This is a genomic window from Nostoc sp. UIC 10630 (assembly GCF_010747425.1).
Lineage (GTDB): Bacteria > Cyanobacteriota > Cyanobacteriia > Cyanobacteriales > Nostocaceae > Nostoc.
In genome coordinates this window covers 1-57,671 of the sequence record NZ_JAAGOG010000023.1, presented here as the reverse complement: position 1 = coordinate 57,671, position 57,671 = coordinate 1, and the positions used below count along the sequence as shown (strand labels likewise).

At 41.2% G+C, this 57,671-nt stretch carries 40 protein-coding genes (1 of these 40 running past the window's edge); 12 read left to right on the top strand and 28 right to left on the bottom strand.

The genetic code is table 11. The features are described from left to right. On the bottom strand, positions 1–791 hold the 5' portion of the coding sequence (gene ahcY, locus G1O98_RS08810) for an adenosylhomocysteinase (RefSeq protein WP_163928469.1). The gene continues 487 nt to the left of window position 1, outside the view; only the first 791 of its 1,278 coding nucleotides appear in the window; its start codon is at positions 789–791; its stop codon lies off the left edge, out of view. Positions 792–1,235: 444 nt separating this feature from the next. Between ahcY and G1O98_RS08805 the strand changes: the two genes are divergently transcribed. The 4 genes from G1O98_RS08805 to G1O98_RS08790 all read left to right on the top strand — a co-directional run bounded on the left by G1O98_RS08805 (position 1,236) and on the right by G1O98_RS08790 (position 8,656). Continuing rightward, positions 1,236–2,855, top strand: coding sequence for a mechanosensitive ion channel family protein (locus G1O98_RS08805; protein WP_163928477.1), 1,620 nt, complete (start codon positions 1,236–1,238; stop codon positions 2,853–2,855). A 431-nt stretch (positions 2,856–3,286) separates the two neighbouring features. Continuing rightward, positions 3,287–6,616, top strand: a complete 3,330-nt coding sequence (locus G1O98_RS08800; protein ID WP_163928468.1) for an efflux RND transporter permease subunit — start codon at positions 3,287–3,289, stop codon at positions 6,614–6,616. A 252-nt stretch (positions 6,617–6,868) separates the two neighbouring features. Next, positions 6,869–7,306 (top strand): hypothetical protein, encoded by a 438-nt coding sequence (locus G1O98_RS08795; protein ID WP_163928467.1) that lies wholly within the window; start codon positions 6,869–6,871, stop codon positions 7,304–7,306. 438 nt (positions 7,307–7,744) lie between these two features. Continuing rightward, a complete protein-coding gene (locus G1O98_RS08790) occupies positions 7,745–8,656 on the top strand; it encodes a M23 family metallopeptidase (protein ID WP_163928466.1) in 912 nt (303 codons plus the stop codon). A 696-nt stretch (positions 8,657–9,352) separates the two neighbouring features. Here G1O98_RS08790 and G1O98_RS08785 read toward each other — a convergent pair. The 11 genes from G1O98_RS08785 to hepC form a co-directional block, all read right to left on the bottom strand. Further along, positions 9,353–10,936, bottom strand: a complete 1,584-nt coding sequence (locus tag G1O98_RS08785) for a mechanosensitive ion channel family protein (protein WP_163928465.1) — start codon at positions 10,934–10,936, stop codon at positions 9,353–9,355. 614 nt (positions 10,937–11,550) lie between these two features. Beyond that, positions 11,551–13,779 (bottom strand): EAL domain-containing protein, encoded by a 2,229-nt coding sequence (locus G1O98_RS08780; protein WP_163928464.1) that lies wholly within the window; start codon positions 13,777–13,779, stop codon positions 11,551–11,553. 690 nt (positions 13,780–14,469) lie between these two features. Next, on the bottom strand, positions 14,470–15,600 hold the full coding sequence (locus tag G1O98_RS08775) for a glycosyltransferase family 4 protein (protein ID WP_163928463.1): 1,131 nt from the start codon (positions 15,598–15,600) through the stop codon (positions 14,470–14,472). 55 nt (positions 15,601–15,655) lie between these two features. After that, complete coding sequence (locus G1O98_RS08770) at positions 15,656–17,086, bottom strand: O-antigen ligase domain-containing protein (protein WP_163928462.1); 1,431 nt, start codon at positions 17,084–17,086, stop codon at positions 15,656–15,658. Positions 17,087–17,203: 117 nt separating this feature from the next. Beyond that, complete coding sequence (locus G1O98_RS08765; protein WP_163928461.1) at positions 17,204–18,130, bottom strand: glycosyltransferase family 2 protein; 927 nt, start codon at positions 18,128–18,130, stop codon at positions 17,204–17,206. After that, positions 18,048–19,256: a glycosyltransferase family 4 protein gene (locus G1O98_RS08760; RefSeq protein ID WP_163928460.1), complete on the bottom strand. Its 1,209-nt coding sequence runs from the start codon at positions 19,254–19,256 to the stop codon at positions 18,048–18,050. Before G1O98_RS08760 ends, G1O98_RS08765 begins: the two co-directional genes overlap by 83 nt. 187 nt (positions 19,257–19,443) lie before the next feature. Continuing rightward, positions 19,444–20,436, bottom strand: coding sequence for a glycosyltransferase family 2 protein (locus tag G1O98_RS08755; RefSeq protein ID WP_163928459.1), 993 nt, complete (start codon positions 20,434–20,436; stop codon positions 19,444–19,446). Between the two features lie 63 nt (positions 20,437–20,499). Continuing rightward, positions 20,500–21,702 carry a glycosyltransferase family 4 protein gene (locus G1O98_RS08750; RefSeq protein ID WP_175586593.1) on the bottom strand — a complete coding sequence of 401 codons (1,203 nt, stop codon included), beginning with the start codon at positions 21,700–21,702 and terminating at the stop codon, positions 20,500–20,502. A gap of 70 nt (positions 21,703–21,772) precedes the next feature. Further along, positions 21,773–22,612 carry a hypothetical protein gene (locus G1O98_RS08745; RefSeq protein WP_163928458.1) on the bottom strand — a complete coding sequence of 280 codons (840 nt, stop codon included), beginning with the start codon at positions 22,610–22,612 and terminating at the stop codon, positions 21,773–21,775. 89 nt (positions 22,613–22,701) lie between these two features. After that, positions 22,702–24,543, bottom strand: coding sequence for a heterocyst formation ABC transporter subunit HepA (gene hepA, locus G1O98_RS08740; RefSeq protein WP_163928457.1), 1,842 nt, complete (start codon positions 24,541–24,543; stop codon positions 22,702–22,704). Between the two features lie 114 nt (positions 24,544–24,657). Further along, on the bottom strand, positions 24,658–25,380 hold the full coding sequence (hepC, locus tag G1O98_RS08735) for a heterocyst development glycosyltransferase HepC (protein WP_163928456.1): 723 nt from the start codon (positions 25,378–25,380) through the stop codon (positions 24,658–24,660). Positions 25,381–25,502: 122 nt separating this feature from the next. Here hepC and G1O98_RS40650 point away from each other — a divergent pair, with 122 nt between their 5' ends. Continuing rightward, a complete protein-coding gene (locus G1O98_RS40650; RefSeq protein WP_275941768.1) occupies positions 25,503–25,625 on the top strand; it encodes a hypothetical protein in 123 nt (40 codons plus the stop codon). Positions 25,626–26,016: 391 nt separating this feature from the next. Here G1O98_RS40650 and G1O98_RS08730 read toward each other — a convergent pair whose 3' ends face one another. From G1O98_RS08730 to G1O98_RS08665, 14 genes are all read right to left on the bottom strand, one after another. Beyond that, complete coding sequence (locus tag G1O98_RS08730) at positions 26,017–28,245, bottom strand: polysaccharide biosynthesis tyrosine autokinase (RefSeq protein ID WP_114082311.1); 2,229 nt, start codon at positions 28,243–28,245, stop codon at positions 26,017–26,019. Between the two features lie 124 nt (positions 28,246–28,369). Next, on the bottom strand, positions 28,370–29,470 hold the full coding sequence (locus G1O98_RS08725; RefSeq protein WP_163928455.1) for a glycosyltransferase: 1,101 nt from the start codon (positions 29,468–29,470) through the stop codon (positions 28,370–28,372). 291 nt (positions 29,471–29,761) lie between these two features. Next, positions 29,762–31,075 (bottom strand): Gfo/Idh/MocA family oxidoreductase, encoded by a 1,314-nt coding sequence (locus G1O98_RS08720; RefSeq protein WP_163928454.1) that lies wholly within the window; start codon positions 31,073–31,075, stop codon positions 29,762–29,764. 109 nt (positions 31,076–31,184) lie between these two features. After that, the gene (locus G1O98_RS08715) at positions 31,185–32,426 is read right to left on the bottom strand and encodes a glycosyltransferase (RefSeq protein ID WP_163928453.1); all 1,242 of its coding nucleotides are present in this window, start codon (positions 32,424–32,426) and stop codon (positions 31,185–31,187) included. Positions 32,427–32,563: 137 nt separating this feature from the next. Next, positions 32,564–33,118, bottom strand: coding sequence for a dTDP-4-dehydrorhamnose 3,5-epimerase (gene rfbC / locus G1O98_RS08710; protein ID WP_163928475.1), 555 nt, complete (start codon positions 33,116–33,118; stop codon positions 32,564–32,566). 381 nt (positions 33,119–33,499) lie between these two features. After that, positions 33,500–34,351 carry a phytanoyl-CoA dioxygenase gene (locus G1O98_RS08705; RefSeq protein WP_163928452.1) on the bottom strand — a complete coding sequence of 284 codons (852 nt, stop codon included), beginning with the start codon at positions 34,349–34,351 and terminating at the stop codon, positions 33,500–33,502. Positions 34,352–34,400: 49 nt separating this feature from the next. After that, positions 34,401–35,408, bottom strand: coding sequence for a glycosyltransferase family 2 protein (locus G1O98_RS08700; protein ID WP_163928451.1), 1,008 nt, complete (start codon positions 35,406–35,408; stop codon positions 34,401–34,403). A 199-nt stretch (positions 35,409–35,607) separates the two neighbouring features. Continuing rightward, entirely contained in the window at positions 35,608–36,876 is a 1,269-nt protein-coding gene (locus G1O98_RS08695) for a class I SAM-dependent methyltransferase (protein ID WP_163928450.1), read from the bottom strand. A gap of 110 nt (positions 36,877–36,986) precedes the next feature. After that, complete coding sequence (locus tag G1O98_RS08690; RefSeq protein WP_163928449.1) at positions 36,987–38,015, bottom strand: SDR family oxidoreductase; 1,029 nt, start codon at positions 38,013–38,015, stop codon at positions 36,987–36,989. A gap of 444 nt (positions 38,016–38,459) precedes the next feature. After that, the gene (gene lhgO / locus G1O98_RS08685) at positions 38,460–39,674 is read right to left on the bottom strand and encodes an L-2-hydroxyglutarate oxidase (protein ID WP_163928448.1); all 1,215 of its coding nucleotides are present in this window, start codon (positions 39,672–39,674) and stop codon (positions 38,460–38,462) included. A gap of 100 nt (positions 39,675–39,774) precedes the next feature. After that, positions 39,775–40,548: a glucose-1-phosphate cytidylyltransferase gene (gene rfbF / locus G1O98_RS08680; RefSeq protein ID WP_163928447.1), complete on the bottom strand. Its 774-nt coding sequence runs from the start codon at positions 40,546–40,548 to the stop codon at positions 39,775–39,777. A 326-nt stretch (positions 40,549–40,874) separates the two neighbouring features. After that, the gene (locus tag G1O98_RS08675; RefSeq protein ID WP_163928446.1) at positions 40,875–43,043 is read right to left on the bottom strand and encodes a tetratricopeptide repeat protein; all 2,169 of its coding nucleotides are present in this window, start codon (positions 43,041–43,043) and stop codon (positions 40,875–40,877) included. A 56-nt stretch (positions 43,044–43,099) separates the two neighbouring features. Continuing rightward, positions 43,100–43,882, bottom strand: coding sequence for a PP2C family serine/threonine-protein phosphatase (locus G1O98_RS08670; RefSeq protein WP_114082358.1), 783 nt, complete (start codon positions 43,880–43,882; stop codon positions 43,100–43,102). 50 nt (positions 43,883–43,932) lie between these two features. After that, the gene (locus G1O98_RS08665; RefSeq protein WP_114082323.1) at positions 43,933–44,607 is read right to left on the bottom strand and encodes a VWA domain-containing protein; all 675 of its coding nucleotides are present in this window, start codon (positions 44,605–44,607) and stop codon (positions 43,933–43,935) included. A gap of 751 nt (positions 44,608–45,358) precedes the next feature. Between G1O98_RS08665 and G1O98_RS08660 the strand changes: the two genes are divergently transcribed. The 7 genes from G1O98_RS08660 (at position 45,359) to G1O98_RS08630 (ending at position 54,917) form a co-directional block, all read left to right on the top strand. Beyond that, the gene (locus tag G1O98_RS08660; protein WP_163928445.1) at positions 45,359–46,744 is read left to right on the top strand and encodes a response regulator; all 1,386 of its coding nucleotides are present in this window, start codon (positions 45,359–45,361) and stop codon (positions 46,742–46,744) included. A 397-nt stretch (positions 46,745–47,141) separates the two neighbouring features. Next, positions 47,142–47,309, top strand: coding sequence for a type II toxin-antitoxin system VapB family antitoxin (locus G1O98_RS40645; RefSeq protein WP_322745312.1), 168 nt, complete (start codon positions 47,142–47,144; stop codon positions 47,307–47,309). Between the two features lie 370 nt (positions 47,310–47,679). Next, positions 47,680–50,130 carry a phenylalanine--tRNA ligase subunit beta gene (gene pheT, locus G1O98_RS08650; RefSeq protein WP_163928444.1) on the top strand — a complete coding sequence of 817 codons (2,451 nt, stop codon included), beginning with the start codon at positions 47,680–47,682 and terminating at the stop codon, positions 50,128–50,130. Between the two features lie 112 nt (positions 50,131–50,242). Then, positions 50,243–50,512, top strand: a complete 270-nt coding sequence (locus tag G1O98_RS08645) for a YciI family protein (RefSeq protein ID WP_163928443.1) — start codon at positions 50,243–50,245, stop codon at positions 50,510–50,512. 128 nt (positions 50,513–50,640) lie between these two features. Continuing rightward, the gene (locus G1O98_RS08640) at positions 50,641–51,435 is read left to right on the top strand and encodes a Tab2/Atab2 family RNA-binding protein (RefSeq protein WP_163928442.1); all 795 of its coding nucleotides are present in this window, start codon (positions 50,641–50,643) and stop codon (positions 51,433–51,435) included. A 420-nt stretch (positions 51,436–51,855) separates the two neighbouring features. Continuing rightward, on the top strand, positions 51,856–52,443 hold the full coding sequence (locus tag G1O98_RS08635) for a tetratricopeptide repeat protein (RefSeq protein ID WP_243458380.1): 588 nt from the start codon (positions 51,856–51,858) through the stop codon (positions 52,441–52,443). 221 nt (positions 52,444–52,664) lie between these two features. Then, entirely contained in the window at positions 52,665–54,917 is a 2,253-nt protein-coding gene (locus G1O98_RS08630) for an EAL domain-containing protein (RefSeq protein ID WP_163928441.1), read from the top strand. 404 nt (positions 54,918–55,321) lie between these two features. Here the strand turns inward: G1O98_RS08630 and G1O98_RS08625 are convergent, their stop codons facing one another. Beyond that, complete coding sequence (locus tag G1O98_RS08625; protein ID WP_163928440.1) at positions 55,322–56,521, bottom strand: DUF4159 domain-containing protein; 1,200 nt, start codon at positions 56,519–56,521, stop codon at positions 55,322–55,324. An 80-nt stretch (positions 56,522–56,601) separates the two neighbouring features. Further along, a partial coding sequence (locus G1O98_RS08620) for a phage tail protein (protein WP_345940536.1) occupies positions 56,602–57,671 on the bottom strand: 1,070 nt, incomplete at its 5' end.

Below are 57,671 nucleotides of genomic sequence, written 5' to 3'. Positions count from 1 at the left end.
GCCATTGGCAGGACACGGAAGCCATCCATTACGGCTTCAATTGCCTTGATGGGGTCAATTTCGGTGACGATGACGTTAGCACCCATCCCACGGGCGCGGAGGGCTGTACCTTTACCACACCAGCCATAACCGACGACGACAATGTTTTTACCAGCCAACAAAATATTTGTGGCGCGGATAATGCCATCTAGGGTTGATTGCCCAGTACCATAGCGATTATCAAAGAAGTGCTTGGTGTCAGCATCGTTGACGTTGACGGCGGGGAAGGTGAGAACGCCTTCTCTAAACATGGCGCGTAACCGCACGATACCGGTGGTGGTTTCTTCGGTGCTACCAATCAAATCAGCAATTTGGTGTTGGCGTTGTTGTACCAAAGTTGCAACCACGTCGCTACCGTCATCAACAATGATGTTGGGGCGATGATCTAAAGCTATTTGGACGTGGCGGTTATAAGTTGCGTTATCTTCGCCTTTTTGAGCAAAGACAGGAATTTCGTGATCGACGACGAGACTAGCTGCTACGTCATCTTGCGTTGATAAAGGATTGCTAGCAATTAAAAGCGCGTCTGCACCACCGGCTTTCAGTGCGATCGCCAAATGTGCTGTTTCTGTTGTAATGTGGGCGCAAGCTACAAGGCGTAAACCAGCGAATGGTTTCTCGATAGCAAAGCGATCGCGAATTTGCTTCAAAACTGGCATTTCGCGTCCAGCCCATTCAATGCGCTGTCTACCCAAGGCAGCTAGGCCGAGGTCTTTAACCTCGTGCTTTAATCGGGGAGAAGTTGCGGTCATCAAAAGTTACCTCAAAAAATTAAAAAAGTTACGTAAATTTTACGCACTCTACTAGGTTATTGTACAACTTGCGATTTTTGCTTGAAATAAAGCAAATCACTAGTCAATAGTCTTCAGAACTAGCTTGACGTTTGATAACCCTAATGTCAACTTTATCCCCAGGTTCTTTCTTTTTGTTTTATCTTTGGTAAGAGTAAGACTCTTCTAAGCTTTGCTTGCTGATTCTAAGTACACTGTCATCTATCTAAAGATAGAGGGCAAACAAAAAACATCGAAATTTTATTATCTAAAGAGAAAATATCGACTTTAGATAAGTACATTTACTCCATGTAATTGCGGAGGATGGTTATAGAAGTAGTCAATAGTCAATTTTTTCAAGGAGGTGTTTGAGTGCGTTTTCAATTTTTGGCGTTGGCTTTGCCCGCCGTAGGCATCGCTAGTTCAATGGCCATAGCCTTTGTACCTATAGCAAAAGCCACAGCCCAGATTCCATTTTTACCTCAATTACAAGCTCCCAGTAGTGTCAGTAGTGATTCAAACGATCGGCTTGTCACAGGCTGGATTTATTTAGATGGTCGACGGTTATTTCAGATCGCAGCATCAAAAGCCAACTTTCCTGAGCGTTCAGAAGATATCCAAAAGAAGTTGGAGAAAATTAGCCAAAATTACATTCAGTCACCAGCAAAAACAGCAGTCAAGGTAGAAGTTCGCAAAGTAAACGACTTACCAGTAATTTATGTCAACGATCAATACCTGATGACGATCACTTCTGAGGATGCTGGATTGCGAGAGGTCGATATATCGACATCGGCAAATCAAATCGCGGAATCGTTACAAGAAGACTTGCAACAAGCAAAGCAAGAAAGACAAACTCAATTTTTAATCAACCAAGGTAAAATTGCTGCGGGTACAGGACTAGCAATGATTATCATGAGTTGGGGGATATATAGTTGGCAGCGCCGTTCCAAAAAAGATTCAGTACAACCCATTGCCTCTCAACCTCTTAGATGGCCCCTAAACGCCCCAATTTCACCAGCAGCAGCCCAACCAATTACAACACAACTAAATCAACAGCAACATCGGCATATCCAAGAAGTCAAAAGACGATTGTTTCAGCTAACTCAAGCTGGAATTTGGGGTGGTGGAAGTTTCTTTATCTTGGGTCTATTTCCCTACACACGACCATTTCAGCTAGGGATTCTCACCGCTGCCCAATTTCCTTTGCGATTAGGTGTTGTTTTCCTGGTAACTTACGTAGCGATCCGTCTCATCTACGCCCTTATTGACCGCTTCACCACCACTCTAATTAGCAGTGGTGCTTTATTGACTCCAGAAAGTTCTGAACGGCTGCAACTGCGAGTTTCCACATTTTCTGGCGTGACTAAAAGCATCGCTACTGGTATCTGCGTAGGAGTAGGCTTTTTGCTAGCGCTGGTGTCATTGGGGATAGATATCGTTCCCTTGCTAGCGGGTGCGAGTTTGGTTGGTGTTGCCGTGTCTCTGGCCTCGCAAAACCTAATTAAAGATGCGATTAATGGTTTCCTGATTATCTTAGAAGACCAGTATGCTTTAGGGGATGTGATTAATGTGGGAAACGTAGGGGGCTTAGTAGAAAATCTGAATCTGCGGATGACCCAACTGCGGGATTCTGAAGGGCGCTTGATCACGATTCCCAATAGTGAAATTAAAATTGTTGCCAATCTTTCCAGTCGTTGGTCACGAGCCGATTTAACGGTTCCCATTGCCTACCAAGCCGATACAGAACACGCTTTGAAGTTGATTGAAACAGTTGCTTTCGAGATGAATCAAGAAATGCAATGGCAGCGTCAAATTTTGGAACCGCCGCAAGTTTTAGGAATAGATCAATTTGGCGATCGCGGTTTGATTATTCGTGTATGGATTAAAACACAGCCCCTGAAGCAATGGGATGTAGCACGGGAGTTCCGCCGCCGCCTGAAAGTCGCCCTAGACAAAGCCGGAATCTCTATTTCTGTACCTCAACAAGCGATTTGGGTCAATGACGATCAGTTGTTAAATTTTCAAGGTAATGGCAAATCTCATTAGAAATTTGGATTCATTACTGCATTTTTCAGTTGATTAGACTAAATTCTGGTCTATTTCCCCTTTTAAAGGGGCTATAGTGTACACACAAGTCCGGGACTTACGCAAACAATCGCTGAAAAGAAAGATTTTCTTCTTAGGGCAATTCATGTAGACGCAGAGCGGTGAGCCAGTCCGGTGGACGGCTTCCCCGGCATAAAGGAACTGGCGTTAGCGTAAGTCTTCCCGTAGGGTATTGCCCCCTGAGCGTATCTAGTTTGGCGTAAGTCCCAAAGTTGAAAAAGCTTGATTTCCCTTGTAGTTAGCAGCCCAGACCTATGTATTCCCATACGGAGTATGGGAAGGAGAAAATATTTAACATGAAACCTTAATAAATTCTTATATTAATAAAAAGCCACTCTGTCCGTAACCAGAATTAAACTGTTCCTGGATTTATGTTTGTCAACACCTTCATCAAACGTCCAGTCTTAACTACAGTCTGTACGTTTATCATCTTGCTGCTGGGAAGCATTTGTATTCCCATCCTGCCAATTTCTCAGCTACCGGATCTCGCCCCGGTGCAAATCACCGTTAGCTCTAACAATATTGGTGCGGATGCTCAAACAACAGAAAGTAGTGTCACCAACATTATCGAGCGACAAATTAATGGTGTTAAAGATGTATCTTATATATCTTCTAACACGGGTAATGATGGTTCTAGCAATATAACTGTCTCCTTCCCAACTAATGTTAATAGCGATATTGCTCAAGTAAACGTTCAAAATAAAGAAGCACTTGCTTCACCTCAATTACCAGATACTGTTCAAAGAACAGGTGTCACCGTTGAAACGGCATCAAGCAGTCTCCTTCTGGTTTATGGGTTTTACTCAGAAAATAATGAGTATGACAACATTTTTATCAGTAATTATGTCGATCTTTATATTCTCGATCAAATCAAACGACTTCCTGGTGTAGGAAGTGCCAGGGTTTTTGGGGAACGCAAATATGCTATGCGTCTTTGGCTCGATCCCAACAAGCTTGCCCAACATCAACTAACTCCTCAAGATGTCACAACTGCCCTGCAACAACAAAATATTCAGGTGGGTGCAGGGGCGATTGGTAAGGAACCATCACCAGACAATCAAAGCTTTGAATTTGCTTTACGGGCAACCAGTCGATTTAAAGATGCGGCTGAATTTGAGGATATGGTGCTGAAGGTGAGTCAAGGTGGCACTAATAGTACTACCAATGGCACTACCAATGGCACTACGAATAGCACCCTAGTTAAAGTCAGAGATGTCGGTCGAGTTGAACTAGGAGCAGAAAACTATCTTGCTGATGCCAAATTTACAATCCCAGGAAATGCTCCCAAGGCAGCCGTGGGTTTGGGGATATATCAACTTCCGGGTAGTAATGCCTTAGATGTTGCTCATGCTGTTGAAGAGCAGATCGTAGCGTTGGAGAAGAGTTTTCCACCTGGACTAAAAGCACAGTTGGCATTTGATACCACGCCATTTGTGGAAATTTCTTTAGAAGAAGTTCTGCACACTTTGGTTGAGGCGATTATCCTGGTGGTCTTGGTAATTTTCGTCTTTCTGCAAGATTGGCGTACCACGATCATTCCCACTGTGGCGATCCCCGTTTCCCTGATTGGGACATGCGCGGCTCTGTTGGTTTTAGGATTTCAGATTAATACACTGACCTTATTTGGTTTCGTGCTAGCGATCGGGATCGTTGTTGATGATGCGATTATTGTAGTGGAGGCAGTTGCAGTCAAACTGGAGCAGGGCATGAGGCCCTTTGAGGCGGCTGTCGAAGCGATGAAGGAGTTGACTGGGGCAATCATTGCCACTTCACTTGTACTCATGGCGGTATTTATTCCCGTTGCATTCATTCCAGGTACTACAGGGATTGTCTACAAACAATTTGCGTTAACCGTTGCTTGCTCCATTGCCATTTCCACCTTCAATGCTTTAACATTCTCTCCAAGTATGGCAGCCATCCTCATGCGCCCTGCTCAGACTGCACGGGGCCCTTTGGGTTGGTTCTTTACGCAATTTAATCGGGGATTTTCTTGGTTCACACGGCGATATGTCGGGTTTGTTAGCTACCTTACCCATGTCAAGCCGATTGTAGTTGGGGTTTTCATCACTGGTTTAGTCGCAACGGTTTTAATGTACAGAGCAGTTCCTACCGGGTTTATTCCAGAGGAAGATCAGGGTTACTTCTTTGTAATTGTCCAAGGACCAGATGGGGTTTCTTTGAAGTACACCGAATCTGTTATGGATCGGGTTGTCAAAGAAGTAACATCGGCTCCCGAAGTTAGAGCTAGTTTTATGATCAGTGGCTTTGGTTTCGATGGTAATGCTTCTAATTTAGGTATTGCCTTTGCTAATCTGAAACCCTGGAAAGAGAGAGCTGAAGAATCTCAATCTGTCTATGGCATACTTCAGAGGCTGAACAAAAAGCTCTCGACAATTACAGAAGCTAGAGCGATCGCAGTGAATGCTCCTCCGGTTAGAGGGTTAAGTAGTACAGGTGGTTTTGAGTTTATCATTCAAGACCGAACAGGAAGTGCGCCGATTGAAACCCTAGTTGAGACTGCTAAAAAATTTATTGCAGCCGCAAATAAAAAGCCTGTTTTACAACGAGTTTTCACTCAGTTCACCGCAGACACTCCCCAATTTGACATTCAGGTAAACCGCAACCAAGCCAAAGCTCTCAATGTAGAAATTAACGACATCTTTGGAGCGTTGCAAACTTACTTGGGGTCGCAATATGTAAATAACTTTGTCCAAGGACAGCGACAGTATCGAGTATACGTCCAAGCAGATGGGGTTTTTCGCTCTAATCCAGATGATATCGGTAAACTCTATGTTCGCTCTGCAAACGGGGCGATGATTCCGTTGAGCAGTTTGGTGAAAGTTACTCCCTTTGTAGGGCCAAAAACCGTCTCCCATTACAACTTGTACAGGTCAATCAAAGTCCAGGGCGCTCCTGCTCCCGGTTCTAGTTCTGGAGAGGCGATAAAAGCGATGGAGCAAGTAGCAGCAGAAATGTTACCTCAAGGGTTTGGTTATGAGTGGACAGGGACTTATCTCCAGGAGAAGACATCAGGGGGAGCTACAGGCTTAATTTTTGCTTTAGCGATCGTTATTGTCTTTCTGGTGTTGGCGGCTCAGTATGAAAGCTATGTTGACCCAATCATTATTTTGCTGACAGTTCCCCTAGCAGTTTTGGGAGCGATGACGGCGATTTGGCTACGTTCCAATATTTTCATGGCAGGTAGTCTCTTCCCCAAAGTAGTGGATGATATCTATTGTCAAGTGGGTCTAGTAACTTTGATTGGTCTAGCTGCAAAAAACGCGATTTTAGTCGTGGAATTTGCCAATCAGCTGCATGAGCAAGGTATGAGCTACACACGCGCGGCGGTGAAAGCGGGACAAGAACGTCTGCGACCCATCTTAATGACTTCTTTTGCAGCGCTGTTAGGATTTTTGCCCTTGGTGATCTCTCAAGGGGCTGGAGCCAGTAGCCGTTGGTCTTTAGGAACAGCGCTCTTTGGAGGGTTGCTGCTTTCCACGTTCTTGAGTTTGTTCTTGGTGCCAATTTTGTATATCTTAGTCAAGACACTAGCTCAGTCCATATTTTCTCGGAAGCGATCGGGTGGCTCAAAACCTCCAGATTCTCCTAATGGTGCTTCGGGATCTGGACATGGAGCTTTACCTGCTGGCTTAACTCAGCCAGAAACACAACTTAGGTCTCAGCAGGACGGGATAACCTAATTTTTACCATCCTGTCTCTTTTCTGCCAACTCTACGGTGTAAACGCAAGGCTTGCTCTAATTCTCTCCTTTTTAAGGAGGGTTAGAGAGAATCAAGCCTTAACTCAAGCATATTGCACTATGGACGAAGCCTTCAGTAGTTAGAAAGTGATGTTCATAACATCCTCTAACTCTGATACCATTTTCTGTAATTTCCTGCTTGCTAAAAAAGTTAGTCGAATAGAAATTAAGTACTGAGATAAGGAAAAGTGAAATGGGACTTAGCGAAGGACTTTTGAACCCGACCAAAAAAGCGATGGTCGTAGATGAATGTTGCAACATGATAGAAGTACAGCTTGCATCCAAGTCAGGTATGAGCGGCATCGCTTTGAAAACTGCCTTTGCTGCTCTCAAAGGAGTCAAGCCAGGATATATCCCCTACGTCGTTGAGCAGATCCTGCCGCAGTGCCTCACCGCACTTGATCCCATCTGGAGCGAAGGTGTACAGAAAGGCGATCCAATTGGACACCTGAGTGCAAACCGCTCTCATACAGCAGACGCGCTACTGGGTGTAACTGATGCTAGAGTCAAGAGTGCCAAGCGCCAAATCGTGCGAGGAACCTATGAAAAACTTCGCGGTTCAGCCAAAAAGCACGTAGAAGAAGCTATTCCAGACTTAGCCAAAGTAATCGATAATTACACTAAGGTTTGAGGCAGAAGGTAGATCGCGCAGCGTGTCGCAGACAAGGCAGGAGCAATATTACTTATAGGATTCGACCCCTCCTAAATTGAAGCCACTGAACTCTCGTAAGAAAGCAGAAAGCTGACACAACATTGGGGGTCTGAAACCCAAGACTCTAGCAATTGATAAACGTATGCCGCCGTTCGATGCGTCGATAACTGGCATACGGAGCAGAGATTAGACATCTTCGAAAATAAATGTAGAGACTTAGCAGTGCTACGTCTCTACAAGGATTCTGGATAAAACATATTTGATTTCTGGAGATATTTATGTACTTCTAGCACGAAAGTGTCTGGCTAAGGTCTTAAAAATAACATATCTGCTAAACTTCCTGATATTTTCCGAGTTAGCTTGAAACAGCAAATAATCAGAAACTATCTGAATTATTGTTTTAATAGGCTTGCAATTATGAAAAAACTTACCGTTTTTCGATACCGCACTTATGGACTAATTGGTTTAATATCCTTAACCGCCGTATTAAGTACAACTACATCTGCCCTAACACAGTTAGCAAGCGATTCCCCAATTGGGCAAACTCCTATCCCCGCTTCTAACTTAATCTGGCCGACTCAAGGGTTTATTTCTCAAGGCTTTCGCAAATATCAACATGAAGGAATTGATATTGCAGGGGCTTCTGGAACCCCAGTTGTTGCTGCTGCATCGGGTATTGTTGTAAAAGCAGGTTGGGATAATTGGGGGTTAGGCAATGCCATAACTATTAAACATCTTGACGGTAGCACTACTGTTTATGGTCACAATCGCCGTTTGCTAGTGAGCAAGGATCAACAGGTCATTCAAGGTCAAATTATTGCTGAGATGGGATCTACAGGCAATAGTACAGCACCTCATCTCCATTTTGAAGTGCATCCAAATGGTCGAATAGCAGTTGATCCCCTTCGTCTATTGACATCTTTAACTGCAAGTGTTTCCCCTGCTTCTAAAATTCAGCAAGTGGATAACCCGAACCGCCCAGTCTCGACACCCCCCGTAGCAAAGCAAGTTTCACCTTCATTGCCTCCAATGGGTTTTGCACCTGTAAGCAGTGATACTAATTGCAATGGAGTTACCATTATTGATGGTGAAACTGCAAATATTCGTGTCAAGGTCTGTGAAGAAAATGGCCAGTTATTTTATATTGGGCGGTTGAAGCAAGACCCAAGCAAGCCTATAAAAATACCAGCTTTGAATATTGGTAAAGGTAGATATCGAGCAGATAATGGTAGTTTTTATTATTTAGTCAGCCCTGAAAGAGTGGAAGTTTGGCGAAATGGCACTCAAATGCGTTCTGACAAATTTTATACTTTAACAAAATCACCATAAAGTTAGTATTCAATGTTTGACTATGGCTTGAGTTGATTAATTTGCTCAGGGATTTCATAGCTATCTATATATAGGACTAGTATTTGATTTTTGAAATGCACGTAGTGGACTGTCTACACAAAATAGTGCATTAGACGTAGGTTGGGTGGAGCGGAGCGCAACCCAACATATATCAGGATGTTGGGTTACGCAAAGCCTCCAACCCCACTTGCTACAACGCGGGGAACCCGCGCAACGCAGTGGCTCCCCAACCTACAATTTTTTTGCAACATTTTAGCCTAGACAGTCCATTACAAGACTATCAAGATTTTTTCAGAAATCAAATATGATTCCTATATTGCTGTAGAAATTATCAGAAACTATTGTGATGCGAGGCTTGATTTTTGTTTAAGTCCTGTTAAAAGAGATAACCAGGGCGTAGGATGTCACTTATGCTGCTGACAGGGATATGTTCAACTTAACCAGATTTACGTTTGATAAGTATCAATCGCATTTGGTCATAAGTAATTTCCTATCGCTCTGGTGCTTGTTTGGCGGTGAAGTTTCGCCAAAAGTATAAAAGTAAAGGGCTTTCCAAGCCTATAACAATCATTACTATTTTGTTGTATGAATGGACACAATTTTTGCTAGCTTTCAAATTTCTTCCAGCCTGACATAACACCAACTCGCAAAGCTCTTTAAAAATAAACTGCCAAATTAACCTTCAGCACTTTCGGCACGGATGGGAATTACAATTCCTTCACGCAGTAGTGCATCCGTAAAAATCTTCCGAAGAACACGTTGAATCTGAAGATGTTTTCCTGGCTTCACCTTCGTTAATGTCCGCAGCAACAAGTTAGACTCTCCAAGGCTTTCCACTCCATCTATCTGTGTACCTTCGAGTACATCTGGATCGTTTGTTTTTAACTGTTGTCCTACCTCCTCAATCACTTTGTACACATGTGCTAAGTTGGAATTATAAGGCACACCAACTTCCACTACTGCAAAGATATACTGTTTAGAATAATTGGTAATTGAGCCAATATCTCCATTGCGAATAATCTGCAATTGACCATTGGGATGTCTAATACGGGTGGTTCTGAGTTCAATTGCCTCAACAATACCTTCAACAGCCCTCTCTTCAGCTTTCCCAGCCTCGATATAATCACCCACTAAGTAGTAGTTTTCAAACAGAATGAAGAAGCCGCAAACTATATCATTTATCAGTGTCTGTGCCCCTAAACCTACAGCGATACCGACAATACCAGCACCTGCAAGTATAGGAGTTGGATCAATATCAAGAGTATAGAGAATAGAGATAATGGCAGCAAAGTATACAAAGTATTGCAAGAAACTACGAAAAAGAGGAACGAGTGTCAAGCGTCTACTTCTTTGAATATCAGTTAGATTCCGGTCTTTAAACAGAACCTCTTCAACAAGTAAGTAAACGACCTCAAACAACACACGACTAATGAAGATGATGCCGATGATCTTGATCATTCGCGGGCCAAAAGCTGCGATATTGGCGATTAACTGCACCTGCTGAATCACTAATGTTGCCATGCAGACATAAATTACAAATTCCAGACACCGCTTTAAAAAGGGTATCAGGTGTCGGAGGCGATCGTAAAATCTCAAGAGGTTATCGGGGTTGGAGTATCTGACACTGAGCGCATCAAGAAAATCAACTACCGCAGCGACTGCTTTGAGAATCAGCAACCCGACGGCAATAATTAGATAGATTCGCAGTGCAATGTACAAATATTCCGAAACCGTTGCGGGCAATTTGAGAAATTGGGCACACAAAATGACAGCCCACAGACAGATTCCACCGCTAATTCTGTGATAGAGGGCGTTAAAGAAAGCATCAATACTTTCATCATCGGCGGTATTCTTTTCTAAGTTCTTGGCGCGAGTGCTAGCTATCTTCAGCCAATATTTCAGAAATTTCAGTGCGATCGCAGCTAATATGAAAGTGCCAATGCTCTGAGCTATGCCAATTCCTAGAGTTATCCAAAATCCTGATGGAATACGCTCAAGCATTGCTATGGTGTATTGTTGAAGGTTTTCGCCACGATAAACTAGATAACCATTAGCACCCACAATCAAAATACATGACACCAAGCAAGCAAGTAACAATAACCCTGTGATGTTCCGACGCAAGGTTTTGATACTCCTATCTTCGCTCTTTAATATAGAGGTCTTTGTAAATAGCTTGAATAACTTGTTTACAAGCCAGTTCAGTAATAAAAAAACAAAGATTACAAGGCTGACTTCAGCTAAAATGATTAATATATTCATGTGCGATCGTAAAACTTAAAAAGTTTAAGCGTTTTATTATTAAAACCTATTGAGAGATACGTTGATATCTCTATAAGATAGATGATAATTATTTCATATAATCATTTATTGTCAAGCTATTAACATCTAAATCACTTTATATCTAAGTGATGATTTCCAAAAAGCCTTTAAGGAAGATATTTGTGTAATTTCGGTTTTAATGGTTACATAAATTACTTTTAAATTAAACATACCTAAGTGTATATTCATTGATAAGCGAGCCAATTCCAGGACTTATACCAATTTTAAAAAAGAATCCAAAAAGAAAGATTTTCGGGTGGGGGCAATTCAATTGCCCCTACAGCGTATAGTTTTGCGTAAGTTCTAAATTCTATTAGTTATCAGTGAACACTGGTTTAAGCTGCTTAAGCGTAGCCTGTGGCAAGCTGTTAAGTAACCGGAATAAACTACATATAGCAAAATACATGAAGTAGGAACTGAGGACTGGGAAATAATATTTTTTACTCAGTAATCTCAAGTCAAATGGGTGGAAATAAAGCAAGCTATATTAAAAAATATAAATTGACTACCCTTTTAGATATAGTAGTTATATAGCAGAGGAAATGAAACTGGTACTAAAGGAAAGATTTAGGCTCAACATCCTGACAGTTTATCTGCACCACACAATTTCTTCCTTGTGCTTTTGCCTGGTAGAGTCCCTGGTCAGCAGCAGCAATTAAGGTTGCGGGAGATAATTGGCTATGAGGAGTAATGGTTGCCACACCAAGACTTAAAGTGATGAATTCGCTAACCTGGGAATGGGGATGAGGCATTTTTAATGCACTAATATTGGTCTGAATATTTCTTGCAACTGCAATGGCCCCTTCAATATCAGTATTCGGTAAAATAACTGCAAACTCTTCTCCACCATAACGAGCAACTAAATCAGCAGGGCATTTAACTGTTTGAGAGATTACCTTAGCAACCTGTCTAAGGGCATCATCTCCTGCCAGATGTCCATGCGTATCGTTGTAAAGCTTAAAGTAATCGACATCGCACAAAATCAAAGATAGCGAACCTTGCTCTCGTGCCAACCGTTGCCACTGTGTGTTGAATGTGTCATCAAAGCAGCGTCGATTTCCCACTTGGGTCAGACCATCCGAACAGGCAAGGCGCTGTAATTCTTGGTTTGCTTCTTGTAATTGGTGGTAAAGTTCTGATTGCTGAATAGCGATCGCAGCTTGTCCTGCTAACTGGTTAAACAAGTTAATCTCCGATTGCTGCCATTGTCTGGCATTACGACATTGATGAGCAATCAATAGTCCCCACAAACGCTCTTTCTGCAATATAGGTACGACAAGGTTTGCTCGGATTTGCAAACTCCGCAGGAGGTCAACATGACACGGCGATAGTCCGGCAGTTTCAACATCTTCGATTGCTCTGGTGTTACCTTGTTGAAAGTAAATTGCACGGGTAGATTGAAAGCATGTGTCCATAACGTGAAATCCCAGAATGGACATACACTCTTCTGCTAAGGATTCTACAGCTACTAACCCACTCCAGTCTGACTCAAACTGGTAAATTATTACTCGGTCTACTTCAAACAGTTGCCGCACTTCGGCTGCTGTGGTTTGCAAAATCTCGTCTAACTCTAAGGATTGTCGAATGCGCTGCGTCACAGCCGCGACAATTCGCTCAGACTCATTTTGGTGTTGGACATGCCGCTTAAGCAACTTAGAATCTGTCGATGCTACATTTAACGTGATCGGATCAAAGTGAGGGGTTGTAGTGATAGGCACTGCACTAGGTTTAGCAATCAAATAGCCTTGAGCAAGATTTGCACCTCGTTCTCGCAGCCAGTTCAGTTCCTCAATACACTCAATTCCTTCAGCAACGGTCTGGATGTTTAACTTTTGAGTAATCTCTAAAAGCTTCTCGGTAATCGAAGCTTTGTAAAGGTCTTGATGTACATCTCGAATTAACTCCATATCCAGCTTGATAAAGTCTGGACGTAACTGATGCAGCAAGTTGAGGCTGGAATAGCCAGAACCAAGATCATCAAGAGCTACTAAAAATCCAGCATCCCGGTAGTATTTAAGCACTGCCTTGAGATGGGTTAAATCTTGAGGATTATCTGATTCCACAACTTCAAAAACAACGCGATCATGGGGAATTTCGGCAGTATCAATTGCCTCTACTGAACTACTTAGGCAAAAAGCTGGATCGTAAAGTGATGTTGGCGCAAAATTGATGAAGATATGCCCACTCACTTTATACCGACTGAATTCAGTGATTGCGCTGAGGCGAGCAATTTGGTCGAGTTGTGGTATTAGTCCGGCTTCGGTTGCTAACTCCATAATTGGTGTCGGTAGCATTAAATTCCCTTCTTCATCCAGTCCCCGCAAGAGCGATTCATATCCAAAAATCTGCGATGTATCGTTAATTGAGACAATTGGTTGAAAGTAACTGGTGAATCGTTCCGTTGCCAGCATTTCAAACAGCCAGTCTGATTGGTTCAACTTAATGAAGCGTTGTAATGACGCTATGTCACTAAAATCATGGAGTTGAGGTTGGATATTACCTTGAATGAAAAGGACTTGCGTCTCTTTTAATTCTCTAGGTGCAAGTAGTTTGGCCAGGTTACGGGCAATTTCTATGGACTGTCCGGGTTTACACTTCAAACTCAAACCTGGTCGCTCGTGCATCAGTTCATACTCAAGTCTAAGCTGCTGTAGGTAGGAGGTGACTTTTTTGAGGGTATGTGTAACGGGGAACCAGAGAAAGAGCCTGCCTGCCTCCTGAGTCTGGCAGCGTGCAACATTGCGACAAGCACAGGTTTTGGAGATAGAACATATCTGGCTCATAGCTAACTACTTTGTTCAATCAAATTTATTTTATTATTCCCACTATTTTTACAATAAAAGATAAACTATGCTTCAAATATATGAAGATTTGATGAGTTCGGTAATTTGAAGAATTTGGTGGATCAAATAACAGAGCAGCACATCTATAGCTTTGTAGCCAATGTTTAAGTAATAGTCGATCAATTTTGTATAATTAAGCAAATTAATAAGAGTTAGATAAAGAATTTAAGCCATGAAATCAAAATAAAAATCAGCTAGGTAAGGAATAATTTTTTGCTTGACTAAGTAAGTTGGCACAATAAAATCAAACTATGTAAAAAAATGAACTAGGCTAAAACCCTTGCGTCTATTGACTATAGCAGGATTGCCTATTGCCTTATCCCAACGACAATTATTTACGCCCACTCATTTAATTTAGCTCCACTTTATCCATATCGTTAAGCGATGCGACTAGTGTTAATTTTTACATCACTCAAGTAGGCTGATAGATAAGACAGTTAAGTAATTAATTTCAAAAATATAGAGTAGAGACGTTGCAATGGAACATCTCTACTCGCCAAGATAGCGGAGAATTGCGATCGCTGGAGACTTTGTATTATTTTTTAACCACAGACACCACATAGATAATTCATTAGCATCAATCTGTGGTTTCATTTTCATAAAATTGACTTTTGCAAAAAGTTTACTGTTTCATTCAGCAGATGAAACACTGGGTATTGCAGAACGAATTGCACTAATAAAGTTTTGAGCATAATTCTGCGTTGAAAAATCTAAAGCGCGTTGTCTGGCAGCTATTCCTGCACTGCGGGCAAATTCTTGTTCGTCAAGATAGCGGAGAATTGCGATCGCTAATTTATCCGCATCGCCATAAGGTGTTAATAGTCCATTCATCCCATCGGTAATAATCTCTGTCGGGCCACCTGCATCGCCAGCAATCACAGGTTTACCCAGCGCCATCGCCTCAATAATCACAATTCCGAAGGGTTCTTTATCCGAGGCATGAACGAATACATCCATTGCCTGCACCCACTCCGGGATATTACGCTGTAACCCAGCCATAATTACTTGTTCTTTCAAGCCCAAGTTTGTGATTTCTGCTTTTAAGAAGCCCTCATAGTCCGGTTCCAAATCGTGCTTACCGCCAACCACCACACAATGAGCATCAGGATACTTCTCTAAAATTTTGGGCATCGCTTGCACCAATATGTGCATTCCCTTCCATCGTTGCAATCGTCCCACAATTCCAATCAATGGGCCATGTAAAGGTAAGCCTAGTTTTCGCCGTGCTTCTTCTGGAGTTGGCAAAGCATCGGGCTCAAATCGGTCTAGTGCGACACCAGGATAAACCAAGGGTGTTGGCCTATGGGGCCAAATCTCTGCTTGGGCTTGCTTACCATCTTGAGAGAGAGTGATAATTGCGCGAGCTGGGATTAAAGTAGCGAGTCGTACCAACCAAGTTTTATCGCTAGGTACTTCTAGCTGATACCATACAGCAGGCAAACCAGCCAGCATTGCCGCCAAGCCTCCAGATATATGCGTAATCCACATCCAATTGACAATTATATCTGCACGTTCACGGCGTGCGATCGCAGCTATCTGAAAAACAGCACCAATAAAACGGTGGATTTGGCGTAAACGTCCACTTTCTACAACTCGTGCATCAATGCCAAGGGACTTTACTTGTTCTACCATCGGGCCGTGTTCTAAAAATATCACCAGCCACTCAACACCAGCATTACGTCCCTGCTGTACTAAATCCCAAAGCATCATTTCACCGCCGCCTCGTTGTTCGGCTAGTGGCATTACAATAATTGCTTTCATAATTTAATCAGTCCTATTTAAGTTGTCAGATTTTGTTGTTTAACTCAATTCATATTTATAAATTCTTGGGATTGCTATAGTATTTGTGTCCTGCCATAGCCATAGCTAAAAATCCCCAAAGAATCATGCCTGCTACACTTAACATTCCACTACCAATAATTAGCTGTGTAGCAGAACTGATACCAATCGCGCGAGCAGCACTGATAAAACTATCAAAACGTCCTTCACCATAACTGCTAACACTAATAATTAACAAGATTAATCCACCCATATAAAAGATGGCACCAAACCAACCAAGGGTGAAAAACATATCTAAAATGCCACTATCAATCACCACTACTTCAATTTGACCAGTTTTCTCGTTGACTTTCCAAATATTGCCTAAGCCGTTACCTAAACCATTAGAAAGGGCTAGACCAAGGTTTTTGTCATAACTTCCCGATCTATCTTTAAAACTTGTATCTTCTTGAAGATTAGAAAAAGTTTCCAAACGAGCTGATACAACTCCAGCAATTGGCTCAATAGTTGTCAATGGGACAACACAAATTGCCATCACAGCAATTATGATAAGTAAGCGCATTTGAATTCGCGCCTTGACTGAAGCCACAATCATAATTATTCCAAATAACCAGCCTCCCCAATTAGTCCGTGCTTGTGTTAGTAAGAACGACAAGTAACCAACAGCTGAAGCAGGAAAAATTAAATTTCCCGAACTGGTAAATAACAATAGTAAACCAGCTTGCATGACGGAACCAAAAGGGCCGACTGAGTGCAATGTACTCCAGACACGCATCCCGAAAGGTACAGGGTTTCCAGAACTCATGAATAGTTTTGATTGGATGAGCCAATACCTATCCCACTCAGGAGCTACTACGAATTGATATATGCCATAAGTTCCTAAAATTAGTACACACCAAAGAAATGTTCGCTGAATATTCTGGCGATAGCTGGGATAATCTCGCCAGTTTATAAATAAGTGAAAAGCGAAGATAATCGGACTGAGCCAATCCAGCAGCCCACGTGCTACAGGGATTGGTGGGTTATAAATCAGACCGATGAGAAAGCCATAAAAGACTCCGATAAAAGCCATAACAAACGGCAAACCCCCTTGGCGTGAGGCGCGGGGAAAATGTCGCAAGAATGTTGCTATGGTTACAAACACCACTAAATATGGTGCTATGAGCATCTGGCGGGTAGCGTCCCAGCCTACACGATAGTCAACTAAGCGAGTAGCTAAGGGTGTGAGAAACCATATCCACCAGGTAAAGCTGATGTAGAGAATGGGATGCCGCAAGTATAAAAACACAGCTACAGCTAAAGCCGTCACCGGATAAATTAGGCGCAATGCAGCAGTAGCACCAGCAAAATAGCAAACTACAATCAGTAATACAAAGCCTGCGATCGCCATCCACCCCTGTTGCGATCGCTCTTCTGGAGAATAATTTTCTTCTAAAAAACTATTGAAAAGTATCTGTCTAGAATTCATTCAATTTTAGATTTTAGATTTACACATAAAAAATCCCAATGAAATAATCAGTCTGCAATGACCAATAACGAATGACCAATGACCAATGACCAATGACAAATGACAAATGACAAATGACTAATGACCAATGACAAATTCTTTATATCCCTGCCAACGCCCACGCCAAGATGCCAGCAATTTTTTCCCCGCTAACTGCCCTTGGCTAGGTAAAAATCTCAGCCATTGTACAAAACCTAAACTATCGCATGTACCTACAAATATTGCCCAGAATAAAAATACAATCCGGCGGATAAATGGCAAATGCTCTAGTAAAACTAGGGTTTCATTATGGACTAAATTAATAAAGGCAATCTCGTTAAAATTATTTCGCTGATCTTCATCAAAACGTTGTGCAGGATAGTGATCTACAGCAACATTAGGATCATAAATTATCTTCCAACCAGCCCGCTTTAATGCCAAAGTAAATGCCATTTCAAAATGTACCTGCGCCCCAGTACCACGCATCCGCTCGTCAAAGCGCAATTGTCCGATGGCCTCTTTACGAAAACTCATGTTTACGCCTTTGAGAATATCGACTTCGCGGGGTTCTCCCACTCCCAGATGATGGTTGCCAATCACTCGTCCAAACCACTGCAACTGTCCCACTACTGGGCGGGATTCATCTTCTAATTTGCTGCCGTGGTATACCCAATCACGCCCTCCCAGACCGCCGAGGCGACTATCTGAGGTAAAGTAAGCGGCGATGCGCTCTAACCAATCTGGGTGGGGTGCAGCATCATCATCAGTAATGGAGACAATATCCCCCTCCACTGCTGCTAATCCGGCGTTCAGGGCTGCGACTACGCCCGGTTGTGTCACTTTCACAGTATGCAGTGGCAGATTGGGAGCGTTTAATTGCGCCAGAAATTGCCAAGTTTCTGCATCCGTATCGCGGACAACCACTATCACCTGATCGACGGGTTTAATTTGCTTCTGTAGCGCCAAAAGGCAGCGTGATAGGTCTTGTGGACGGCGATAAGTTGGTATCAGAACGGTGTTCCGCATTCTTGCTTAACTCCTCGAATAGATCCACATAAGTTTGTGCCATACTAGTCCAGCTATGTTGTTCTGCCACAGAACGAGCAGCTTTGCCCATTTGCTGTATGAGGTTGGGACTACTCACCAAAGTCAGCAATGCCAGAGCCAAAGCATCAATATCATCTGAGTCGGATAAGACGATGCCACATTCTGGTGTCACCAACTCTCCGCCCCCGGTGGCTGTGGCAGTAATTACTGGTAGTCCTGAAGAAAGTGCTTCTAACAATACGAGGCTGCAAGCTTCGTATCGGGAAGGAAAAACAAATAAATCTACTGCTTGCATAATTTGGGGGATATCACGGCGAAATCCTACAAAATGCACACGTTCATTTAACCCCAAAGAGGCTGCTAACTGCGGAAAAGGACTATTTTGGGTGTGTCCCACTACCACCAGATGTAAATCTGGAACTTTCACCAAGGCGTGCAGTACTGTATCTAAGTTCTTTCTGGGTGTGCGGATATCTCCGGCGAATAAAGCCAGGGTGACATTCTCCGGTAAACCCAACTTTTGGCGATTGCTTTTGCTTTCACCAGGAGTAAACTCGTCTAAGTCAACGCCATTAATAATTACGCGAATGCGAGAACGAGGTACACCAATGTTGACTAATTCCTGAGCTACCTTTTCCGATACAGCGACAACAACCTGCGCTTTTTGGAAAGCCTGTTTTTCCCAACGGGCATTAAAAGCCGTAAACAGCCACTGGTACAAACCATATAAATCTCGGCGGTTGCGAGAAATATGAACAGGCGATCGCAACCATGAACTATGGACAAAATGTACAGCATTCACATCAGCCGCAGCCAGATTAATTGCGCCATTGACTTTAACTAAATCAATCTCAGAGCGATGTTTCCGCAACCAATCTGTACTTTTTTGGGCAAATATGAAATTACGTACAAATTCTGTCGGATAGTCTTTGACTGGAATTGGAATCCAATTAACTTGACTATTCTCCTTTAGTTCTGGTGCAACTTCACTCACTAATAATGTCAGTTGATGACCACGACGAATTGCTTCATTAGCAACCTCATAGTTTACCCGTCCCTGTCCATCACCTTTTTTAATTTTATGAGTAACAATACAAAGTTTCATCCAATACCTTCTTTAATAATCTAAGCTCACATATAACCGCAGCCAAAGAACTTTAAATAATCTTCTTTTCTTACCTTTGCGCTCTTTGCGCCCTCTGCGGTTCGTTAAAAACAGGATTTACGCAAACAATAGCCAAAACGCTAATTTTCAGGTAGGGGCAATTCATGAATTGCCCCTACCTGACCTACTATTTCGACAATTCGATTAATTTATTTGCCAAAAATTGTGGAGTAAAGCTAAGACTTAGCGCTACTAAAGTTCGCGCATTAAATTTTTGTTTAGTCAGCGCCTGCCAAAAATAAGGACGTGCTACTGCTATCTGTTTACTTCGCAGCAAACCAATTCCCAAAGTTGTATTAGCCTCTAACCATTTTTGTTGAAAATACGTTCTAAATTTCTGTAACCGAGCGTCTTCCATAAAGACTTGATAACAGAACATTTCGCTTTTAGCTTTGCGGATTTTTGCCTGTACATCTCGACTACCACTGAGCATAGTATCAGTTTGCTCATGGGCGCGATATCGTGTCAGTTTTTCTGGATAGTAGTAAGCACCATAACCCGATATACAACACAGGTAAGTTAGATATAAATCCCACATCCCGCCAACTTCTGGAGGAATACTATCCCAATCGACAAGATTATTGCGAATTACACAAGATGCAGCAGTAGGTATACTTTTATCTACCAATCCAACTTTGTAGAAAGGTTGATAAATTCCTTCTTTCAGTTTATCTCGCTTATAACTGCGTGTATTTTTTTCAGTCCCAGCATTATCAATTATACCATTTGCATCTATGATATATTGGTCACAAAAAGCGAGGATTAACTCAGGATTTGCTTCGAGAACTGGTACAAGCTTTGCTAGAAAGTCTTCATTCCACATATCATCATCATGAAGGCTAGCAACATATTTACCTCGTGCCATCTTGAAGCCATGCTGCTGATTAGCAAGCATACCTACATTTTGTTGATGTCGCCAAAATCTTATACGTGAGTCACCAAAAGATGCCACAAGTGCTTGAGGATTTTCTGGACTGCAATTATCTGAAACAATAATTTCGATATTTTGATAAGTCTGTTTAATAGCACTAGCGATCGCTTGCTTGAGATAGTCTGGTCGGTTATAGGTAGGGATAATAACGCTGACTAAAGGCTGTTGGCATTCTTGAGATAATGACATATTTTTTTCCTTTATATTTCATAGATAAAAGATGCACCATTAGAGATTTTGACCAAATTAAGCTTATTTCACTTGAGAAATGCTATATAATTTTTTCGTTATCGCAGGAAAATCAGCTATTGTTTTTGCATAAATTGTTCGCAGATTATTTACATGAGCAGCCATTGTAAATTCCTTCATCAATAAAGCATGGCCTTGTTCGCCCATTTGTCGGCTTTTTTGATAATCTCCATCCAAATAATTAATAGCATCAACTAGCTTTTTGATATCATTACCTGGAACAAGAATACCTGTTTCTCCATCTCGTAAATGTTCTGGAATACCTCCTACTGCACTACCAATTACAGGTCGATAATTAGAGTATGCTTCCAGGGTTACAAGACCGGCAGGTTCAGGCCAGACACTAGGAAAGATGACTGCAAAACACTGTTGATAAAGTTGATTTATTTTGTCAGCATCGCACCAACCATGCCAAGTGATCCGATTACTTAATCCGAGTGTGTTTGCTAACTTTTCTAACCGTGGCCGTTCCCAACCTTCACCTGCAATATCAAGTTGAATTTGCGGATTTGTATGTATTAAGGTTTTAAGTAGCCATTCCAGACCTTTATCAGAAACAATGCGACCAACAAATAAAATTCTATGATTTTGGTGAACTTCTAAGCTCAGGGGAGCGGTCTTTATTTGCGGTACAGAGATACCACAGTGTAGTGTTACAGTTTGCTCAGAAGGTACGCCGTTTTTAATTAACTCTTGACGCACGTATTCGCTATTAGCAACAAAAGTAATTTTTACCTTTTTTAAGGTATCTAATAACTGATGAGTAATTTGAAGTTCTTTAAGAGTTCTTAACGGTCTACGGCTACCACATTTATCTACTAACTTACCCCAAGTACAACCTAAGTAAGAAAAGTTGCGATCGCAGATTGTCCGTTGCCCTGCTAAATACTTTGTGCCACTAGGACAGTACAATGAGTGATTATGAACACTAAAGACAGTAGGACATTCGCCTGTAAGCTGCAATAATAAATCTGGGCTGTGGATGTGCAGCAGCTTGAATTGGCTTTGGTCAACACCCTTGAGGGATTTTATCACGCGATCGCTAACTTCAGGTGGTCGATGTTCAAACAGAGAAGCTAAATAAGTTTCAACACCTCCGCCCTCACCTACATCAAAATTAGAGCATTGATAAATCAGGTCTTCTTCAAAGATCCCTCTATGCAAGTGTTTATTATCTTGTTTGGCTTCATTGATTGAGTTAAGCATTAATCACCATTTTTCTTTACGTTATTATTAATTAGATTCCTCATATCAATGGAGGCTTATCTTCATCAACTTATATACCAACATTAAACCAAAGCTTGTGTCTAACATCACTCACGTAATGTCTGAGAGCAATGTTTTTACTTGCAGATTTATCTGGATAAATAAACTGATCTTCTACATTGAGAACATATTTATTTGAGCATAGAGGTTTACCATGATTGTGGTGCATGGTCAAATGTACAATTGTTTGCTCAGTAAAATAACTAGGAACTTCTGAAAGATTTGCTAAACGTTCAATGGCAAAACTCCAGTCAAATTCATGTCTAAATAATATAAATCCACCATTTACAGGATTCGATTTCTCGGACTCATCATAAATAATCCGCTCGTCAAGCGACATTGAACAATCAGGTAGATAAAGAGAGTATTTTTCGTCTGACTTACTCAAATCAATTAAGTCAATCCCGCCAGGAAAAAATAAAATATCTGAATCAGTGTAAATCGTAGTACCATTAACAGGAATCGACATCAATGCCGACAACTTTCTGCCCATTGGATGCAGTTGGGCATAATCAAGAACACATTGAGGTAAATCTGTTCTCAGGAAGTTTTGTAAAAGTATTACCTGAACGCAGGGATGGATACGGCGGAGTAAATTACAACTAGAATCAGTATAACTACCATCGGAAACTACAGTAAATGTCTCTGGAATGCCAACATGACGAATGAATGAGCGAATACTTGCTACTTGTTCTGGTAGATCGCGTTCGCATGATAAGGCATAGATACTTACTGGAACTTGCCGAGTTTGTTTAATGGGGATGTTGACAATCTGAGAAATGGCTGCTTTATATAGAGAACGATTAAATTTACCCTGAATCTTAGCAGTGTGGTATCCTATATTTACCATTTATTTTTCCTTGTTAAAATTATCAATAACTGAGTAGAGAAATGAATTCGTAATTTATATTTTGTAAATTACGAATTACGAACTAAGAATTACGAATTATAGTATTGCATTTGGTGATATTCCCACAGCTTGCCTTGGCGTGCGAGTAATTCTTGATACTTGCCCTGTTCTACTATCCGTCCTGCTTCTAGTACTACGACTTTATCTGCTTTTGCAATAGTAGAAAGACGGTGAGCGATCGCAATTACTGTTCTACCCACAGACAGCTTTTCTAACGAATCTTGAATTAAGCGCTCGGATACAGAATCTAAGGCACTTGTTGCTTCATCCAAAATCAAAATTTCTGGGTTCCGTAGTAGCGCCCGTGCGATCGCAATTCGCTGTCTTTGTCCTCCAGATAATCTAACACCCCGATCTCCCAATTGGGTATTAAAACCTTCGGGCATTTCTAAAATAAATTCCAGCGCATTCGCTAATTTAGCAGCTTCTTGAATTTGCTCATTAGTAGCTTGTGGAGTACCATAAGCAATGTTTTGCCAAACATCAGTATTGAAGATAAATGTATCCTGACTGACAACAGCTATTTTACGACGTAGAGAATTAATTTCAAACAGTCTTATATCAACTTCATCGATATAAACATTTCCCTCTGTGGCATTGTAAAATCGGGGGATTAAATCAGCCAGAGTTGTTTTACCAGCACCAGAGGCTCCAACTAGTGCGGTCATTTTACCCTTCTCAATGGTTAGGGTGATGTTATGTAGCACTATGTTTTGGTCATCGTAACCGAAATCTACAGATACTAAATTTATTGCCCTTTCTAAAGCTTTAAATTCAAGCTTTCCATTCTTAAAATAATATTGATCTTCACTTTTCAACAGATTTTTAATATTGTCTGCTGAACCGTGTAAGGTACTGAGAAATGCCCGCGTGCCATTAATATCTTGAACAAACGGGACAAAGCGAAATAGTACAAAGAAAAATGTTAACAAAGAAGCGACTTGTAGCGTTCCATTACTAACCAGGCTAGTGAATGCCAAAACAATCATTCCGACCAATACCGTAGTAGCTGCTCCCTCGGCAATTGGCTTGACAAGTGTCCAAGTGAATACAACTTTAGTTGTAGAACTTACTACCTTATTGCTAGCTTTGTAGTAACGCTGGCGTTCAAATTCTTGAGTACCACAAGAATGAACAGTGCGAATACCATTAATAAATTCTATGGCTGTTGATGTAAAGTTAGCATTGGCAGTTGTCATGCCAAAACTGGATTCTCGGACTCTGGCATTTAGATTAGATAACCCTACACCTAAAAGTGTAAATAGTAATGCTGAAATTACAGTTAGTTGCCATGATATCAAAAACATTGAGATTAAGTAGACAAGAGTTGTTATGCCTCTAGTTACTAAAAATGCTGCACCACTAAAACCCTGTCTAATTCTTTCGATTTCTGTGGTTATTGTGTTAATTAGTTCACCAGAACGAGTTTTGGCAAAGTAACTTAACGATAAGGATTGTAACTGTTCAAAAATTTGCTTGCGTAAGCGATCGCCAAAATGCAGTTGGGATAGTTCAGTATAAACTAGTCCAAAATAATTGAAGGCAACACGTAACCAAGTACTTAATAATATCAGTGAAGATATGCGGTAGAGACGGTTAATTGATGATGACTTAGATCCTAAAACCAAAGTATCAAACCATTCTATTCCTGTTTGGACAGGTTGAGCATTTGGACTAGTTAAGCTTTGCAAGAAGGAGAGTAAAAAACCAATGCTTACTCCTTCAAAGGTTGCTGCTAAAATTGAGAAGGTTAAAGCTAAAATTACTATTTTGCGAAAGTGTTTAAATTCTCGCAATATCAAATAGTTGTCTTGCCAAAACCTGGAAGCTTTGAGCAAACTACGGAATTTTTGAGGAAGTTGAGAATTCATCGATTTTATAATAATAGTTTGGCAAGGTAGAGAGACCGCTATAGATGCAATGTAAGTAATTTTTGCGTTAGCCTCAGTGCGGTAGATGAAATCATCAATTACCGCACAGATGAATTACAGTGTTTGGCTATCTAGATGTAACAGGTGAGATGCCTCTACTTCCCAGGAAGCTTTAATGTCTGGTAGTTTATTTAGCTGTACTGCATCTTCCAAAGTCCAGCAATGAGATCCACCACCAGTCAAACTCATGTCACCCCGCAGTACGTTAAATAACTGTGGGAGATTGTCGAGATTGTATTTATTTATCCAACGCCCTAGTGGTGTGATATTGTGCGTACAAAACTTCATTGCTTGAAAGAGTTTACCCCGTTCTCCAACACGCCATTCACGACAAAAAAGCGATCCTGGTGAGTAAACCTGCATTAATGCCATCAATCCCAGCATGATTGGACTTACTAATAGCAGCAATACTAAAGCAGCAATCCAATCAATTAATCGCTGCAATTGTCTCCAGGGTTGATTAGAAGGTTTATTGCCAGCAGGTATGCTTAGGAATATTGGTTTTTCAGCTTCTAGACACGCATCTGCCCAAAACCTGAGCAAAGCCTCACCCAGCTTTGGATCTATGCTTACCAAACTTATTGGAGAATGTTGTAAGCATTTTACTAGCGATCGCTTACTATCTAATGCAGGCAGATATGGTTGTTTAACTCGTCCAGGCTGCTTTACCAACAATTGACCCCGCCGCCACTGAAGTGTGCAGTACCCACGATTATCTTGGTGTTCCTGGGTTACATCATATAAATTCTCTAAAGTTGGAATTATTGAAGCTGTCATAATGTCTTTGGGTTTATACAGGAGTGAATTACTGAGGCGTTATCAAAGGCTATCAATGCCAAAGACCCAAATCCGAATCTTGTTGTAAGTCCAAAAAGTTGGAGATAATTGAGGGCAAAAATATGTTATTGCTATTTGCCACTCAGCCAAGCACATATCGTCCAGGATTATTCTGGTGTAGAGGTTTACAAATCAACGTTACTATCAATATTCATGGGCAATCGGTATTTTCCGGTAACTACTGAAAGTAGAAATATGTAGAGGGAAATTACCCATAAATTTATATCTACGTTTACTTGCACTGAGGTGTTTATTGTATCGATAGATTTACCAAAACCAGTCTGCTCTTATCTTCTAGCCTTTGTGAAGTGCTTTAATCTCTAGAATATAAGACTATCTAGAAATAGCGATCGCTCAAATAAATTCTTTATTTACTCTTTAAAGAGCCAGTAATTTATCTGAAAATCCATAAAGATAGCATAAATATACTAAAATTTTCCTGATAGCAATAAAATTAAATTTGTTCATAAAAAATTAGGGTAGCACAGCTGCGCTACCCTACCGTATGTTGCATTTAAACTAATTTAGATTCCCGACTTATATAAAGAAGACGGGGATCAATCATAGCTGTACTAGCTACTTTTCTACAGCTTGACGGAGAGCCAATTGCTGTTGTTTGATATAAGGTACGTAATTACTGCTAGAGTTTGATACTCCGTTAGCTACAACCCCAATCAGGTTTAACTTACTTAGCATTGCTGTAGCCTGAGTCAACTGGCTTCGTGTCACAATACCAATGCTTGCCACCATAACGACGCTACGACAAGATGATGCAGTAAGCATGGCATCCACCAAACCAAGAACTGGGGGAGCATCTATGAGTACCAAATCATAGTTTTCCTCAAAAGCTGCCATCAATTGCATCATTCGGGGAGAACTCAACAGATTAGCTGGGTCAGCAGGTTTGGGCCCAGCAGTTAAAATATCGATGTAGGCGGAACCTGCGTATTGAAGACTAATCTGGCTGGGTAGACTTGCATCACTCGCTAGTAGAGTTGAAAGCCCTTGTTCATTAGGAAGATTCAGTTGGTGGTGCAGGCTGGGATCGCGTAAGTTGGCATCAATTAGTAACACCCTTTTGTGTAAACGGGCAGCACTCATTGCTAAACCTAACGCCAAAGCTGATTTACCCTCATCTGGTAAAGCTGAGGTAATCATCAAAGACTTCAAGTTAGCAACAGTATTTAAAAGTTCAATGTTTTTGTAAATCAGATCCAGCGATTCCCAACGCGGTGGAGATTGCAGTACCTGAATTGTCCAAGGAGCGAGAACTTCTGGCTTGCCAAAGGGCAATTTAATCATTGATTCTCTGGGTTTAGCTGGCGGTAGCTTGGGGGTTGTTCCCAACAAAGGTAGAGCCATTTGCTTCTCTAACTCAGCAGTGGTATGAACTGCATCATCAGCCGAATCTCGAATAAAGGCAGCAATGCCTCCTAACATTAACCCAACCACAGCACCTAACAGCAAGTTCTGTTGGAGATTGGGGCCTAATTGTGCGCCTTTTTGGGGATCTTCTACCACTTCCCAATTAAATCCACCCTTGGAAAGTTCTTGCCGCAATTGCTGTTCTGCTCTTAAAAGCTGCTCTAACCTTTCACGACTAAATTGCAACTGCGGTAGCATCCGATTGTAATAAGCCAAAAGAGGCGGGAAGCGTTTGATTTCCAAACGTAGCTCGTTTTCTTTCTGAGCTAAACTTTGATCGCGGGCAGTTAAAGCAACTATAGTTGTCTGCGTTTCTACTAACTGACCAGCAAGGCTAAGATCAATTTGCCCAAGTTGTCCTTTTTCAAGAAGAGAGTCTCCAGAAGTGAATGCACTAGCAGACTTTTCGCCTAAAGTTCTTCCTACTTCTTGTTGCAATAATTCCTTCTGGCCCTGAAGCTGTTCTTTGAGCTTTTGCACACTTGGAGTCTGATCTGTAAAGCGTAAGCGTTCTTGTGCTAGTGCCAATTCGCTTTTTTGGATTTCGTTTAGTAAGCCTTGATAGCGAGTAGACTGACTCAGACGAGAAGCAACTAAAGCATTTTGAGGAGAACGGTTAAGTTGTTCTTCTAAAGATTTTTGGCGTGCTAAGGCTTCGCCATACTGAGCGCGAGTTGTCTGTCTTTCTTGAGCAATATTATTCAAAGCTGTCTCAATCGCTTTGGCCTGTGACTCTGGATCAATTAAGTTCTGATTTCTGCGAAACCTTTGTAAATTAGTCTCAGATGCGTTTACTTCTTCACTGGCTTTACTTAACTGTTCCCTAATAATTTGCAGCCCTTTTTGTAACCGCGAAGTCTGCTGTTGTTTGTTATATTCCAGATAAACTTGTCGAATTGCGCCGAGAACCTTTTGTGTCTTTTCTGGATCTCCAGCAGTGTATTCAACTTGAAAGATTTTTGTAGCGACATTATCTTCTTTACTTCTCAATTGAGTTAAGACTAAAGAAGCTTTAATTTCACCTGTACTGATATCTGGATAATCAGACTGAAGTTTATCAACTGCTTTTTGGATAAGTCCAGAACTCTGCATCAAGTTAAGCTGAGTTGCTGTATCTATGACAATATTAGAGTCAGTAAACTGGCTATCTACCCCTGCTCCTTCTTTCTTTCCTTGATAGTTAGATTCTACTAGCAGTTGCATTGAACTTTTATAAGTTGGTTTAGTTTTTAAAGTTACGATGCCTGCTATAGCAATAGAACTAATTAATACTGCTAAAAACCAAGGAAATCTTCGCACAAATACGGCAAACAATTGTCCGTAACTTGGTTCAGTTTCAGAGGCTGGATTTATTTGAGGATTTAGACTAGTTTGAACCACTTTTATTATCCTTGTCTTCAAGACTTACGCTGAGAGATATCCCGAAGAGTACCTATTTTTAACAACCCGCCGGGGACGATAGAGAAAAGAATAGGTAATCTTATAATGTCAAGAGATTCCGAAATCAAATGAATATTTGATGCTCGCCACAAGCTTGGTTAATAATTTTCTCAACTTTCCCAAAGAAGGCATTCTCTGAAAAGTTTGATACTGCATGATTACGGATGCGATCGTAATCCCAAGAGATGCCATTGGCTTCTTGTAATGCAATTTGTAGAGAGTCAGGTGTTTGTCTTTTGAAAAAGACTCCTGTTTCACCTGGTATTTGAGTATCTAATACTCCACCTGCTCCATAAGCGATAACTGGTGTCCCGCTAGCATTAGCCTCTACTGGAACTAACCCGTAATCTTCTAAAGCTGCGACAATAATAGACTTGGCTTTGGAAAACAAGTCTTTACGGGTTCTATCACTTACGTGTCCCAAGAACACAATATTTTGTAATGCTTTAGATTTTAACCGTGCTAGTTCTGGCCCGTCACCTGATATTAATAGGCGCCATCCTAGCCAATTAAAAGCTTCGACTATTATATCAAGGCGTTTATAGCTAATCATCCGGGCTGAAGCCAGATAATATTCATCTTTTATATCTGAAAAAACAAATTTACTAGTATCAATTGGATAGTTTACCATCATTGCCTTTTTGCCATAAATACTTTCAATACGGCGGGCAACAACACTAGAATTAGCAATGTAAAGGTCAGGTTCCTGTGCATATTTCAGGTCTACCTTTCTCATTACTTGAAATACTTGTTCAATTAAAGGTGCAAAATATCTATAGTCTCCGTACTCTCTTAAATAAGTTGCTGTATCCCATAAAAATCGGGTGACGTTATGGCAAAAGCAAATGTGGCGGGCATTGGGGTTTTTTCGTACTGCTTTGGCGAAACTGGTGCTACTGCTAATAATTAGATCGTAGTCTTGCAGATCCAAGGAGCGAAAGGCAGGAAAATATAGAGGAGCCATTGACCTGAAATATTTTGCTGCACCAGGGATTTTTTGTAAGAAGGTTGTGTTGACTATGCGATCGCCTAGATCAATAGTTTTTTGAGGATCGTACAGAGATGTGAAAATGTCTGCTTCAGGATAACGCTTACAAAGCAGTTCAAATACACGCTCTGCCCCACCTCGCTGGGTTAAATAATCGTGGACTAGAGCAATTTTCATGAATTTAACCTAAAGTTTCGATCGGGTTTGTTTCAAGGCTCCCCAGCAAGTTACTATCAACAACTTTAGTGTCCCGCAGTATAGCTTCCTATCCTCTTGACGAAATTCTAGCGACAAATACGTTGGTAGGGGCCTCGGAGATCCCCCCAACCCCCCTTAAAAAGGGGGGCTTTTTCTGATTCTTTCACCCCCTTAAAAAGGGGGTCGCCGCAGGCGGGGGGATCTTATCCGAAATGTATTAGGGGACTCCTACAGCCAATTTATTTGTTGCGAATATTTTTGGAACCGAAATTACCCAACTGCTACCAAGATTTTTTCTGGGGCGAAATAATTGTTTTGCTCAGTTCTTAGTTGGTCGCAGAGTCTGCCTTCAGGTAGTTCTACATCCTCATAAGTGAGAACTTGATCCTTATTAATATCCCGTTTCAGGCGACATCCTTCAGCTAAACCAATTGGTAGGAGATTTTGCTGTTGGACGATATTGGAATTCTCACATTGTCCGTAGGTCATGTAGTAACCGATGCCATCTAGGGTTTCTCCAGCTTTCAGGTCGATTTTGGCGGTGGTGACAACATCTACTAGCGGGCCTGCGAGTGGAGACATAACGGCATCACCGAAGAGAACTGCACGCGCTACGGACAGGGGAACTTCAAAATGACAGAGGTGATAAGGAGTATAGAAGCTGTAAAGTGGGCCTTCGCCTAATTTGTATAAGTTGAGATAGTGCTGTTGCTTGGGGTCGTCGTGAGTGGCAAATACATATACGCCTGGGCCTGGTTTTGCTCCAACTACATAATCGACAATACCACCCAGTTCTTTGAGTTGTTCAACATCATATAAATGGGTCATTTCCTCGACATAACCGTTGAAGTCATATCCCAACATTCCCCGTTTGGCGACTTTCATCCCTGTGGCATTGGCAACGATCGCTTGCTCAAAGGAAATTTTGGTTCCGTCAGCGAAGCTAGCCACCATGTGGGGCTTTTGACCCCAACGTTTAGCAAATCCTTCCTGGGTGGTGGGATTGCGATAGGGGTCTTGGAGTCCTTTAATGTTACCGCACAATAACGGAGTTAGACCAATGCTTTTTACAAAGCGGTAGAGGTTCATTTGCACCCCTGGCTGATCGCCATCACAGGCGCTGAGAATGACACCTGCTTTGTCAGCATAGACTTTGAGGATGGGGCCAATAGTGCCGTCGAGTTCGGCATTCATCATGATCACATGTTTGCAATGAGCGATCGCTTCCATTACGATGTGAGCGCCAAATTCCACTGCACCTGTGACTTCGATTATGGCCTCGATGCCCTCAGCCTGACACAGTAACTTAGCGTCTTCTGTGACTGCATACTTACCGTTTGCGATCGCCTCTTCTAATTCGCTGACAGTTGCAACAACTTGAATATCTTCAATTCCGGCTTCCGAATAAGCTTGTTTAGCTGCATCAATCTTGCGATTGGAGATAGCAACTAACTCCATCCCTGGCACGGAATTAACAATTTGGTTGGCAATTCCTCGACCCATAAAACCAGCACCGATCATTCCCACTTTGATAGGATTTCCTGCTGCTGCACGGGCTTGTAAGGCGCGATCGATAATAATCATGAACTAAACTCCTTTTTGGAACTGTTGGTTGTGATACAAATTCTCTATAAACTTGCACTTAATGATTTTTTACAGCTAAATGTTAAGTACATTTTCATGGGAATTAAGATTAGCTATGGCTACTAACTGGTTGTTTGCTAGGCGCTATAGAACCAGTCTGTTTTTCCTGGCTGTGATTTTCGATAATTTGCTCTACAACATTTCTGTAAACTTGAGCAAATTTTTCTTTAGTATGATTTGCTCTTGCATATTCCCATGCCTGACGAGACATTAGATTTAGGTCTTCTACAGGCAAATTGGAAATACTTCTAACTTTCGCCTTAATTTCGCCAACGGAAAGATTATCGAAAATCACACCAAAATCATGAACATCGACACCAGATTCGTAGCTTAAAATTGGAATTAACCCAGCTTGTAAGCAACTGATTACTGCTCCTGACTGTCCTTCAGAAACGGAAGGATAAACAAGCCCTATACAGTTATTTGTAACCTCTATAAAGTCAGGACTACTAACATCAATCCAACCATAAGTGTGGATGTTAGGTGTTTCGTACAGTTCTTTATAGAAAGCTTGCTCAAATTCTTTGTCATTACTTACCGGGCCACAAACTGTTAAATGGTATTCCGGCATTTGGGCAAAGGCATCTAAAACTAAATCTAATCCTTTCAGGACTAAAGCACTACCACCAAACCACAGAAAACGCTTTCTTACCGCTTCAAAATCTTTCTTTTCAGGATAAGGATAAACGCTAGGCGAAGAAATTGGGATACGATACATTGGTTTTTTGGCATACTTAAATGTATCAGTTGTGAAATCATTACCCAACACAATCGCGCAATCGGCATATTCAATTCCCAAGTTAGGAACCTCAAATCGTTGTGGTTTTAAGGTGATACCTTTGCGCCGTTGTAGTTCTAGAAGCCTGTTGCATTCTGCTGCATTACGAAAGACCATATTCGCAATGTCAACGTGGAAAATTTTGATGCAATCTTTATTGAGTTTTGGTGCAAGTGCTTCCATCCGATGACGGATATCAATGAAAAATGCGTAGTGCTTTTGCGGAACGAATTTATCATTGTGGAACTGGATAACATCAACGTTGTAACCCAAGTCTAAAAAAGTTTGGGCTATTTGCCAAACTTCCCAGTACCAAGTATGGTCGTTAGGCATTGGCTGACCAGGTTTTAAGAGGAATGGCTCAATCCGATAAGAAAGAAGTACATTCCCTTTGAAAGGCTGTTTTGGCTTTAGAGAAACAACCTGTAAGGTCTTAGCGTAATTGATCCGAGCTTGAACTTTTTTGGAAACAAAAGAGATAGTTTTTTCGACACGAGATAGAATATTTGACATTTATTTCTACCCAAATTCATTAATTTAATATCTCAAGTTTTAATTAGTAATTGATATTTTTATGTACACCAATTCTAATTTTTTCCTTTGCGGTTCGTTAAAAAAATAATTTTACGAACCATTTAATACCCCTGTCTTTATCTAGAAGTACCGCCAACTGTCATCATTCTTAACAAAGGCCAATTTAAATCTTTCTCAGATATTTCAGTCACATCTAGAGGCCAATCAATGGCAAAGAATGGGTCATCATAGCGTAAACCTCTCTCATACCCTGGCGTGTAAAATTCGCCTACTTGATATACAACTTCAGTCTCATCTGTGAGTGCTTGATAGCCGTGAGCAAACATTTCTGGAACATACAAAGCGCGGCGGTTTTCTGGTGTTAATTCCACACCGATATGGGATAAAAAGCTAGGAGATTCAGGACGCATATCAATAATTACGTCATAGATAGCGCCTTTAGTACAGCGAATTAATTTCGTTTCTGCTGCTGGCAAAATTTGATAGTGCATTCCTCGAATAGTGCCTTTTTTGTAGTTAAAAGACAGGTTACATTGGGCAACTGTTGGCTTTAATCCGTGTGCTTCAAATTCTTGAGCGCAGAAAGACCGAGCAAAAAAACCACGGTGGTCTGGCTTTTCTTCTAAGTCAATAATGAATGCGTCTTTGAGTGCGGTTTCAGTGAAAATCATTATGATTACTTTAAGATGAATGTTGAGTACAGAAAATAACAGTAATAAACGTATAGGAATCATATTTGATTTCTGAAAAAATCTTGATAGTCTTGTAATGGACTGTCTAGGCTAAAATGTTGCAAAAAAATTGTAGGTTGGGGAGCCACTGCGTTGCGCGGGTTCCCCGCGTTGTAGCAAGTGGGGTTGGAGGCTTTGCGTAACCCAACATCCTGATATATGTTGGGTTGCGCTCCGCTCCACCCAACCTACGTCTAATGCACTATTTTGTGTAGACAGTCCACTACGTGCATTTCAAAAATCAAATACTAGTCCTATAGATTATTAAATCTACAACTTTATAGGGTGCATTACGTTCCTAACGCACCATACAAAAGGTTACTAAGTCGAAACTTTAACTGCATCTGATGCAGAACGTAACTCTGCTCTGGGATAAGTATCATCCCAGTATTGGGTGCAGAGGTCTGGTCGTTCGGGGGGATTGGCGGTGTAACAAAAGAATAATGTTGACCGATCTTCTGTGCGGACTGTGCCGTGATGCAAAGCATTTTTTGTATCTACAATAATGACTGTACCTGCTGGGCCTGGGCAGGATTTCCAAGCTGATTTGGGGATTACTGGTTTTACTTGTTCATCATTGATACCCATATAGCCTGACTTCCAAAGTTTGTAGTAAAGTCGAAAATAATTCCAACTAAATAAGGAAGTTAAAGAGCGAGGGATGTATTCAAAAGGCCCAGTTTTTTGTTCTACATCATTCAAGTAAATGAAGATTTTAATAATCCGGCGGTCTTCTGCATCGCTATGCCATAGCAGCGTTCCAAACTGATGTTTACTCTTGAAATCTTTGCGTAAATGTACACCATGAAAAGCAATAGGGAGACCGATATAATTTTCGATGATGCTGAGTAGCCTTTTCTCCAACCCCCAGGCATAAAATTCTGGTAAACCTGTAACTGTGTAAATTTGTGGCAACCTTTCATCTAGATGGTCATTGTTAGGATTTTCCATCTGAGACAATTGATGGTAAGCAGCTTTGAGCAGTTCGGAGGTAGAATTTAACCCTAAATCTGCCAGTGTTGTGACGCAAACACCGTCTTTTTTGAGAGCATTAAGAATGTTGCGATCGCTTCCTGCTAATGCTGGCAGATTTTTGCTATGCTTCCAACGAGCTAGGTAATATTCAAAGTCAGATGAGAGTGTAGCTATTTTGCGTTTAATCGCGTCAAACATGGCGCAAATCCTTCTCTTATTGATATATAGTTGTTAGTAATTAGGTAGTTTATGGCTTATAGGTACGTACTTCTTCAGTAGATATTTCGCTTGATTCTGCTAAACCGAATTCTTTAGAAACCATCACATCAAAAGCACATAAGCTGACTAAAGCTAAAAATGGAACTACTATTTTGATGGCGGACATCGGCCATCTTCTTAAAGCACCCAAGAAAACTTTTAAGTTGACTTCTTTACCATTCTGCAAAAGCATCCGCCTACAAAATTGCTTAGAATATCCACTTTGCTCTAATTTCAAAATCACTTCAGGGATGTGTTTGTATTGCATTAACAGTGCTGATTTTGGTTCTTTCTGCCAATAACTCACACCAACAACACATTCTAAATAAGTCTCTTTAGTGACAATTACACTACCATTAGCAGCGCAATATCCGGCTAAATATGCTAAAGATATCCAGTTATTCTCAGCATCTTGCCAATCTTGTAGAGCGCGTTTTACTAAGTCAGTACGATAGACTGTAGCAGTTAGAAAAATGACTGCACCGACACTTTTTGAAAAACAATGTTCAAATATGGCTTTACCATCACCCTTACCATCTTCACTATCAACATCAAACCAGCGATTACCAACGATTGTTGGTGGATGAACTGGTTCACCAGTCAGTTGGTTACGACCGGAAAAATTGAGGAACAATAATGATAAATCTTCGTGTTGTCTAAGTTTGCTAATCACATAAGCAATTGCTCTATCTTGAATTGGGTCATCATCGCCGATTGTCCAAACATATTTTGTTGTTGTAGACTTTAGGCAATACATAATATTTTTAACTACGCCTAAATTATTTAAATTTTTATTTGATTTAAATGTAATATTTTTAAGTGTCGCTTGCCATTTTTGGATCACCTCTTGAGTATTATCTGTTGAACAATTATCGGAGACTAAAATCTCACATTCATCTTCAAAACCTTTGATAGCTTGAGCCAACCATGTTAGCTGTTTATCAAGTAAGCCGGCACGATTATAAGTGGGTATGGCAATAGTCAGGAGTTTATTCATATTAAGCTTAAATCTATAGTTAAGGGGCTACTAACAACAGCTTGTTAATAAACAAGCTGCTTATAATTTGATTTTTTGATATTTGGTAACAAAAGCTTTATCAAACTACGCCTTTTAATTACTTTTTACCTATTGCTTATGTTCATCATGACAATACTAAAATAGTAATAAAAGGCGATTTCTGGTTTATATTTAGTAATTACGACGCTATTAAAAGCCTATCCGGAATTGGACACGGATAAATTTTTACTTCAGGAATTGGTACAACAAACTGTCCACCCCACTCGCCAATAAATGCCATTTGTTCCATAATTTCCTCTTTGAGATTCCAAGGTAAAATTAGGACATAATCTGGTTTAGTTTCGCGGATTTTGTCTGGTTCAAAGATGGGAATATGAGTCCCAGGCAAAAATAAGTCTTGTTTGTAAGGGTTGCAATCGACTGTGTAATCGATAAAATCTTTCCCAATCCCACAGTAATTAAGCAATGTATTGCCTTTGGCTGGTGCGCCATAACCAACAATTGATTTCCCTTCTGCTTTTGCACTTAAAAGAAAATTTAATAGCTTATGCTTTGTTTGTTTGACTTTTTCGCCAAATGTAATATAAGTCTCTATCCGATGCAGTCCAGCAGCAATTTCTTTTGCTTTTAGATGGCTAACTCGGTCACTGATGTTAGGACTATCAACATCGTTATGTTTGGCATAAATTCTTAGTGAACCGCCATGAGTTGATAATTCTTCCACATCAAAAAGTTGCAAATTGTGTGCTGCAAAAATCTTTTCGATAGTCAGAAATGAGAAGTAAGAAAAATGCTCGTGATAAATAGTATCAAATTGATTTTGTTGAATCAATTGCAAAATGTGAGGAAACTCCATCGTCAAAATACCATTCGGTTTGAGGATGAGTTTCATTCCAGCTATGAAATCATTTAAATCTGGTACATGAGCTAAAACATTATTGCCTATCAAAAGATCGGCTAGTTTTCCTTGTATCACAAGTTCTTTGGCAGTCTCAACCCCAAAAAACTTGTTGATACTAGGAATACCTCTATCTTGAGCTATCTTAGCTATATTTGCGGCTGGTTCTATTCCTAAAACTGGGATTCCCTTTTCTACAAAATATTGCAGTAGGTAGCCATCGTTGCTGGCAATCTCAATAACTTGATTATGATGATTAAAGCCAAATTTCTCTACCATCATATCGGTGTAAGCTTTGACGTGTTTTAGCCAACTTACTGAGTAAGAAGAAAAGTAAGCATAATCGCTAAAAATATGATCGGGAGTTTCAAATTGTTCTAATTGAACTAAAAGAGTGTCTTCAGAAACATAAGCATGGAGCGGATAAAATTTTTCGGCATGATTTAGCTGTTCTGCTGTCAGATAAGCATTGGCTAAAGGTGACATTCCTAAATCAATAAAGGTTTGGTGCAGAGGTTGACCACTGAAACGACATTTTGCGTTCGCCATATTTTTCAACTCACTGATTACAAATAATTTGATGGATGAAATAAGTCCGAACCAAATATTGTTGATTCGGAAACTTAGATTATTTCTTCTTTGCTGATAGGCAACTCTATCTACTTTTTATTCCAGAAGAAATCTTTGTCAATTTGCTCAGTACGGATTAGATACTCTAGCTGTTTTAAGCGAGTAAATCCTCTAAACAAGAAAGTGTCTTCAGCCATATCTATTTGGCTAAATAAATCAAATAGCTGCTGGGCACCAAGTCGGGCATTCCAATCACATTTAAATCCGGGGAGAATTGTGTTGATTTTCTCGAAGGATACCCGATAGCTGCGGTTATCTGAGCCGTTCTCACCAAAGGACAATTTACAATCTGGGAAAATATCAGCAATAATTTCCGCAATTTCTTTGACACGATAGTTGTTTGCTGTGTCTCCCACGTTGAAGATTTGGTTATGTACAATGTCCCGTGGTGCTTCTAAAGCACAGACTATTGCTTTGCAAATATCCAGTGCGTGGACTAATGGTCGCCAAGGTGTACCATCACTGATCATTTTGATTTGTTTGCTAGTCCATGCCAACCCAGCTAAGTTGTTTAAAACAATATCAAAGCGCATTCTGGGAGAAGCACCAAAGGCTGTGGCATTCCGCATAAAGGTGGGAGAGAAGTCATCGTCAGCTAGTGGTGTGACATCTCGTTCTACCAAAGTTTTGCACTCTGCGTAGGCTGTTTGAGGATTAATTGGGGATTCTTCTGTAACATCACCTGCGGTAGCAACACCGTAGACACTACACGAAGACATATATACAAAACGACGCACACCCATAGCTTTAGCTAGGCTAGCGAGACGAACTGAACCTACATGATTAATTTCGTAGGTAATATTGGGTGCTAATTGTCCGGCTGGGTCGTTGGAAAGTTCCGCCATGTGAACTATTGCTTCAACACCTTCCAAATCATCAGGGGTGATGTTGCGGATATCTTTGTTAAGGGTTTTGGGTGTTACCCCATTAGCGTTGTATAGCCAACCAACTTTATAGAAGCCGGTATCTAGACCGATAACTTCATGTCCACGTTCAATTAACAGAGGCGGTAATAATGAACCTAGATAGCCTTCTGTTCCAGTTACTAATATTTTCATTGTGGTTAACGCCTTTGTATTGATGAGTTAAATTTTTCGTTTAGTAGGGATGCACAGATATGCGTCCTAAAGGGTGTTGCATCCAAGAGGGAACCGCTATATTTTTCGTTTGTATGCAATAATTTGACCTCTCTCCAAACCTCTCTCCTAAGAGGAGAGAGGCTTTGAATCTTGCTCCCATTCCCTTATAGGGAAGGGGTTGGGGGTTAGGTCATTGGACTCAACCCAGAAACGCTATATATAACTCGGCTAACAGTCATTACATAGTTTGCCGACTTACCTATTGAGTAACAGCACTCTATAGCGGTTCTTAATTGATGCACTACACTTTTTTCTTGTGAGATAGGTATCTTACCCGTCTCTTATATTTCCAGGCTGGAAAAGATGCCCACTATACAAGATTCATGCTTTTATTCAGCAGCCCGGAAGTAATAACAATGTTATCTATGCAGTTACTGCAATATCTAGATGCGAGGGTTGGGGAATTTCTGCTACAAGCGCTTTGCCGATTTCTAGAGAAGATGTGGCAGCTGGAGAAGGAGCATTGCAAACATGGATGGAGTTTTGACCGGAAACAATCAAAAAGTCGTCTACAAGTTTGCCGTCGTTCATTAAGGCTTGAGCGCGAACTCCTGCGTGGGTGGGAACTAAGTCTTCTGCTTGGACTTCGGGAATTAGTTTTTGCAAACTTCTGGTAAAGGCTGCTTTACTAAAAGAACGAATGATTTCTTGGATGCCTTCATCAGCGTGTTTGGCTGCTAATTTCCAGAAACCTGGATAGGTGACGACTTCAAGAAAATCTCGTAAGTCAAAGTCGGTTTTTTTGTAACCTTCGCGTTTGAGTGACAAAACTGCGTTTGGCCCTGCGTGGACGCTACCATCAATCATCCGGGTAAAGTGGACACCCAGGAAGGGAAAATCGGGATTGGGAACTGGATAAATTAGTGTCTTAACGAGATAGCGTTTTTCTGGGGTGAGTTCGTAGTATTCTCCCCGGAATGGGACGATTTTGGCTTTGGGTTCAACTTTACCTAATTTGGCGGTGCGATCGCTATGCAATCCCGTACAATTAATTACAAAGCGGGTTGCAAAGTTACCTTTGTTTGTTTCTAGTACCTGATTTTTACCACTTGGGGAGATTTTCAGAACTTTTGTATTGAGATGCAAATCTCCACCCTGCTGTTGAATTAGCTGGGCATATTTCAAACAAACTTGCTTGTAATTAACAATCCCAGTTGAAAATACCCGAAGCCCACCTACGCATTTTACGTGAGGTTCAATTTCCCTGACTTCTTCGGGGCTGATTCTCTTAACTTCTATACCATTGTCTAAGCCGCGTTGGTAGAGATTTTCTAGACGTGGTAGTTCTTGTTCTTCTGTTGCAACAATGACTTTACCACAAACTTCATGTTCTATTCCATGCTCTTGGCAAAATTCTACCATAGAGCGAGAACCATCACGACAAAATTTAGCTTTGAAACTGCCTGGCTTGTAGTAAATACCAGAATGAATTACCCCGCTATTATTGCCGGTTTGGTGAAATGCCCATTGACTCTCTTTTTCTAGTACTAAAATACGCGCATTGGGATATCGTTTTCCTAAAGCCAATGCTGTAGAGAGTCCAACTATTCCCCCACCTATAATCGCAAAATCATACATTAGTATTATCGCACTTAAAATTACAGTAAATCCATAAAGTTATTTGGGATTTGGTACTGGGTATTGGGTTAGAAAAAATCTCCCCCAGCCCCCAGTTACCTTACCATGCTTTCCAAGGAGCCTGACTGCTTTTCCATAGCCCCTCTAGATAGTTTTTATCGCGTAAAGTATCCATCGGTTGCCAAAAACCATCATGTTTAAAAGCAGATAGTTGTTCCATATCAGCTAGCTTTTCTAATGGCTCTTGCTCCCATACTGTAGAGTCATCAGCAATCAAATTGATTACTTCTGGTTCTAACACAAAATAACCGCCATTAATCCAAGCTCCATCACCTTCGGGTTTTTCCCGAAAGCTGGTAATTTTAGTTTGCTCATATCCCAAGGAAATGGCTCCAAAACGTCCGGCTGGTTGAACCGCTGTGAGGGTTCCTAATGTATTTTGTTCTTTGTGAAACTTCACTAGCTCGGTGATATTAATATTACTTACACCATCACCATAAGTAAAGCAAAAGGTATCATTCCCAAGATGTTCCCTGATTCGCTTTAAACGTCCGCCTGTCATGGTATTATCACCCGTATTGACTAAGGTAACACGCCAGGGTTCTGCATAACCAGAATGCACGTTCATCTGGTTAAATCGCATATCAAAGGTAACATCTGACATGTGTAAGAAGTAATTAGCAAAATACTCCTTAATTATGTAACCTTTGTAACCGCAACAAATTATGAAGTCATTAATGCCGTGGGCGGAGTAAGTCTTCATTATGTGCCAGAGAATTGGCTTACCACCAATCTCAACCATCGGCTTGGGTCTGATACTAGTTTCTTCACTGAGGCGTGTACCAAGCCCTCCAGCCAAAATCACCGCTTTCATGCAATTACCTCGGAGATTTGTAGGGATATTATTATTTGACTTTTCGACATGAAGAGGATGCACTTAGATAGAGAAAAATTGATTTCTGATTTGTTTTTCTCCGTCAATAATCTAACTGTAATTTTCCCCGAAATTATAAAGGAAAGATAAATTAACATCTTTTCTATATAAAAGCTCTATGAATATCTATAAACATGAAAATAAATTATTTAATTAAATAAAAATGTTACCAAATAAATAACTAGGGTTAGCTGATGCTAACCCTAGCTAGGCTTGATTTCTCCAATCAAAACCGATAATAGGCGAGTAAAAAAACTTACTTGTTTTTAGTTAGTTTTTTCCAAATTACTTGAGCTTTGAAACAAAGGATCGCATTTGTTTTCTACGACTACACATAAGTTACTGAGTGCTTGCTGATAATTATCCATATCATCTTGCTCAAGAAACATTTTGGCAGATGCCTGTACATCTTCGATCGCTTTCGCCTGATTTTTGTTAGATTCACTACCACCATATTGTGCCAGTTCATAACGAACCATACCTCGTTTGAGATATACTTTTGCTAATTTAGGGCTGATAGTTAATGCTTGGTTAAAGTCAGCGATCGCTTGATTGTATTCTTGTTCATAATTGCTGCTATATTGAGCAATTTGATAATAGACAACACCTCGCTGAAAATAAGCTTCTGCTTTCGATACATTACGTTTTATAACCTGAGTGAAATCTGCGATCGCTCTTTTGTAAGCTTGTTGAGATTCACCGCTATATTTAGCCATTTGGGTGCGGACAATCCCCCGTCTGATATAAGCTTCAATTTCGTTCTTATCCAGACCGAGGGCTCGATTATAGTCTGCGATCGCTAGGTTATACTCTGTATCAGGATCGTTGCTATATTCGGCGAGCATATAGCGGGCATTACCCCGATTCACAAGGGCTTTGGTTTGATTGGGATTGATTTTGAGAGCTTGGCTATAATCTGTAACTGCTCCTTCGTAGTCTTTGAGGTTATAGCGGGCATTGCCCCGATTTACAATTGCTGTGGTATGTGTTGGTTGTTGTTCAATTGCTGCGGTTAAGCTGGCAATTGCTTTTTCGTAATCTCGGTCTTTGTAAGCAGTTTGACTCTGCTGATAGTAATCAGCGAAGCTGAGTTTGTTAATTGTCTGGCGAGACTTCAATGTTTGTTGAGTGTAAGCATTTTGGGAAACCAACGGCTGAGTAAATTTAATCATTACGTCGGCATAACCCAATAAACCGAAACCCAGCAAACAACAAATAACCGGGTACAATTTTGACTTTTTGGAACGTTTATAAGATGAACCGCTTGGAGTAATTACTGGCTGCCAATAATTACCTAAGTGCGGTGACATACTGCGCTGGGGAAAATGCGGTGTCTGGGTGTAGCGCTTTTTCGCTTTGATTCGCGGTTGGAGATGTTCTCTCGCTTCTATAGCCCGATGTGATGGGAAGGGGTCGCGTCCGCCTAATCGCACGGTACGTTCACACCACGGACAGCTACGCATGTGGTTGTTGTAGCGATGCTGGGGATTTGTGGTGCAGGTAATTAAGGAATCTTCGGCTTCAGCGATGGCTGAGAGCCAAGTCTGGGCATTGGGGCGCAGCTGTGGGTTGTTGTGACCATCTTCAAAACAACGGACAAATAGTTCTTGTAGGCTGGGATGAAGAATTTCCCAAGGGGGTGCAATGGGGGTAGGTAGGTAGGGTACGTACCGCTTTTGGCTATAAGTGAAATGCCCCGATGCAATGCGGGCTTCGTAGGGCGGTGGCTCAATAGAGCCTTGAAAAATCCCCGAAAATGGGTGAGTGCCTTCCATTAAGAGTTGGAATACCAGCACTGCTAACCCAAATAAATCGTGAGAAATTTCGCGATCGTGTTGGGCAAAAGTTTTATTCTGTAGTTCTGGTGGCGTAAACTCTGGTTTCCCGACTGGGCAGCGATAAACAACATTGCTGTTGGGGTCGAGTACTTGGAAAGAGTCTGTGTCTATCAAAGTCACCAGTGCAGTGTCACTGACGAGGATATTTGACTCGTTCACATCACCTATACAATATCCACTAGCGTGCAAAGCAGCAAAAGCTGCCGCCAAGTTACGAGCCGTGCGGAGCAGGTACTGATAGTTGAATAGGGGACAGTGTTGACGACGGGTTCTGGGGTTGTAGAAGTCGATGATTGGACGCATCCCCTGAATCCGTGGCATCAAAAAGCCCAAGATGCTATTTTTGCCATCTGGTGTCCGCAATAAATCCTCTGGCCAAGCGATAGAGATATGACCCAAACTAGCTGTAGGGTTTTCTGGCGGGTTGGCAAGCATCGCCTGTAATTTGTCAGCATGGGCTGTAGTTGGCTTGTGGTAAATCTTCGCCACCAAGTCATTATCAGATGGCACTGCATAAACACAAGCTTCACCGCCACGCCCCAAACTGACATTGAGGCTGAGGATTTCTTTTCTAGGGGAACAACGTAGTACCTGCATAATGAAATTACCGCTAACGGAAGTTATTTAAGATGTGAAACCTGTAAATTGATTGCTCATGAGTCGTTGAATGCAGCTATAATGAGTGTTAAATCATCATCAGTGCGTTGTGTAATTCGGTCTGAGCGTAAAAACTTTACTAACTGCTCCTTCGCTTCTGTCTTATCTTCGGTATTAGCTACAAATTCAAACAGTGGAAAAAAGAATGGTTTGTGAGGTTCACCAACAACCATATTCAAAGCCAGCATTTGTAGTCCGTCGGTGATGATACCAACATTAACTATGTCAGTGCGCCATAATCTCATCTGCGCTGTGTCTAAGGCCGTAGGAGAAGTTAAAAAAGTGGTTTCGTTGATGTACTCGCCGCTATCAGGTATAGTTAGAGCGAGGAGATTGCCCGTGCTATCTTTTGCTACTGCCAAACCATCACCTATTTGCACTACAGCTACAACTTCTGGTGTGGCAACCATCATAATTAAGGTAGTTGCTAAGTCTTGAGGCTGTTTGTCACAAGTAGCCGCTTCAGCCTCCACAGCTTTTTTGGCAGCTAGTATGGCATCATTTAAGAGCGATCGCACAAACGCATCATCACTCAAAACTTTTTGGGTGATTCCTCTGCTAGAAATGCTTTCTATTGCTGTCTCCACAGCAATCATAGCTCCCACTTTCCCAAGGCTAGCAGAACCCGCGCCATCTGCTGCGGCTGCCACCAAAACATTATCAGACAATATTTGCCAGTGATGAGCATCCTGACATAACTGCTTATTTTTTAAGTGACTTGTACCACATACCGACGCAGCCACAATCCGCCATTGAGCAATCTGTTTTGATATTTTCATAGATTTTTTTTCAACAGCTCGCTGTGTCAACATCAAGCTGCGATTTTTAATTAAACAGTCCCCCAACCAATCGGCGGTAGTGCTACCTGTTCGTCTACCTGCGAATGAGAAACAGCTGACATACTAGTTGATAGCCAGACAAACATCTCGATGAAATTTAGTCCTTTGAGTTTCAAAGGTGTACGTACAGTTATTTGATTTAAACGCGTCATATTCGCATTTTCTACACCAACTGTAAAGAATGCTACACGCTTGTTCGCCTCATCTCCCTGTAAGCGCACAGATGCTTGCTCCACTACATTCTCTAACTCACCTTGGGGTTCTCCATCGGTAATCATGAATACCCAAGGACGATAGTAAGCAATCCCATTGGTACGATACTGAGATTTCCGCTCTTGAATTATATCCAAAGCTTTATGAATGCCTGCACCCATTGTAGTCAAGCCCTGTGCCGTTAAAATGGGCGGATTGAATTGATCGGCAGTCACAAAGTCTTGTACTACATTGACATTACTATCAAAAGTGACGATCGCCACTTCTACACGTCTTGCGGCTAAGGAATTTTTGACCAATTCATCCTTTAAACTGAGCAAACCCTGATTTAAAGCCTCAATCGGATCTCCTTGCATCGAGCCAGATGTATCTAGTAAAAGTACACAAGGACAACGTGGTTCTGGGTTCTCAGCAAATTCTACTACTTCATCAAGTCTTAATGTATCATGCATAACTTTTTGTGTTATGTTAAAGTTCAAAGCTTTATTTCCTTTTTGTCCGAGTATATAATTTCAGCCGTCGAGGTCACTACAGAATATAGTATCTAGTGGTAGATGCTCTAATCTTTATTAAACAAATTATTTTCATGAAGTTCTCAATATATTTTTTAAGAAAAACTTGAGTACAGCTTAGTTTAGCAAAAAAGAGTTTATCAAAACCTAGTGTTACCTGTTGTAATGTATCTACCAAAAATTTATATCCATTAAACCTACAGTACAATAAATACGTAAACTTTCCCAGATAAGTTTTTAAAGATTTTATGTAGAAGAATTTTTCCTTTACAGAAAAATTATTAACCATAATTAATATCTTTAGCTCCAGAAGTATACCAGCGTAACTGCTTCAACGTGGAATCAAATTTGCCTGATTTTTGTGAGTAGGCATAAATAAACGTCATTACTAAGGTCTTAAGGTAAGAGTTGTCAGGAGTTGGTAAAATCCAGAATTAACCAATATTTACTGATAGGCTAGCTATGATAAATGTTTCTCTTTATTCATACCTACTTGTGGTTTGAGACAAATTAAGTAAAAAGTACCAAATGTAACAAATAAGTTATAAAACTTATAATTTTTAAAATATATACATATTTTAAAAGGAATAAATTGTCCGTAGATAAATATTACAAAGAAGAGAAGACTTCATTGTTGATATTTTCAATCTACAAATGTTCAGTTGTTGATTCCGCAAGAAACTTGAAAAATATGAATAACTCAGGCGCATTCACCAAACTACGTCCTCTAAGTTTGTTAAGACAGTTATCCAATTGCTTTGATAGTACTTGTTTACAAGCATTAAGTAACTCAGTTCGTTGGTCAATTTGCTTAGAACAGGGTAAAATAACTTACGCGGCTCATTCAGTAGAACCTTTTGATCGACTAGAACGCCATTTGCGCCGCCTCAGCCACCAAATTCCCATGCTTACTAGCGAGGTGCGGGTTCAAGCCCGTCTGATGTTTGAACCTGACTCACATAATCAGTTACTCGAATATGACAGCAATTCCAGAAGCCACCCTCCTGAATATCAGGCGATATCCTGGCTTGTTAGTCAACAACATCTACATTCTACACAAGCAGTAGTGCTGATTCAAGAATTAGTTAAAGAGGTGATTGAATCATTTTTGCTTATTAAAGAAGGTACTTATGAATTAACAGAACCACTTGAGAGAATGCCAAGAATTTGTAGGCTAGATGTAGAAAAGATTCTAGAACGTTGTCAAGGAAGATTACAGAATTGGCAAGCTTTTGTTCCGCAAATCTCTTCTCCATATCAACGTCCATATCTGTTGATTAACAGCAAAATTGAGGAAAAAGATTTACCAAAACTTCAGCCAGATTTGATTAATTGGATGAAGGGTTTCAGCTTGTGTCATCTGGCAACAATTTTGAATCAAGATGAAATTCAATTAGCCCGCAATTTATACCCTTACATACTTAATGGTGCGATTATCTTGCATGAACCCGATCCACCATTTGATAAGTTACCAAAGCTATTTGAAGAGCAATCGCTTTTCTCAAAAATAATTCCAGAGATAGAGAACACCACAAAAGAGCTAAATAGCACCATCAACTCTTACCCTGATATTGCTGAAGAGAATATATCTCCTGTTCCACGATTACCACAGATTTCTCTTCCTCCCCAAGAAGAATTTCAGGAACCAACAATATCAAATAACATAAATCCTGCTTCCCAAAAAGTAACAGATGCTACTGTAACGGCACAAAAAGTCCACAAAATCGTTTCTGTAGATGATAGCCCCACAATTCTCAAAGAAATTAGTCGTTTCTTAGAAAATGAAAATTTTTCTGTAGTGACTATTAACGATCCAGTAAAAGCCGTTTTATCAATTATAAGGCACAAACCAGACTTAATTTTGTTGGATTTAAATATGCTAGGAATAGATGGTTATGAGTTGTGCCGTATTATACGAAATAATTCGATATTTCAAAAGACTCCCATTATTTTTGTGACTGGTAATAAAGGAATTGTAGATAAAGTCAAAGCCAAATTGGTTGGGGCATCTGGATATCTGACTAAACCATTTACTCGCGCAGAATTACTTAAAATAGTCTTCATGCATTTGACTTAAATTAACCACAAAATCTAATAATGTTGAACTAGTAAAAATAAATATGGCTACAGTTTTGGTTGTTGAAGATACTCCTTCTCAATTGGAATTAATCAATAGTTTTTTAAGAGACAGTGGGCGGAATTAAAAATTAAAAATTAATACAGTGTAAGCATTTGATTGATTTAGAATGGGTGGTTTCTTTCCGCCGTGTTGTACTAAACCTCGTCTACCTTGAGAACCGTAGTTTTGTAGTAATTTTGTAGGTTGGGTGCAGCGATAGCGTAACCCAACATAAAATTTGGTGGTAATGTTGGGTTGCGTTTCACTCCACCCAACCTACATAAATATATCTTTTAAAAAACTCTAGGTTTCAACATAGATGAGGTTTAGTAATCTAGAAATTGACTAAAACTTTATTAATGAAGCTCTCGAACTTGGTGGTCATCCAACTAAGGACGCTGTTATTGAAGAGACATTACGAGAGTATATGCAGCATCAAAAGAAACTGGAAAGTTTGGAGCTATTTGGTACGATTGAATACAAACACTACTATTCTTTGCGTTCAGGTTTTGTACCTACTTAGATCAATTGTTTGTAGTAGCTTACTTACTCGCACACATAAATCGTAGAAAGCCTTTAACTGTTCAATTGTGGGTTCCATTTTTATGTTTTACACTCTCCGGTCTAAAAGGATGTTTTAAAAGTATTATATGAAACACCAAAAGCTTTTCTCCTGCGAAAAGAGAGGTTTCGAGCATACATTTGACTGGTTAAATATCCTCTGAGAGAAACCAAGACACCAAGAAAAGATTAGGAAGAGAGATTGTTCTGCGAGTCTAACGTAGTAGGATTGTTCAAGTGAAAGGTTACGCCTAGCGGGATGAGTAGCCATCGATCGCTAGTAGGCACCCTAAAATAAGAACAAAAGACGATTCCTAAAACAAGCACACTCCATGCGTATTTCTCTAAATTGGCTGCGCGAACTAGTAGAGATAAAACTAAGTCCAGAAGAATTAGCCGAAACCCTGACAATGGCGGGGTTTGAGGTAGAAGATATTGAAGATCGCCGCACTTGGGCAAATGGCGTGGTTGTAGGGAAAGTGCTTGAGCGTCAGCCCCACCCCAACGCCGATAAATTAAGTGTTTGCCAAGTCGATATCGGTGCAGGTGAAACTTTAAATATTGTCTGTGGCGCTGCCAATGTGAAGGCAGATATCTATGTACCGATCGCAACTACGGGTACTTACTTACCCAACATCGATTTAAAAATTAAACCTGCAAAACTCCGTGGTGTCCCTTCTCAGGGCATGATTTGTTCTTTAAAAGAACTCGGCTTGCCCACCGATGTAGACGGAATTCATATTTTTACCCAGGAAAATTTACCATTAGGTAGTGATGTGCGTCCTTTGTTGGGTCTAGATGATGTAATTTTAGACCTGACTGCAACTGCCAATCGCGCTGATGCTCTGAGTATGGTAGGTGTAGCCAGAGAAGTCGCAGCTTTAACTGGTGGAAAATTGAGCATCCCTGAACCTGGTGAAGTTTCTATTAGCAAAAATACTGGAAATTTAACTTTAAAAATTGCTGATACACAAGCTTGTCCTGCATACATCGGTACGGTAATCGAACAGGTAAAAATTGCTCCATCCCCCGAATGGTTGCAACAGCGTTTACGGGCGGCTGGGGTACGTCCTATAAGTAATGTGGTGGATATTACTAACTACGTTTTGTTGGAATGGGGACAACCATTGCACGCCTTTGACCGCGATCGCTTAAAATCTGTTGCAAGTAGCGAAAATTTAACCATCGGCGTTCGTTTCGCTAATAATGGCGAATTTTTAAAAACCCTAGATGGACAAACTCGCACCCTCTCAACCCAAAATTTGTTAATTACCGCTAATGATAGACCCGTTGCATTGGCGGGAGTCATGGGTGGAGAAGAAACAGAAGTCCATGAAGGGACTCAAAGCCTAGTTTTAGAAGCAGCTTTATTTGATTCCGTGGCAATTCGCCGTTCTTCGCGCAGTGCAGGCTTAAGAAGTGAGGCTTCTGGGAGATATGAACGGGGAGTTAACCGCGCTGAGTTGGAAATCGCTAATCGCCGCGCCTTATCCTTAATTAGCGAATTAGCTAGTGGAATTCTTGTCCAGCAGGAAATTGCCGACACTCGCCCCGATCCTTCTACCTGGAGTCGTTCGATCGCACTGCGTTTAGACCGAGTTAATCAGATATTAGGGCCAATCGATTTGGGAGAGGACACAGGTGAACTCCAAGGACAAGATGTTGAGCGCATCCTGACTGCACTAGGATGTCAGTTGACTCCTTCAGGTGAAGATAGCAATCATCAACCTACATGGTCAGTTTCCGTCCCACCCTATCGTTACCGCGACTTAGAGCGAGAAATTGATTTAATTGAAGAAATCGCCCGTCTCTATGGTTACAACCGATTCTGCGATACTTTACCAGAAAAATCGGAAGGTGGTTATCTGCCTTTAGACGAGGAACTGATTCGCAAGTTACGGGCTTTCCTCCGGGCTGAAGGATTGACAGAATTAATCCACTATTCTTTAGTTAAACCAGGAGAAGACAGACAGATAGTACTGTCAAATCCTTTATTTGCCGAATATTCAGCACTACGAAACGATTTGCTATCTGGGTTGATTGATGCCTTTCAATACAATTTAGAACAGGGTAATGGTTCCCTAAACGGCTTTGAAATCGGGCAAATTTTCTGGCGAGAAGAAGACGGTTTGCAAGAAACAGAAGCCTTAGCTGGGATTATGGGAGGCGATCGCACCATTGGCAAATGGTCAAAAAGTGGACGCGAAGAACCCGTCACTTGGTTTGAAGCCAAAGGCACTTTAGAAAGTGTATTTCGGCAGCTTGCCTTGGAGGTAGAATTCCAACCAGATTGCCGAGATAATCGGTTACATCCAGGACGCACCGCTTCTTTGTGGATTCGGGGTAATAGGCTGGGTATTTTTGGACAACTCCATCCCCAATTGCGACGAGAAAAAGGTTTACCAGATTCCGTTTATGTTTTCCAGTTGGATCTAGATGTGCTTTTAGAATCTCTAGGACAAGACGAAATTCTTGTGCCAACATTCCAGCCATATTCTACCTATCCAGCCAGCGATCGCGACATCGCGTTTTTCGCACCCGTGAAAATCTCAGTTTCCGAAATTGAAAAAGTAATTACCAAAGCGGGTAAAGATTTGCTCGAATCGGTGGAATTATTTGATGAATATCGCGGCGAAAATGTCCCCGAAGGACAGAGGAGTTTAGCATTCCGCCTAGTTTATCGGGCTAGCGATCGCACTCTGACTGAGGCTGAAGTCGAACCAGTACACAATAAAGTCCGCGAAGCCTTGGTGGAAAAATTCGGCGTAAATCTCAGAAGTTAGTCATTTGTCCTTTGTCATTGGTCATTTGTTAAGAGTTAGGAGTTAATAATTCCTCACTCTTAAACCTACTGGCTACAAAATCCAAAATCTAAAATCCAAAATTGGTAAAGTTATGCCTAAATATGTACTCTGGGGAACTTACTGCGAAGATGTTCTTGAAAAACGCACCCCCCACCGCCAAGCTCATTTAGACGGATTAGCAAAACAAAAAGAATCCGGTGTGCTGATTACTATTGGCCCCACCAAAGATGTTACAAAAGTTTTTGGAATTTACGAAGCCGAAGACGAAGCCACTGTACGCCAGTTGATTGAAAACGATCCCTACTGGAAAAATGGCATCTGGACTGAATATTCTGTCAAAGAATGGATTCAGGCTTTTTAAATTGGGTATGGGGTATAGGGCATTGATTATAATTCTCCTCCCCCATTCCCAATTCCCCATTCCTAATTCCCACTTGCCCTGAGCGTTCGTGTAGCGTCTCGTAGAGAAGCCGAAGGGATTCCCAATTTATGAAAATTTGGCAGGTTGATTTTTATCGTCGTCCCTCACAAGATGCATCGGGACAAATTTTATGGGAGTTGTTGATTTGTGACGCAACTCGCAGCTTTGAGTATGAAGCTACCTGTCTCCAGTCAGCAGCAAATTCTAATTGGGTTGCTGCTCAACTTGAGCTAGCCGCAGGTGAAAAATTGCCAGATGTGATTCAGGTGTTTCGTCCGCAGTCTCTAAGCTTAATTGAGGCGGCTGGACGCAATTTAAGTATAAATGTCGAACCTACGCGCCACACTTTGGCACTGAAGCAGTGGTTACAAGAAAAGCAATATCCCGCAACGGTAGATAAACCACCTCCAGCACCATTACCAGAGAACCTCTGGGGAGAACAATGGCGGTTTGCGACTCTAGCCGCTAGTGATGTAGAAACGAGATTTAGCGATCGCCCCATTCCCATTTTGCACATCCCAGAACATCTTAAACCCATCAACTTGGGTTTAGCGTCAACAGTGCCCGTCCCTGGTGTAGTAATTTATGGTGGACGGCAATCGATGCGCCTAGCCCGGTGGTTACAGCAAGCCCGTCCTGTGGCGTTAAACTACATTTCTGGCGCACCAGATGGCTTAGTATTAGAGGCTGGCTTAGTAGATAGGTGGATTGTTGCCACTTTTGAAGATCCGGAAGTTACAACAGCAGCCCAAACATATCAACAGCGAAAAAAGCATTGCCGAGGATTGCATTTTTTGTTAGTGCAACCAGATGATTCCGGGATGACTTATAGCGGCTTTTGGTTATTGCGGGCAGAAGATTGATATTACAGCAATTTTCAGGTAAATAGACCATGCTGTAGGGGCAATTCATGAATTGCCCTTACGACAAATGTGGTTCAAATAGATGAAAATAGCTGTAATTGCCAAAAATATTTGTCCGCTTATTCTTGCCTATTTGCTCTATATAAATGCTCGCAAAGAAAGGGAAGATATTATAACTTTTTAAATAATATTTGTAACTAATTCAAACCTTATCCACTCATATTATACATCTCAAACCTTGGCAAGACTTAATATCAAACACATATCTGTAATCCTACGTAAGTAGGGGTTGAGCGCTGATAGCAGCAGTTTCGTCTGAGCAACGTTGATAAACGGTGCAAACCCGTTTGGGAGAAGAACATCTCTCTGTTGCCACCAGCCTGAAGGAGCTAGCAGAACTCTACTATTATCAAGGAAGCTATGAGCAAGCTGAATCGCGAAGTGCTGTATCTGCAAGCTTCAGGACAGAGAAAACGGTTGCTGGGAGAACAACATTCTTCTGTTGCGACTACCCTGAAAATCCTAGCAGGACTCTACTATTATCAAGGACGCTATGACCAAGCCAAAGAGTTGTTAGTGGAAGCTTTAGACCAGAGAAAATGGCTGCTGGGAGAACAACATTCTTCTGTCCCCACTACGTTGAACATTCTAACAGGACTCTACTATTATCAAGGACGCTATGACCAAGCCGAAGAGTTGTTGGTGGAAGCTTTAGAACAGAGAAAACGGCTGCTGGTAGAACAACATCCTTTTGTCCCCACCAGCCTGAAGAAGTTAGCAGGACTCTACTATTATCAAGGACGCTATGACCAAGCCGAAGAGTTGTTAGTGGAAGCTTTAGGACAGAGAAAACAGCTGCTGGGAGAAGAACATCCTTCTGTCGTCACCAGCATGAACAACCTAGCGTCACTTTATGATTCTCAAGGACGCCATGACCAAGCCGAGCCGCTTTATCTGCAAGCTTTAGAAGTATTTCAGCGTCTGCTGGAGACTTATCCAGAAGATTAATTTAGAGGTTGTTTAAAAAGTCCTGTTGTTGATAGTAAAACGTTTTAGATCCCCCTAAATCCCCCGATAAATTGGGGGATTTTAATTCTGGTTCCCCTTTTTTAGGGGTGTTAGGTGGGATCAAGAAGTGCCTAAAATCACAGCTAACAATTTTTCCAACAACCTTTTAGTCGTAACCGTTCACAGGTTTTTTAGCTACTGCAAAAATACAGGTACACATCTTGGCTTATAAACATTGGCTAAGTAGTTGCATCAAGGCCATCACGGCTTTCGGATCGCTATACACAAATATTGTGTTGAGAGAGTTGATACCAAAGGCACTTACTTTCCCCAGTTATGGACGACTGTTGGTAGCCAATCGAGAACTAGAGCGGAAAATCAGCGATGTCTACGACGAGCTTCGCTTACTCAAGCAAGCAGAAATTGCGATCAAACAAAGCGAGATTTGCTACCGTGCCATTGTAGAAGATCAGACTGAAGTGATTGCCCGATATTTACCAGACGGCACACTGACGTTTTTCAACCAAGCTTTTGCGCTTTATTATGGGCGATCGCCAGAGGAACTGATCGGCAGCCCCGATCAACCCATTATCTTGGAGGCAGATCGGCAGCGAGTTGCTGAATTTGTAGCTTTAATTAGTGCTGATAATCCTGTTGTCATCATTGAGAATTGTGTGCTTCTGGGAGATCGGGTGTGTTGGACTAAGTGGCGTAACCAAATGATATTTGACGAGCAAGGATGCTTTTTGGAATTTCAATCGGTGGGATACGATATCACAGACTTCAAGCAAATCGAAGAAACACTTTTTCAAGAAAAAGAATTAGCCCAAGTGACATTGCAATCCATCGGAGATGCAGTTCTGACGACAGATGCCTTTGGCAAAATTAAATACCTCAATCCGGTTGCACAATCTCTGCTTGGATGTAGTGAAGCATCCGCAGAAGGGTTGCTGTTAGAAGAAGTCTTTGGAATTGTGCATGAAATGACAGGGGATAAAGTTCAGAACCCAATTGAGCAAGCGTTACAGGAAAATCGAACTGTTAGTCTAGCAAACCATACCGTCTTAATTAATCAGAATAATCAAGAAGTTGCGATTCAAGATTCAGCCTCCCCCATTCGCGATCGTCAGGGACAAGTTATTGGCGGGGTTATGGTGTTTCGTGATGTGACTCAGAACCGCGAGTTTTCACGTCAGCTATTCTGGCAGGCAAGCCATGATGCCTTAACCGGATTGGTAAATCGCCAGGAGTTTGAGCAGCGGATTGAACAAGCATTACGTTTTACCAAATTAGACTACGAGGTTCATGCGTTGTGTTATTTGGATCTCGATCACTTCAAAATCGTAAATGATACCTGTGGTCATGTGGCTGGAGACAAATTGCTGCGTCAAATTACTATCCTATTGCAGCAGAAGATTCGGAAAACTGACACACTGGCACGGTTAGGGGGCGATGAATTTGGCCTATTGCTCAATCAGTGTACACTAGAGCAAGCTTTACTAGTTGCGAATGAGCTGCTTTCGTGTGTTCAAGAGTTCCGGTTTGTTTGGCAAGAGCAGGTATTCTCAATTGGAGCAAGTATCGGCTTAGTCAGTATCGACACGAATAGCGAGAGTGTTGCAGAGATTATCAGCACGGCTGACCTAGCTTGCTATACCGCAAAGAACCGGGGGCGCAATCGCGTGTACGTTGCTCAGACTGACGACCAGGATAGACTGCAACAACGCGGGGAGATGCAGTGGGCTAGCCGCATTTCTCAAGCCTTGGATAGTGATTGGTTTTGTCTCTATGTTCAACCCATTGCTGCAATCACCCCGACGGCTCAAAACGGCAACTATTATGAAGTACTGCTGCGGCTCCGGGATGAAAAGGGAAATTTAGTGTTGCCGATGACGTTTATTCCAGCAGCAGAACGCTACGACTTGATGCACCTGATCGATCGCTGGGTGATTCGGACTCTGTTCAGGAATTGGACAAGGGCTGTTGGCGATCAACAAATCATGTATGCGATTAACCTTTCTGGCTCTAGCATCAACGACGATCAGTTCATTCACTTTCTGTATGAGCAGTTTACCCTATACTCCATCTCACCCCAGCGCATCTGCTTTGAGATTACCGAAACTGTGGCGATCGCTAACTTGAACAAAGCCAACCAATTCATTCAGTCACTTCAACGGATGGGCTGTCGCTTCGCGTTAGACGATTTTGGGGTGGGGATGTCGTCCTTTGCCTATCTCAAGTCTCTGCCTGTGGATTACCTCAAAATTGACGGGAGCTTTATTCGTAACATTGTCGATAATCCTGTGGATAATGCGATCGTGGCAGCAATGACGCACATTAGCAGTGTGATGGGTATTAAGACGATTGCTGAGTTTGTAGAGAATGACGCAATTTTAGAGCGAATTACGGCACTAGGAATTGATTACGCACAGGGATATAGCATTGCAGCACCTCGCCCATTGGTGTTGATATAGCTAGCCTATACACTGTTGGCAAATGTACTACATAGCTTTTGTTAATTCAAGTATTACGTAAGTTCAAATCTGTCAGTTAAGCATTTCTTTCTTCTCTTTGTGTCCTTCTCTACGAGACGCTGCGCGATTGCGGTAGCCTGCGGTAAGCCTCTGCTCGTGTAGGTTCAAATAATTGACTTTGACAAAGAGTTTTAGCCTTAATCCAAGCGTATTGGGTTATAGGGTAGTGGCGTGTCAAGGCTAAAATAGTGCATTAGAAATCTTGGAAATATTCAGATTTTAGAAACATAATTGAATTTTCCTATTGCATCAATTTAACCTTGTCACGCCAGTAGGCATTGCCAAAAAAATGTGTAATAGGTGCAATATTATTTAAAGCAATACCCACCCTACTAACTTGGCTCTCACCACTGTCCTGAATTATCTTCCTGTTGCAAACCTATTAACTGTCGCCGCTTCCAAGCATAGTGAAGAATATTAATTCCAAGTTCTTGGGCTGTACGAATAGTCAATCTGGGTAAATTCAAATCTCTATCCAGTCCCCAAGCGGTTGCTAAATCACCAATTACTAAAATAATTCCGCCACCGATTAACATTTTAATTTGCTGTTGATTAACCATTGGCAAGGCAGCAAATAAGAAAGGTTTTGTCCTTAAAGGATGACTCCGTTGCAATTCTTCTAAAGGTCTTAAAGGGCTTTCTAACTGTTGTGCTAATGCTTGAGTACTCTCAATTAGAGCATTAGCATTTATTGGTGCATCAACGAGAAGCACGCCGCCTAAATTTAAGTAATTTTTGAGGGATTCAAATTCGAGACTATTTAAAGATATAGCCTGTCCACCTGTCAGATAAAGTAGGTCATAATCTTGGATATTTTCACTTAAAGAAACCTGTCCTGGTTCATCAGCCCCTCGTAAACTGGGATATAAGGGTTCTACTGCTTGCAACAAATACGAAAGGCTGAAAAAATTACGCGCACATTCAGGATCGCTATGAGTTGCTTGCGCCATACACACAAGTGCTTGAGGACGCATTTGCGCTTGACGGCGATAACGTAAATCAATATTGTTATATCCAGGAAAGAAAGCATCCGCAGGTTGGGTAATTTCAGTATGTCCTGGTTGCAGAAGTATCCGACATATTTCAATTTCTGAACTGACTGGTATGGAGTTTCTTTGGTCAATTCGATAAGTTTCTTGAACAATATCTCTTTGCTGTCCACGCCGCAATTCATCAGGGTCTACGTAGCTAACTACTAAGTAGATCATGAGTGGTTCAGAACTGACTACTTCTATATCAATAGGAAAATCATAAGAAGTCGGTACAACAATGAGATTACCTGCTAAATCAATTGCAATACCAGGTTGAATTTGCACCCAACGCCCATCTCGATATCTAGCTTCTACTTGACTTGGGGCTGTCACATCTCGAACGCCTAAACCACAGACAATTCCTGGTTGGTTTAAACTTTGATATTGAGCATTTTGCCGATTTCGGTGGTAATCATGGGCTGTGCGCCAGCGTTCTGCATTGATTAGTAACCCGTCTGCGGCTTGCAGGCGTTCCAAAGATTTGATTGGTGGGGGTGGGAAAGGATGGGACATAAATAATTAAAAATTCAAAATTCAAAATTCAAAATTAAGAAAAGCTCAGGCAGATGTGCAAAGAGAAGAAGTTTACAATTTTATTGGCTAGAAGGATTTTCAATAGATAGTTCGTATGTACAGAAAGCAGGCTTTTCTTGTTCTATGATTCTTTGGATAAGTTGCTCATTAATGATGCCACTAGAAATATTTGAACGCAAACGTACTATAAAATGATATGGTTGTCCGCCGGCTAAAACAGCATTTCCTAATTGGGCATCTCCTATGATGAAACTTGGGCCAAAAGGTTCTGTAATACTAATATGTTTATCAGCTTCATTAGGTAAATCTTCATCTAAAGGTAAACCGGTATAAAGATGCAAGTAAAGACGCAATCCTTTACGAGTTCCCCGCCAGCGATAAAGTTCTACAGCCCGACGAATTAAACGCCGTTGTTGCTGAAGATCCCAAACTGAATCTACTTGCCAAGCAACCCAATGAGCCATAAATGGTAGTAATGCTTGTGGTGCTGTCAAGGGATCGAGGTTTGCCCACATGACATTGTAACTATCAACTATTGGTTGAAAAGCTTGCTCAAATATCTTCATGAAGCGACCAATAAAGTCTACTTCTCGATATAAAATTGGCAAGAATTCCATATAGGCGGTGTAAGGACGAATATATAAATCGAAATACTCGCTTCTCTCGATTTGTTCGTTGTCAGTACCTGGGTCTATATGTAAAGTAACTAGACTGCGAAAATTGAGAGTTAATTTGTTTTTTGTTCCAGGAGAAATTGCTTCTTGATCTTCAAAAAATGTGTCGGGAATTGAGAAGTAGAGAACAGCATCCATTTGTCCACGAGGTGGTATTTCACTACCCTCTGTGCCAATTTGACACCACTGGGACGGAAAGTTTCCCTCAACACTTAAGCTTACCCGCAAAGGACGTTGTTCTAAGTTTTGCACTTGCACAATCATCTCGCTAGGATGCCCAGGATGCAAGAGTAAAGTACGTCCAGCTACATCCATATCCGCATTTGCAAATCCTAAACCCGCCACAGGTAAAGCTTCGGGTATTTGCATTGGTGTTAATTGAATGCTTACAGCCGGACTAGAGCGACTTTGAACCATAGGATTAGGGATTGGGAATTGGGGAATGGGGAATGGGG

What these genes read in the sequence shown, in the direction of transcription:
- G1O98_RS08660 (WP_163928445.1), top strand. Translation starts at nt 45,359, where the DNA reads ATGAATAACTCAGGCGCATTCACCAAACTACGTCCTCTAAGTTTGTTA.
- G1O98_RS08795 (WP_163928467.1), top strand. Translation starts at nt 6,869, where the DNA reads ATGGGACTTAGCGAAGGACTTTTGAACCCGACCAAAAAAGCGATGGTC.
- G1O98_RS08790 (WP_163928466.1), top strand. Translation starts at nt 7,745, where the DNA reads ATGAAAAAACTTACCGTTTTTCGATACCGCACTTATGGACTAATTGGT.
- G1O98_RS08760 (WP_163928460.1), bottom strand. Translation starts at nt 19,256, where the DNA reads ATGAAACTTTGTATTGTTACTCATAAAATTAAAAAAGGTGATGGACAG.
- G1O98_RS40650 (WP_275941768.1), top strand. Translation starts at nt 25,503, where the DNA reads ATGTTATTGCTATTTGCCACTCAGCCAAGCACATATCGTCCAGGATTA.
- rfbC (WP_163928475.1), bottom strand. Translation starts at nt 33,118, where the DNA reads ATGATTTTCACTGAAACCGCACTCAAAGACGCATTCATTATTGACTTA.
- G1O98_RS08745 (WP_163928458.1), bottom strand. Translation starts at nt 22,612, where the DNA reads ATGGTAAATATAGGATACCACACTGCTAAGATTCAGGGTAAATTTAAT.
- G1O98_RS08715 (WP_163928453.1), bottom strand. Translation starts at nt 32,426, where the DNA reads ATGTCAAATATTCTATCTCGTGTCGAAAAAACTATCTCTTTTGTTTCC.
- rfbF (WP_163928447.1), bottom strand. Translation starts at nt 40,548, where the DNA reads ATGAAAGCGGTGATTTTGGCTGGAGGGCTTGGTACACGCCTCAGTGAA.
- G1O98_RS08705 (WP_163928452.1), bottom strand. Translation starts at nt 34,351, where the DNA reads ATGTTTGACGCGATTAAACGCAAAATAGCTACACTCTCATCTGACTTT.
- hepC (WP_163928456.1), bottom strand. Translation starts at nt 25,380, where the DNA reads ATGACAGCTTCAATAATTCCAACTTTAGAGAATTTATATGATGTAACC.
- G1O98_RS08645 (WP_163928443.1), top strand. Translation starts at nt 50,243, where the DNA reads ATGCCTAAATATGTACTCTGGGGAACTTACTGCGAAGATGTTCTTGAA.
- G1O98_RS08665 (WP_114082323.1), bottom strand. Translation starts at nt 44,607, where the DNA reads ATGCATGATACATTAAGACTTGATGAAGTAGTAGAATTTGCTGAGAAC.
- G1O98_RS08785 (WP_163928465.1), bottom strand. Translation starts at nt 10,936, where the DNA reads ATGAATATATTAATCATTTTAGCTGAAGTCAGCCTTGTAATCTTTGTT.
- G1O98_RS08770 (WP_163928462.1), bottom strand. Translation starts at nt 17,086, where the DNA reads ATGAATTCTAGACAGATACTTTTCAATAGTTTTTTAGAAGAAAATTAT.
- G1O98_RS08700 (WP_163928451.1), bottom strand. Translation starts at nt 35,408, where the DNA reads ATGAATAAACTCCTGACTATTGCCATACCCACTTATAATCGTGCCGGC.
- G1O98_RS08670 (WP_114082358.1), bottom strand. Translation starts at nt 43,882, where the DNA reads ATGAAAATATCAAAACAGATTGCTCAATGGCGGATTGTGGCTGCGTCG.
- G1O98_RS08720 (WP_163928454.1), bottom strand. Translation starts at nt 31,075, where the DNA reads ATGATTATTATCGATCGCGCCTTACAAGCCCGTGCAGCAGCAGGAAAT.
- G1O98_RS08765 (WP_163928461.1), bottom strand. Translation starts at nt 18,130, where the DNA reads ATGCGGAACACCGTTCTGATACCAACTTATCGCCGTCCACAAGACCTA.
- G1O98_RS08755 (WP_163928459.1), bottom strand. Translation starts at nt 20,436, where the DNA reads ATGTCATTATCTCAAGAATGCCAACAGCCTTTAGTCAGCGTTATTATC.
- G1O98_RS08800 (WP_163928468.1), top strand. Translation starts at nt 3,287, where the DNA reads ATGTTTGTCAACACCTTCATCAAACGTCCAGTCTTAACTACAGTCTGT.
- G1O98_RS08775 (WP_163928463.1), bottom strand. Translation starts at nt 15,600, where the DNA reads ATGAAAGCAATTATTGTAATGCCACTAGCCGAACAACGAGGCGGCGGT.
- G1O98_RS08675 (WP_163928446.1), bottom strand. Translation starts at nt 43,043, where the DNA reads ATGCAGGTACTACGTTGTTCCCCTAGAAAAGAAATCCTCAGCCTCAAT.
- G1O98_RS08805 (WP_163928477.1), top strand. Translation starts at nt 1,236, where the DNA reads ATGGCCATAGCCTTTGTACCTATAGCAAAAGCCACAGCCCAGATTCCA.
- G1O98_RS08640 (WP_163928442.1), top strand. Translation starts at nt 50,641, where the DNA reads ATGAAAATTTGGCAGGTTGATTTTTATCGTCGTCCCTCACAAGATGCA.
- G1O98_RS08690 (WP_163928449.1), bottom strand. Translation starts at nt 38,015, where the DNA reads ATGAAAATATTAGTAACTGGAACAGAAGGCTATCTAGGTTCATTATTA.
- G1O98_RS08750 (WP_175586593.1), bottom strand. Translation starts at nt 21,702, where the DNA reads ATGCTTAACTCAATCAATGAAGCCAAACAAGATAATAAACACTTGCAT.
- G1O98_RS08635 (WP_243458380.1), top strand. Translation starts at nt 51,856, where the DNA reads ATGAGCAAGCTGAATCGCGAAGTGCTGTATCTGCAAGCTTCAGGACAG.
- G1O98_RS08780 (WP_163928464.1), bottom strand. Translation starts at nt 13,779, where the DNA reads ATGAGCCAGATATGTTCTATCTCCAAAACCTGTGCTTGTCGCAATGTT.
- lhgO (WP_163928448.1), bottom strand. Translation starts at nt 39,674, where the DNA reads ATGTATGATTTTGCGATTATAGGTGGGGGAATAGTTGGACTCTCTACA.
- G1O98_RS08695 (WP_163928450.1), bottom strand. Translation starts at nt 36,876, where the DNA reads ATGGCGAACGCAAAATGTCGTTTCAGTGGTCAACCTCTGCACCAAACC.
- hepA (WP_163928457.1), bottom strand. Translation starts at nt 24,543, where the DNA reads ATGAATTCTCAACTTCCTCAAAAATTCCGTAGTTTGCTCAAAGCTTCC.
- G1O98_RS08725 (WP_163928455.1), bottom strand. Translation starts at nt 29,470, where the DNA reads ATGAAAATTGCTCTAGTCCACGATTATTTAACCCAGCGAGGTGGGGCA.
- G1O98_RS08625 (WP_163928440.1), bottom strand. Translation starts at nt 56,521, where the DNA reads ATGTCCCATCCTTTCCCACCCCCACCAATCAAATCTTTGGAACGCCTG.
- pheT (WP_163928444.1), top strand. Translation starts at nt 47,680, where the DNA reads ATGCGTATTTCTCTAAATTGGCTGCGCGAACTAGTAGAGATAAAACTA.